Here is a 41,081-nt window from a genome sequence, read left to right as displayed (position 1 = left end):
CTGTTGTCGACTTGGTCGAGCTCTGCAAGATGGACGATTCATCCATCCGCCAGACGCCCGCACAAGTCACCTGCGCACACTGTCAAAGATCTTCCGGAACAACCACTTGGGAGCATCTCGCTTCCCGTTCCGGACCGGAGTGTCTCGCCCCGGTGAGCCGCTCATCATACATGAGGTTGGCGGCTCGTCAACAGGTTTCGAAGAATTTTTTCTTCTCGACCCCGCCGGCTGATGCCGGCGCCCGCCTCGTGAGCGGCCGGCTAGTATAGCCAGGCCCGGCGCCGTCGCGCCAGCCCTTCGACACAACTTTTTCACGCCCCCCTGGAGATCCGATGATCCGCCGCCTGCCGATGTCGCTCCTCACTGTGTGTGCCTGCCTAGCCAGCAGCGGCTGTGCCAGCGAGCCGTGGGTGGAGCTGCACGACCAGCGCTTCACCGTCGAGGTCGCCAACGACGACGCGGCGCGCGCCCAGGGGCTGATGTTCCGGCACGACATGGCCCCCGGCCACGGGATGCTCTTCATCCATGAGCAGGAGGAGCCGCAGGCGTACTGGATGAAGAACACCCGCATCCCCCTCGACATCCTCTACTTCGATGACGAGCGCAGGCTCGTGTCGGCACAGCTCGGCGTTCCCGCATGCTCCCTGGGCAACGCCTGCCCGCCCTACCCGAGCGAGGGGCCGGCGCGCTACGTGCTGGAGCTCAACGCGGGGGTCGCCCGCGACCTCGGGGTGAAGCCGGGCGACGAGCTGCTGTTCGGGCCAGGGCTGGGCCCCGACACGCCGACCCGCGTCACGGAATGAAAGGCGGCGGATGTGGACGCGCTTGATTCGCCGTTCCTGCGCCGCCACATTCGTCGGCATGGAGACCCGCATCAAGCTTCCCGACTGGGACGCGCTTGCCGCACTCGCGGATGACGATGTCCCGCTCGTGGAGACGGCGCTGCTGATCGCGCGCGACGAGTACCCCTCGCTCGATCCCGATGTCTACAGCGCCTGCATCACCCGGATCGCCGACGCTCTGCGCGAGGAGGTCGCCGCGATCGACAGCGCGCCCGACCGGATGGCGACGATCAATCGCCACCTCTTCGAGGAGCTCGGCTTCGCCGGCGACGCCGACCGCTACTACGATCCGCGCAACAGCTACCTCAACGATGTCTTCGACCGGCGCCGCGGCATCCCGCTCTCGCTGGCGCTCGTGCAGATCGCGGTGGCGAGGGCGCTCGACGTGCCGCTCGACGGGGTGTCCTTCCCTGGCCACTTCCTCGTCAGCCTCGCGGTCGACGACGGCATCCTGGTCATGGACCCGTTCAACCGCGGCCGTTCGATCGGCGCCGAGGAACTCAAGCGCCGCGCCACGCCGCATCTCGGCGGGCAGGCGCCGGACGACGGGCTGCTGTTCGAGATCCTGTCGCCCGCCTCGCACCGGGCGATCGTGATGCGCATGCTGCGTAACCTGAAGTCGCTGTACGCGGAGGACGAGGCCTGGGACAAGGTCGCGCGCTGCGCCGACCGTCAGCTCAAGCTCACCCCGGGCACGCTCGATGGCCTGCGCGACCGGGGCATGGCCTACCTCAAGCTCGGGCATCCGAGTGCCGCGCGCGAGGATCTCGCGCGCTACCTCGCGCTGGCGCCGACCGCGGACGACGTCGACGCGGTGCGTGCGGCGCTGATCGAGACCGGCCGCTCCACGACCCGGCTGAACTGAAGCCGGGACCGCAGCCTCTCAGACCTCGACCATCTCGAAGTCGTCCTTGGTCACGCCGCAGTCGGGACAGGTCCAGGTGTCGGGCACGTCTTCCCAGCGGGTACCCGGCTCGATGCCGTCCTCGGGGATGCCCTTGGCCTCGTCGTAGATGTAGCCGCACACCACGCACATCCAGGTCCGGGTGGCGGGGGCGGTGTCGGATCCGTCGGTCATGAGCTTGGGCGATAATGCGGGGCTGCCGATTTTCCCACGATTGCCGCAGGTCTTGTGAACGCTTCCCGGTGGCCGCACGGCGGTCTCTATCTGCTCACGCCCGACGAGGCGGACACGACGCGCCTGCTCGCACGCGTCGCCGAGGTGCTGCACCCGGACCGGGTGGCGCTCCTGCAGTACCGCAACAAGCCCGCGCTGCCCACGCTGCGCGTCGAGCAGGCGCTCGCCCTGCGCGCGTTGAGCCGCGAGCGCGGCGTGCCCTTCATCATCAATGACGACGTCGCGCTCGCCGCGAGCGTCGGCGCCGACGGCGTCCACCTCGGTGCCGACGACGGCGACCTGACGGCGGCGCGGCAGAGGCTCGGTGCCGACGCGATCGTCGGTGCCTCCTGCTACGGCGACCTCGACCGCGCCGCATGCGCGAGTGCGGCCGGTGCCGACTACCTGGCCTTCGGCGCCTTCCACGCCTCCGCCACCAAGCCCGCGGCGCGCCGGGCCGACCATGCGCTGGTCGCCGCGGCGGCTCGCTTCCGACTGCCACGGGTGGCGATCGGCGGCATCGACGCGCAGAACGCCGCCGCGACCGCCGCGTCCGGCGCCGAATTCCTCGCGGTGATCGGCGGCGTGTTCGGCGCCGCCGATCCACCGCGCGCCGCGGCGGCGATCGCGGCCGCCATCGCCGCCGCGCGCGCCGACCGCGCCATCCCCGATTTCGACAAGGATCCACGATGAACACCGACACCTCGCACGCCCTGTTCACCCGCGCCCAGGCGCGCCTGCCCGGCGGCGTCAACTCGCCCGTCCGCGCCTTCGGCTCGGTCGGTGGCGAGCCCTTCTTCGCCGCGCGCGCGGAAGGCCCCTACCTCTGGGACGTCGACGGCAACCGCTACATCGACTACGTCGGCTCCTGGGGGCCGATGATCGCCGGCCACGCGCACCCCGCGGTCATGGCGGCGGTAGCCGAGACGATGCGCCACGGACTGTCGTTCGGCGTGCCCAACGCGCTCGAGGTGGACATGGCCGAGCGCCTCGCCGCGCTGGTGCCGAGCCTGGAGATGGTGCGCATGGTGAACTCCGGCACCGAGGCCACGCTGTCGGCCATCCGCCTGGCGCGCGGCGCGACCGGGCGCAGCCGCATCGTCAAGTTCGAAGGCTGCTACCACGGTCACGGCGATTCGTTCCTGGTGAAGGCGGGCTCGGGCGCGCTGACCTTCGGGCTGCCCAACTCGCCCGGCGTGCCGCAGTCGCTGGCCGACCTCACCCTCACCCTGCCCTACAACGACTTCGAGGCGGCCGACGCGCTGTTCGCGCTGCACGGCGCGGAGATCGCGGGCCTGATCATCGAGCCCATCGCCGGCAACATGAACTGCATCCTGCCGCGCGAGGGCTACCTGCAGCATCTGCGTGCGCTGACCTCGAAGCACGGCGCGCTGCTGATCTTCGACGAGGTGATGACCGGCTTCCGCGTCGCTCCGGGCGGTGCACAGGAGCTGTTCGGGGTGACGCCGGACCTCAGCACCTTCGGCAAGATCATCGGCGGCGGCATGCCGGTGGGCGCCTACGGCGGGCGACGCGAGCTGATGGCGCAGGTCGCGCCGTCCGGCCCGATCTACCAGGCCGGCACCCTGAGCGGCAATCCGGTCGCGATGGCCGCGGGCCTGGCGACGCTGGACCTGCTCGGCGCCCCGGGCTTCCACGATGCGCTGCTGGGCAAGACCCACCGCCTCTGCGATGGACTCGAGGCGGCCGCGCGCGACGCCGGCGTGCCGGTCACCACCAACCGCGCGCCCGCCATGTTCGGTCTGTTCTTCACCGACCAGAAGGTCGAGAGCTTCGCCCAGGCCACCGCCTGCGACGTCGCCGCGTTCCGACGCTTCTTCCACGGCATGCTCGCGCGCGGCGTCTACCTGGCACCGAGCGCCTACGAGGCCGGGTTCCTGTCGGCGGCGCACGACGATGCCGACATCGACGCGACCGTCGAGGCGGCGCGCGGCGCCTTCGCCGACGCCCGCGGCTGACCGCTCCGCACCCGCCAAGCAAAAGGCCCGCGAGCGAACTGCTCGCGGGCCCTTCATCGAACCGCCGCCCGGGGTAGGCCCGATGCAGGCGCGCTCAGCTGCGCCCGTAGACGTCCTCGAAGCGGACGATGTCGTCCTCGCCCAGATAGCTGCCCGACTGCACCTCGATCAGCTCCAGCGGCAGGCGTCCGGGGTTGTCCAGGCGATGGGTCACACCCAGCGGGATGTAGGTGCTCTGGTTCTCCGACAGCAGCAGCACCTCGTCGCCGCGCGTCACCCGCGCCGTGCCGCTGACCACGATCCAGTGCTCGGCGCGGTGGTGGTGCATCTGCAGGCTCAGCGATGCGCCGGGCTTGACGGTGATGCGCTTGACCTGGAAGCGCGCGCCGTTGTCGATCGAATCGTAGGCGCCCCACGGCCGGTAGACCTTGCGATGGCTGATCGCATGCGTGCGCGTGCCGTCCTTGAGCTGCGCCACGGCGTCCTTGACCTTCTGCACCTGGCTGCGGTCGGCGACCAGCAGCGCATCCGGCGTGTCGACCACCACCACGTCGTCGAGGCCGATCGTCACCACGAGCTTGTCGGCGTGCACATAGGTGTTGCGCGAATCGATGGCGATGACGTCGTCGGCATGCGCGTTGCCGTCGGCATCGCGCGGGGTGATCGCCCACAGCGCCGACCACGATCCGATGTCGCTCCAGCCTACGTCCACCGGCAGCACGGAGGCGCTGTCGGTCTTCTCCATCACCGCATAGTCGATCGACTCCGACGGGCAGGCGGCGAAGAGGTCCTTCGGCACGCGGACGAAATCCGCATCGCGCGCGGCCTGCTCGAACGCCACCCGCACCGCGGCCAGGATGTCCGGACGGTACTGGCCCAGGGCGTCGAGATAGCGTTGCGCGCCGAACAGGAACATGCCGCTGTTCCAGGCGTAGTCGCCGGAGTCCACATAGCCCGCGGCGGTGGCGGCGTCCGGCTTCTCGACGAACTCCAGCACCTCGCGCACGCCCTCGCCGGGCGCCGACCGGATGTAGCCGTAGCCGGTCTCCGGCGCCGACGGCAGGATGCCGAAGGTGACCAGCCGGCCAGCTTCGGCGCTCGCGCGCGCGCCCGCGACGGCGGCATGGAAGGCCGGCACATCGGCGACCACGTGATCGGTCGGCAGCACCAGCAGCAGCGCATCCTCGCCCGACTGCAGCGCCTGCAGGGCGGCGAGGGCGATGGCCGGCGCGGTGTTGCGGCCGACCGGCTCGAGGATCACCGCCTGCGGCGCGGCACCCACCTCACGCAGCTGCTCGGCGGCGAGGAAGCGATGCTCCTCGTTCGCCACTACCAGGGGAGCCGCCTCGGCCACGCGCTCGACCCGCTTCCAGGTCTCCTGCAGCAGCGAACCGCCCCCGGTCAGGGGCAGGAACTGCTTCGGATAGTTCTCGCGCGACAGCGGCCACAGGCGCGTTCCGGAGCCTCCGGAAAGCAGCACGGGAAGAATCTTCATCGACGTGTCCTCGTCTCGTTTCGCGATGGGACCGCGCCCGCTCCGGGCCGCGCTCCGTCCTTGTCAGTATGCGGGCGCCTGGTGCCAGCGCCACGCGGTCTCGATGATGTCGGCGACGCGCGTGTAGCGCGGCGTCCACTCCAGCTCCTGGCGCGCCCGCACGCTGTCGGCGACCAGCACCGCCGGATCGCCGGGACGCCGCGGCGCCACCTCATGCGCGATGGCGCGCCCCGCCACTTCCTCCGCAGCGCGGATCACCTCGCGCACGCTGAACCCCTGCCCGTTGCCGAGGTTGAACACATGTGCACCGCCATGTGCCGCCATGTGTCCGAGCGCGCGCAGGTGCGCGTCGGCGAGGTCGAGCACGTGGATGTAGTCGCGGATGCAGGTGCCGTCGCGGGTCGGATAGTCGGCGCCGAACACCTTCATCGCCGGCCCCTGTCCGAGCGCGGCGCGCAGCAGGTTCGGGATCAGGTGGGTCTCGGGGGTATGCGCCTCGCCGATCCGGCCGTCGGGATCGGCGCCGGCCGCATTGAAATAGCGCAGGCTGACCGAGCGCAGCCCGTAGGCGGCAGCCGCGTCCGCGAGCACCTGCTCGATCATCAGCTTGCTGCGCCCGTAGGGATTGATCGGCTGCGTGGGATGCGACTCGTCGATGCGCTCGGCCTGCGGATTGCCGAACACCGCCGCTGTCGAGGAGAACACCAGCCGCTCGACGCCGTGGCGCCGCATCGCCCGCAGCAGGTTGAGGCTGCCGGTGACGTTGTTCTCGTAGTAGGCGTAGGGATCCTGCACCGACTCCCCCACCAGCGAGCGCGCGCAGAAGTGCATGACCGCATCGACACCGCGCCCGGCGAACGCCTGCTCCAGCGTCTCCGGGCGCAGCAGGTCCGCCTCGACCAGCTCGCCCCAGAGCACCGCCTGGCGATGGCCGGTGCTCAGGTTGTCCAGCACCACCACCTCGTGGCCGGCCTCCGCCAGCGCCTTGCACATGTGGGCGCCGATGTAGCCCGCCCCTCCGCATACCAGAACCCGCATCCGTATTCGCCTCTCAGGTCGTTGGGGTGATGACTCAGGCCGCCTGCGCGGAATCGATCAGCGCGAGGATCTCCTCGGTGCGCCGGCGCATCAGCGCGGCGTCGCCACGGCTCTCCACGTTCAGGCGCAGCACCGGCTCGGTGTTGGAGCCGCGCAGATTGAAGCGCCAGTCGGCGAATTCGAGGCTGAGGCCGTCGGTCCGGTCGATCGCGGTGGCCTGAGGCGCGTAGTGCTCCTCGATGCGCGCGATGCTGGCGCGGATGTCGGCCACGTGGCGGTTGATCTCGCCGCTGGCCGGATACCGGCGCATGCGTTCGGCGACCAGCTGCGACAGCGGCTGTCCGCGGCGGGCCAGCAGCTGCGCGACCAGCAGCCACGGGATGTTGCCGTTGTCGCAGTAGGCGAAGTCGCGGAAGTAGTGATGCGCGCTCATCTCGCCGCCGTAGATCGCGTCCTCGGCGCGCATGCGTTCCTTGATGAAGGCGTGTCCGGTCTTGGACTGCACCGGCTGGCCGCCGGCGGCGCGGACCTGGTCGATGGTGTTCCAGGTCAGGCGCGGGTCGTGGATGACCTTCGCGCCCGGCTCCCGCGCGAGCATCGCCTCGGCGAGCAGGCCGACGATGTAATAGCCCTCGATGAAGGCGCCGGTCTCGTCGAACAGGAAGCAGCGGTCGAAGTCGCCGTCCCAGGCCACGCCGAAGTCGGCGCCATGCTCCAGCACCGCCGCGGAGGTCGCCGCGCGGTTCTCCGGCAGCAGCGGGTTGGGGATGCCGTTGGGGAAGCTGCCGTCCGGCTCGTGGTGGATGCGCACGAACTCGAATGGCAGGTGCGGCGCCAGCGCGTCGACCACCAGGCCGGCACCGCCGTTGCCGGCGTCGACCACGATCCTCAGCGGCGCGAGCGCCTCCAGGTCGAGGTAGCCGAGCAGGTGGCGGACGTAGTCCTCGCGCAGCGACAGCGGCGTGGTGGCGACCTCTCCGCGCGGACGCGCGTCCATTGCCGACACCATCTCCTCGAGATCGCGCAGCCCGGTGTCGCCGGAGATCGGCACGGCGCCGGCGCGCACCAGCTTCATGCCGTTGTAGTCGATCGGGTTGTGCGAGGCGGTGACCATGATCCCGCCATCGATGCCGGGCTGGAACGCGGCGAAATACACCTCCTCGGTTCCGCACAGCCCGAGGTCGAGGACCTCGGCGCCGCCTTCGGCAAGACCTTCGGCGAGCGCGCCCAGCAGCATCGGGCTGCTGTGCCGCACGTCGCGCCCGACCGCGACGCGCCGCGGCGCGAACCGGCGCGCATAGGCGAGGCCGAGGCGATAGGCGAGGTCGGCATCCAGCTCGTCCGGCACGCGGCCGCGGATGTCGTAGGCCTTGAAGCAGGGAAGCGTCGGCATGGGATGGGTGACCGGTGGGGAAGGGACGGGGGGTGGCGGGCGATTATGGGACAGCCTGCGCGCGCGACGCGGCACGGCCGGTGCGGACCCGGCCTGCGATGTGTCCTCGGCGGCGCAGGCGATGGCGGGGCCTGCGCCGTGCCGCGTCCCGGCCTCCACGAAGGGCGTCGCCGTCGTGGCCGGGGCGCCGAATCCGAGCGCACCCTGCCAGCGCCGCCGGACGAGGACGCCGAGCGCTCGCACGCTGTGGGCGGCTTCCATCGCGAGCAGCAGGGGCAGGCTCCAGGCCCCCAGTGCGCGCGCCACCGCACCTTCGCGCCAGAGCGCGCTGCGCAGCGCCGCCACGTCGGCGAACACGGGCAGCCGGCGGTCGCGCCCGAAGTCGACCGAACGCCGCGCCACCGCGAGCCGGCGACACACCTCGCGGGTCGGCAGCACCAGGCTCCAGGCGAGCTGCCGCCAGGCGCGCTCGGCGTCGGCAGCCACGTCCGCCGCACGCGATGCGCGGGGACCGCGCAGGTAGCGCATGACGCCGACGAAGAGCTCGCCGTTGCCGGGCTCGACGCGCGCCTGCCATCCCGCCACCTCGAGGTTGGACACGACCCGACCGTCGTCGCGGCGACGGAAGGCGTGGACGCTGTGCAGCGGCGGTTCGAACAGGGCCTCGACGAGATGCCAATGGCGCAGCACGCTGCTGCGGACGTCGAGAGGACTGTAGCCGTCCCGCTGCAGGAGCAGACCGCTGGTCCGCCCGAAGTGCGCGTCGTCGAAGTGCTTGTAGTTGGAGCGCGCGATCAGCACGCACTCCCAGCGCCAGCGCGGCAGACCCGCCATCAGCAGGCGCTGCGTGCTCGCGTACAGGCCGGTGTCGCACAGCACGATGCGCTCGGCGCCCCGCGCGACCTGCTCCACATGCCGCTCGAACAGCCGCGTCTGCACCTCGAGCGCGGCCAGAAAGGCCATCCCGCCGCGCGTGCGGGCGAGCAGCGGCCGGAAGTTCGCCTCCGAGAACGGCCGGTCCCATTCCGGCCCCAGCGCAAGCCGCACGGGCACCAGGCTGCGGGCGACCTCGGCGCAGCTGGCGCCCGCGAACTCGCGACCGATCTCCTCGAACGCGCAGGCCGCGCCCCGCAGCAGCGCCGCCCGCGCGGCGACCAGGCGCGAGACCATCAGGTCGCGCCTGGGCGTGCGCAGGGTGAGGCGGGCGCGCTGCAGGTAGGCCTCGAACGCGACGCGCTGGCGCAGCCCGCCGCGCGCGCAGAACACGACGACGGCGCGTTCGTCGAGCGTGCGCAGGTACAGCCACAGGCGCTGGCAGAACATGCCGACCACCGGCCCGAGCACCTGCTCGGCGACCGCCTCGCGGCCGCCGGCGATCCTGCCGATCGGGCGGCCGGGAAGCGGCATGCGCCTGCGCATGGCGCGGAACCCCGCCCACAGCGCGGCGTCGCCGCGGAGCAGCAGCCGTGCCGGCGCGGCCGGAACGATGCGCCACGTATGGATCCCCTGCGCCGCCGGCGAGGCGCGATCGGCCGTGGCGTCGGGGCCCAGGTGCAGGAGTCGACCGGGCTCCACGCCCTCCAGTTCGAGCACGCGGCCGAACAGGCCACCGTCGCGCTTGCTGCAGCCGCGGTCGGCGCTGGTGTGGATCGCATCGACCGCGTCGCCGGCACCGTGCCGCTCCAGCAGCCGCCGGATCTGGGCGGCGGAATACGCCGTGTCGCTCAAGGCGACGACGCGCACCCCCCGCCGCCGCGCATGCGCGAGCCAGTCCAGCAGTCGTCGGTTTGCGCGCAGGCAGCGCGCCTGCCCCTCGAGTTCCACCTCGGCGATCGCGTCGCTGCCCTCGGGGGGCAGGCCGAGGATCTCGACCACGGCAGCGAGGATGTCGCGCTGCGAGACCACGCGCCCCGCGCCCTCCACCTCGGCTGCGCGCCGGAGCAGATCCGCCGCAGCCTGACGCAGCGATGCCAGTTCCCGCGCGCGCCCCGCCAGTTCCGGGAGTTCGCCATGGCGCGCACAGGCGCGCGCCGCACGCAGCAGGCGGCGCCGCCTGCTCACCGGTCGCCGCAGGAGCAGGCCATCGAAGACGCCGACACTGACCAGATCGAGCTGGGCGCACAGTTCGAGCGGGGGCAGCTTCACCGGCAGTCTCCTCGCCATTCCCGGCGCCCGGCTGCCCCCTGTGGCGCGGACGCTCCCGTGGATCGTTTGCTCGCGACCCGCGTGGCGGGACGGCGCCGTCTGTCCCGCCTCCGCGCGCTCAAGCATGCCTGGCAAGCACCGCCTCCATCTGCTGTGCGGCCAGGTTCCAGTCGAAGGCACGGGCCCGTTCGAGCCCGCGCTGCGCCATGTCCTGGCGCAGCGCGGCGCTTCCGGCCAGGCGCAGCATCACCGCGGCCAGGCCGCCCGCGTCCGCCGGATCCACGTAGAGCGCCGCGGACCCGGCGATCTCCGGCAGGCAGGTGCGGTCGGTGGTCACCACCGGCGTCCCGCAGGCCATCGCCTCGACCAAGGGCAGGCCGAAGCCTTCGTACACGCTCGGATAGAGCAGGCCCAGCGAACCCGTCAGCACCGCAGGCAGCAGTGCATCCGGCAGGTAGCCGGTCGCCACCACGCCTTCCGCGGTGGGAATTCCTCCGCCGTCGCTGCCGAACACGCGGCTGGTCCCGGCGCCGCCGACCATGACGAGGCGCGTCTGCGCCGGGAGGCGCCCGCGCACCTGCTCCCAAGCCGCGGCGACCAGCCGCAGGTTCTTGCGCGGCTCCAGGGTCGAGAGGGTGACGAAGTACGGCCGGTCCCCGAGCCCGAGGCGCTCGCGCATGGCCTGTACCGCCTGTTCCGGCGCGGGGCTGAAGGAGGCATCGACGCCGTTCGCGATCACCGTCACCGCCGAACGCGGCAGGTGCAGCACCTCGCACAGACGGCGCCGCGAGTACTCCGAGACGGTGACCACCGCGCGCACGGCGCGGGCCAGCCGCGGCAGCAGCATCCGGTTCAGCCGCACGAACGCCGGCGCGAACCACTCCGGATGGTCGAACAGCGCCGCGTCGTGGATGGTCACCACCTGGTTGCGGTACATCACCGGCCCGTTGCTGCATGGGCTCCACAGCAGACGCCCGCGCGCGCGCAGCGGCAGGATCGCCTGCTCCCAGGCGTGGCCCGGGGCGCCGCTGCCGAAGCGCGGCTCGATCACCACGTGCGGACGACGGAGCCGACGCTCGAGTTCCGTCGCGACCCGCTGCACGCCGGTGATCCGCTGCGCGCGGTAGCGGCCGTCGATCGCGATCTCGGCCGCGCCCGCATCGATCTGCGGCGTCGGCTCCTGTCCCCGTTGTTGCCTTCCATCGCCGGCGAAGGGAACGCGGGCGAACGCCGCATGCGGCGTCAGGTCCTCGACACGATCCATGGCACCCCCCACAGGTCCATTGCGTCCGCTGGCCGCGCCGGGCGCGACCCTCCACGGTGTTCCGGCCGCCGGTCCGCCACCGCCCTCGCCGCCTCGCCGGCTCCGGCGTCGGACTTCGCGCGATGGGAGCGGACCGTGGCCATGGTCAAAGCTCGAGGATGCGCATCGGCCGGCAGCGACCGCGGACCAGATCGACGAAGGCCAGCAGGTTGCCGCGCACGCGTCCGGGATAGTCGTTGTCGCGCCGGAACGAGACGGTGTGCCACAGGTTGGACGCGATGTTGCGGGCGAGCAGCCGCAGCGTATGGCGCGCCGACATCGTGCGCTTGCGCACGAGGTAGAGCGGGTTGGCGATCTGCGAGTAGCCCAGGCGCAGGCCCGAGCCGCGGCCGCCGGTCACCCCGAGGTGCACGCCGCGGCAGCCCGGCTCCAGCACCAGCGTGCCGTGCCGCAGGGCCAGCCCGGAGTAGTCGACGTCCTCCTGCCAGCTGTACAGCGGCAGCGCCTCGTCGAAGCGGACGCCGGCCGCGACCGTGCCGCGGAAGCTCATGTTGCAGCCGTAGAGGGAGCCCAGCCGGCACTGCACGGGGCGCTGCGAGGAGTGCGGGACCATCGGCAGGCGGCCCTCGAGATAGCTGCGGGCATCGTCCTCGCTCACCCCCCCGCGGGTGACGCCGTCGGCCAGGACCCTGCCGGTGATGCCGACCACCTCCGGCTGGGTGCGGTAGGTGGCCTCGCAGACCTCGAGCCAGTGCGGATCCGGCCTGAAGTCGTCGTCGAAGAACACCACGAACCAGTCCCGCCCCGGCGTCCCGCCCGTATGCGCGGCCAGGGCATCGAGCGTGGCATTGCGCTGGCTGGACAGCCCGGGCCTGCCCAGGTGCACCTCGACGCCCAGCGCACGCGCCTGCGGATGCTCGGCCAGCCCCTCCACGTCGGCCGGCTCGGTGCCCACGATCACCACCGCCCGCGGGCGCAGGGTCTGGGCGGCGAGGTAGTCCAGCAGCAGGCGCGTCTGCGGCGCACGTCCGCGCGTGGCGACGGCGACGTAGGCGTCCAGCCGCCGCTCCACGGTGTCCTGGTCGGTGATCGCGTCCATGTTCGGTTCCTCTAGAGTGCGCAAAGGGGTCGGAGCAGACGGCGCCGGTACAGGGCGCCGAGCAGCATGCAGGCCATCGCTGCGTAGCCGATCACGCGCGCGACGACCGCGCCGGATTCGGCATGGAACGGCACCAGCGCCGCGAGCAGCGCGACGGTCGCGGCGGCGCCGACGAGGCTGGACGCGGAGACGTGCAGATCCTCGCGGAGCGGGATCAGGACGTAGCCGGCCATCGATTCGCAGAACGCCGCCAGCGGGAACAGCACCGCGAGCATGCGCAGCAGCCGGATGGTCGGCTCGAAACCGGGCCCGAGGATCAACGGCACCACGCTGCCGGCCACCAGCCACGTGCCGAGCATCAGTGCCAGGCCGAACAGGTTGATCGCGAGCACGCTCCTGCGCATGACGTGCCAGGACCGGGTCTCGCCATCGGGGTGCGTCACCAGCCGCGACAGCGTCGCGACGAGCACCTGCTTGGCCGGCTGCAGCAGCCCCAGCGCCACGGTCACCAGCCGCTCGGCGGCGCCGTACCAGCCGACCGTCTGCGCCGGCGCGAACATGCTCAGCAGCACGGTCGCCGAACTCGACATCAGCAGGTTGAGTCCATTGCTGGCGAACAGCGCCATCGAGCCGCGGATCAGCGTCACCGGCCGGTGCAGGCGGATGCTGGCGGCGCCGAGGCGACCGATCGCGACGGCATAGGCCACCGCGCTGCAGACCAGGCCGGAGAACAGCAGGATCTGCATCACCAGGACGGCGTCGCCGGCGCCGTCGACCAGCAGCAGGATCAGCGGCAGGTTGATCGCGAAGCCGAGCACCTCGAGCGACACCGAGGTGCGGAAACGGTGCAGCCCCTGGAAGTGCCAGCCGAGATTGAAGGACGCGACGATGCCGCTGAAGGTCGCCAGCACGCCGAGGATCGGCTCGGCCAGCAGCACCGGGGACAGCAGGGTACCGATCACGCCGACGGCCATGCCGGCCGGCACCAGCAGCAGTCGGGCGGCGAGTTGCTGGCCGAGGATGCGCGCTTCCTCCGCCCGCGAACCCGCCGCGGCGGTGTCGCGTGCGCCGACGATCGCGAAGCCGAACTCGACCAGCAGCCAGACCACCTGCATCAGCGACATCGCCGCCAGCAGGCGGCCGTACTCGTCCGCGCCCAGCACCCGCCCGTAGAAGGGGACCAGCACCAGCAGGTAGCCGTAGCGCAGCAGGTAACCGGCGTAGACGAAGGCGAGCGCACGGCGGGTGCCGCCGCCGGCCGGCGCCGCGACTCCTGCGATCGGTGCGCTAGGCGGCATGCCAGCTCCCGGCGCCGGCGACCGGCGCATGCTCCGCGGAGTCGTAGCCATCGAGGCCGCGACGCAGCGGACGCCGCCTCGGGAAGGCGATCGGCACCGAGCAGATCACCCCGCAGAACATGTAGAACAGCATCGGCAGGTCGAACACGGTGCCGACCATGACCGCGATCAGCAGCACGCTCAGGATGCCGTGCTTGCTCGCGGCGACCAGCGCATGCACCAGGCGCGGCGCCGCCGGCGGCGGATGCACCCGGAACACGGCGACCACGAACGCCAGGAACAGGAAGGCGCCGGGCACGCCGAGGTTCGACAGCAGCACGATCGGGTAGCTGGAGGCGCGGGTGCTCCCGAGGCCGGTGCCCAGCCCCCAGCTCCCCAGGAACGCATCGAACGACACCGCGTTCCACATGCCGCGCTCGTCGGCGGAATCGCTGTCGACCTTGTTCACGATCATGCTTTCGAACAGCAGCCTGGCCTGTTCCACCACCACCGGCACCAGCACCACGACGACCGCGACCACGACCAGGCCCACCGCGGACATCCGCAGTGCGTGCGCGAGGTCGCGCCGGCCGGCGCCGGCCACGGCCTGCCACACCGTGCGCAACGCGATGAGCGCGATGTACATCCCGAGCCCGACATAGCCGGCGGTCGAGGTGGCCAGCAGCACCGCCACCAGGCTCAGCGCCGCCAGGGCACCGGTCGCGCGCGGCCGGATGCCGCGGCGGTAGAGCCCGTAGCAGAAGGCGAACAGCGGCAGGGTGAACCCGGCGAAGGCCGAGGCCTCGGAGAAGGTGCCGTTGATGCGCTTGATGAAGCCGCCGACCGTGGATTCGGTCATGAAGTTGTAGCCGGCCGTGTGGAACGGCTCCAGCAGGTTGCCGAGGCCGGCGTAGTAGCCGACCTGGTCGACCGCCGCCGCCACCAGGTTCAGCCCCGCGAGGACCAGCATCGCCCTGGCGAAGCGTTCGTAGCCGCGCGCCATCCGCACGAAGGTGGTGGTCAGGCAGAACGTCGCCAGACCGCCGAGCGCGTAGACCGACTGGGTGATGTTGCCGGAGTTGGGCACGAGGATGCCCACCGCCGGGCCGCCCTCGCCGCCGCGGCTGAGCGGGATGACCTCGACGTCGCCGGCGAACAGCCGCGGCAGCAGCATCGCCGCCGCCACCGCCCACAGCATCAGCAGGCCGAGGAAGAAGCCGGGCTGGTCCGGGGTGAGGGCGATGGTCGGCGAGGTCAGCCGCCCGCGCAGGAACAGCGCCATCGCCAGCAGGCCCAGCGACAGGTAGGCCGGCGCGACCGTCGCGCCGCCCAGCGCGGGCAGGCTGATCGCGGCGCTGCCGCCGAACAGCGTGGCCAGCACCGCCACCCACATGGTGGCACCGGGACGGACGAGTGCGATCACCAGCCCGATGGCCAGCACCACCACGCCCATCCACTCGATGCTCATGGTGCGCCCCCGCCCGCCGCGGATGCGCCGGTGCAGGCCATCAGGTGCGCGTGGTAGCGCGCGTCGATGAAGTGCCGCAGCCGGGCGCGGAACACGTCCAGCGAGAACGACACGGCGTGCGCCCGCAGACGCGCCGGGTCGAACAGGTCGGCGGCCTCCTCGCAGGCCTCCACCGCCGCGATCAGCGCCTCGACCGACTGCTCATGGAACAGCACGCCGGTCTCGCCATGCACCACCGTCTCCAGCGCGCCGCCACGCCCGAAGGCGATCACCGGCCTGCCGCTGGCCATCACCTCGAGCGGGACGATCCCGAAGTCCTCGACGCCCGGGAACACCAGCGCGCGGCAGTGCGCGAAGTGATGCGCCATGGTCGCGTCGTCCACCGCGCCGAGGAACTCGACGTTCCTGCCCGCGCGCTCGCGCAGGCGGTCGTCGACGCCGCTGCCGATCACCCGCAGCGGCTTGCCCAGCCGGGTGAAGGCGTCGACGGCGAGGTCGATGCGCTTGTACGGCGTTACCTGCCCGGCACAGAGGTAATAGTCGTCCGGGCCGTCCGGCGCGGGTGCGAAGCGGCCCACGTCCACCGGAGGGTGGATCACCGCCGCCTCGCGCCGGTAGAACTTCTCGATCCGCCGCGCGACGTAGGAGGAGTTCGCCACGAAGGCGTCGACGCGCGCCGCGGTGGTCACGTCCCACTGGCGGATGACCGGCGCGGTCAGCGACATCAGCGCGCGGGCGAGCCGCCCGGCGCCGGCGCGGTACTGCGGATACAGGTCCCACACGTAGCGCATCGGCGAGTGGCAGTAGCACACGTGCAGCGCATCCGGGCGCGTCACCACGCCCTTGGCCGGACCGGCCTCGGAGGAGATCACCAGGTCGTAGCCGGTCAGGTCGAACGCCTCCAGCGCGAACGGCATCAGCGGCAGCATCTTCTGGTAGTGGCGCACGCCGCCGATGCGCTGCAGGAACGAGGTGGTGATGCGGTGCCCGCGCAGACGGTCCGACAGCCTGGAGGGATCGGCGACCAGGGTGAAGATGTCGGCGTCGGGAAACAGCTCGCACAGCACCTCGAGCACCTTCTCGCCGCCGCGCATGCCGACCAGCCAGTAGTGCACCAGGGCCACGCGCGGGCGCGCGGGCGCCGGGAACGGGAGGGAGCGCGGCGCCGCCTTCTGTGCCGGCGCGCCGGCCGCGGCCGGCGGATGCTCGGGCGCTGCCGCGATGGGGAAAGTGCGTTCCTTCAGGGCCATGGTCAGCTCGCGCTCCGGTCGTGCAGCACCTTGAACGCGGTGGCGGCGATGATCCGGAGGTCGAGCCACAGCGACCAGTTCCGGATGTAGTGGAGGTCGCACTCGATGCGCTTGTCGAGGTCGGTGTCGCCGCGCCAGCCGTTGACCTGCGCGAGGCCGGTGATCCCCGCCTTGACGAGGTGCTTCTGCATGTACCAGTGGATCTGGCCCTTGAACTGGTCGACGAACATCGGCCGCTCCGGACGCGGACCGACGATGGACATCTCGCCGCGCAGCACGTTGATGAACTGCGGCAGCTCGTCGAGGCTGGTCTTGCGGATGAAGCGGCCGAAAGGCGTCACCGCCTTGCTCGCCGAATTGCCCCAGCGCACGCCGGCGGCCTCGGTGTCCACCGGCATGGAGCGGAACTTGAGCATGCCGAACTGCTTGCCATCCAGGCCCACCCGCACCTGCCGGTAGAACACCGGCCCGCGCGAGCTCAGCTTCACGCCGATCGCCACCGCCGCCATCACCGGCGCCAGCGCCAGCAGTGCGAGCGCGGCCAGCAGGCGATCCTCGGCCGCCTTGATGATCCGCCGGTAGCCGCCCAGGCTGTCGTCGCGCAGGTCGATCACCGGGACCTGGCCGATCTGGTCGACGGCCTGGTTGAGCAGGCCCAGCTCCGACAGATCGGGCACCAGCCGCACCCGGACCGGATGGTGGTCGAGCAGCGCCAGCAGGGCCTTGAGCTCGGCGCGTTCGCTCAGCGGCAGTGCGATCCAGACGTGCTCGGGCTGCTGCTGGTGCAGGTAGGTGGCGAAGTCGTCCATGTCGCCGAGGCACTTGGGCACGACCTCGCCGATGATGCGGTCGTGCCGGGTGTGGAAGTAGCCGGCGATCTGCACGCCGATCCAGCGGTTGGCCTGCAGGTAGCCGTGGATCTGCTGGACCGCGCCGGTCATGCCGACCACCACCGTCCGCTGCACGTCCACGCCGCGCGCGTGCAGCGCACCGAGGCCGCCGCGCAGGCACAGCCGGTAGAGCGCAAGCACCGCGTAGCCGCCGACGTACCACTGCCCCAGCCACAGGCGCGACAGCTCGTTGCCCTGCTGCAGCACCAGGAGCTGCACCGAGAACAGCGCGAAGGCCGAGGTCCAGACGGCGGCGAGCACGCCCAGCTCCTTCCACACCGGGCGACCGCGCCAGCTGCGGTACAGCGGCGACATCCACGACGCCAGCATGGCGTACAGCAGCAGCGCCGCCAGCGCGGTCTGGTAGGGGGCCGTCGGCGGCCAGTCGGCGAAGCGGATCCAATAGGCGAGCAGTCCGGTGGCGGCCACGGCCATGGGATCGCCAACCCGCAGCATCAGATCGACCACCGCCGAATACTTCGAGAGGTAGCGCGGCGCCTGGGTTTCGCCACCCAGCACGCTCATGTCGGTCACCAGCATACGAACGCTCCGCACGTCACTGTGTCGGCCCCCGTGAGGGCGGGACGCTCCGCGCCGGGATCGGCGAGGAGCGCGTTGCCTGCGGGAACCGCGTGCGGATCCCGCCTCTGCCACCAAACTGCCTTGGTCCTGAACCGGTCCCCCGGCGGCGCCCATGTCTGCGCTCCGCCGTGGCGCACTGCAGCGCCCGCCCCTCCCTTGTCGTCCATGGCGCCTGGAGGCGCTCTGCCGGACGTGGGCCCGCGGGCCCGGCGCCGGCACCGGTTCCTCGGCCCTGTGCGGGTCTGGGGACGGTGCCGCCACCTCATCATCTGCGCAAGCTTTTTGTGACCTAGTTCACATTTCCCTTAACGCCAAGACGGGCTCGCCGGCACCGACGGAAGCCTCCGGCGTCGACCGGCGTGCCTGCTGCCGCAGTTGGTTCCACGCGGCATTAACCCGCGCGACGTAGACCGCGTCCCATGCACCCGGCTGATGCCGGTCCGGATGCAGCCAGCGCATCAGCGCCAGGTAGTTGCTGCGGACCCGCGCGAACGCGGCGCCGGCCTCGACCCCGAGCGTGCGCCAGGCATCGCCGCCGGGCGCGAACAGGATCTGCTGGATGAAGAACTTGGCCGCATCGCGGAGCTGGTCCGGAGGCACGCCGTCGGCCGCCGTCGCCGAGGCGCGCGCGGCGCCCGAGGCGATGGCGAGCAGCTCCTCGACGCCAGCCGGCAACGCCTGCGCGCGGGCCAGCGGAACGAGGGTCGGGCGGCGGTAGAGCGCGAGGGCGACTTCCATGGCCGGGCTCATCCGCGCGACAGCCTCGCGGGCAGGCCGGCGCTGCCCTGGTAGTCGTAGGCGCCATAGGCGGCGGCATTGCGGCCCTCGACCCGGTTCAGCAGCACGCCGAGCACCCGCGCCCGCGCCGAATGCAGGCGCTTGAGCGCGGCCTTGGCCACGTCGATGCGGGTGCTCCCGGCGCTCATGACCAGCAGCGTCGCGTGCGAGCCGTTGGCCAGCAGCGGCGCATCGGCCAGCCCCATCACCGGCGGCGAGTCGATGATCACCTGGTCGTAGCCCTCCGAGGCCTGGCTGATCAGCGACATCAGACGCGGGCTAGCGAGGAGTTCCACCGGATTCGGCGGCACCGGGCCGGCGGCGATGAAGCTCAGGGTCGGCTCCTGCGTCGACTGCAGCAGCTCGGCGGGATTGGCGCCGCCGGCAAGGTAGTCGGAGAGGCCGGCGTCGTTCTCGCGCTGGAGCAGGCGGTGCAGCGACGGGTTGCGCATGTCGGCGTCGATCAGCAGCACGTGGCGGCCGAGCTGGGCGAAATTGCAGGCCAGCGAGTAGGCGGTCGTCGACTTGCCCTCCGACGGGCTCGGACTGGTCACCAGCAGGCAGCGCGGGACGCCGCGGTCGGTGCTGAACTGCAGCGCGGTGCGCACCGAGCGGTAGGCCTCGGAGAAGGCGGACCTGCGGTCGACGAGCGCGGTCGTCGGCTCCGCGCCCTTGGTCAGCTTGGGGATCACGCCGAGCACCGCGAGCAGCAGGTTGCGCTCGACCTCGTCCGGCGACTTGATGGTGTTGTCGAAGTGCTCGAGCACGAAGGCCGCGAGCACCCCCAGCATGGCGCCGAACACCAGGCCGATGGCGAGGTTCACCGCCAGCTGCGGCTTGAACGGCTCCAGCGGGCGCTCGGCATGGTCGACGATGGAGATGTTGTTGGTGCCGACGCCGCCGGCCACGCCGATCTCCTTGTAGCGCTGCAGCAGGCCCTCGAAGAGCTGGCGGTTGGTATCGACCTCGCGCTGCAGGGTGTTGTAGCCGATGCTCCGGCTCTGCGTGTCGAGGACGTCGGTGGTCAGGCTCGCCACCTGTGCTCGCAGCATCTGCTCCTGGGCCTTGGCGCCTTCGTACTGCGCGGCGATCGAGGCCTTGATGTTGGCGACCTCGTTGTTGATCTGGCGCTGCAGCTCGTCGAGCTGCGCCTGCATCTGCTGCATCACCGGGAAGCCGGGCTTGTAGATGCTGAGCTTGTCCTGGTACTCGGCCTGCAGCTTCGCGCGCGCCTCCTGCAGGGTCTGCACCGCCGGGCTGCCGAGGATCTCGGCGAGGCCGAGGCCGTGTGCGCTCTGCGCCTGGCGCCAGCGCGCCTCGGCGCGGATGCGGTCGTCCTGCGCACGCGCCAGCGCGGTGTTGATCTCGTCGAGGCTGTTGGACGACAGCGGCCGGCCGGTCTCGCCGATGCTCACGATCTGCTCGCGCTGCGCGTACTCGACCAGTTCGCGTTCGGACTCCTCGAGCCGCCCGCGCAACTCCTGCAGGCGCTGTTCGAGGAACTCCTTGGCGTAGGCCGAGGCGTCGAAGCGGCGATCGAGGTTGGAGGCGATGAACGCGGTGGCGAAGGCGTTGACGATGCGCTGCGAGAAGCCCGGATCCGGCGTCTCCACGCCCAGCCGGACCAGGCGCGAATTGCGGATCGGCTCCACTGCGAAGGCTTGCATGACGCGGTCGACCACCTGGCGCTCGTGCGCCGCCTCGGCCTCCTCCGGCGTCATCGGCACCTCTTCGGTGCCGCGCACCGCGGCGATCAGCGGCGCCCACGGCGGCGGCGCATACAGCGCATCGAACTCGGGATCCTCGGCGAGGCCCAGCTCGTCGACCACGCGCTGCGCCAGCGAGCGGCTCTTCAGGAGCTCGTACTGGGTCTGGTAGAAGTCGCGGTCGGCATCGGACTCGGTGGGCACGATGCCTTCGACGTTCATCACGTTGATGCCGTCGCGCTCGATCTGGATGCTCGCCGTCGCGCGGAAGCTCGGCGTGGACAGCAGCGTGACCGCGAGGGCGATCGCGCCGGCCGCCACCACGAGGCTGAGGATCAACCACTTGCGCTTGATGAGGATGCGCCAGTACTCGGCGAAGTTGACCGCGTCCTCGCGCTGCGCGTCGATGTACTCGATCGACGGCCCGAGCGCACCGCCGGCGGCGGCGGGTACCAGACCGCCATCGGCCTCGCCCGGGACCGGGAACCGCCCGCCGCCGCTCTCCATGTGATTGCTCATGCGGAAATACATCCCTGGCGCGCTCCCCTGGGGAGCGGAAGCACGCCTGTTCGGTCAGTAGGGTTTGAAGCCGATGAAGCCGCGCAGCGTGTCGGTGAGCGCCTTGACGAAGGAGCGCGAGCCCGACTTGTCGACGACGACGATGTCGTCCCCGTAGATCTCCGGATCCGGTGCGGTGCCGCGCCGGATCTCGGTGAGGTCGAACAGTGCCGCATGCTTGCGGCCGTCGATCACCCGGAACACGACCACCGCTTCCGGATCCGCCAGCTCGTCCATGCCCTCGGCCAGCGCCACCGCCTGCAGCAGCGTCGTGCGGCCGGTGATGGGAAAGATCCCGGGCTTGTTGACCGCACCCTCCACGGTGACCCGCTGGCTGGTGTACTCCTTCACGAAGACGCTGACCTGGGGGCTCTGCAGGTAGCCCTCCTGCAGCTTCGCGGCGATCTCCGCCTCCAGTTCCTGGATCGTGCGGCCGCCGGCGGCGACCACCCCGATCAGCGGCAGCGAGACGTTGCCGCTGGAGTTGATCCGGACCTCGCGGCTGATGTCCGGCACCTGGAACACGCTGATCTCGATCAGGTCCAGCGGTCCGAGTCGATAGTCCGAGGTTCCGGTGTAGGCGCCGGAGGTCGCGATGCTGTCGGGCGCGGGGAAGCGGCCGTCGTCCCGGGCCACCACGCGCGTCTCCTGCGCCGCGGCGGTCGCAGCCAGCAGCAGCGCGACCAGCGCCGGAACAAGACGTCGCAGCGCGGTCATGTGCTCATCCTCCGCAGGCCGCGGCCGATCAGGCCGCGCAGGCCGGGCAGCGCCGTCGGCGCGGGCTGGGCCGGCATCGGCACCGACTCCGGAGGTGCATCGGCGAGGACGGCCGTCGGCCGCACCGCAACCATCCGCTCGGCTTCGGCGCTGCCGAGGCGCGATGCCACGGCGTCGCGCGCCGCGGCGAGCTCCGGAGGCCGGCGGGCGCAGTCGTGCGCATCGGTCGCCAGCAGGTGGACCAGGCCGTCGTCGAGGAAGCGCTCGCTCCATCCGCGCACGCGGGCGCCGAACCGCCCCAGCACGGCGCCGGCGGTCAGCTGCATCCACGCGCCGTGCCTCGCCAGGCTCACGAACACTTCGTAGTGATCGTCGATCCAGTCGAGCCGCTCGGGATGGGTGATGACCGGCACGTAGCCCGCCTCGATCAGCGCGACGATGGACGCGTGGAAGCGCGGCGGCGCCAGGTGGTGCGGCGGCTCCAGCAGGAAATAGCGGCTTCCCGCCAGGGTAGGCACCACGCCGCGGCGCAGGCCCTCGACCAGGCCCGGCACCAGGTGCACGTCGCCACCGACCACCAGCCGCAGCGGGATGCGGGCCTGCTCCAGCGCACGCTGCAGGGCGGCGACGGCGGTCCGGATGCCCGCGGCGTCGTTCTCGTAGAGCCCCGGATACACGTGGGGCGTGCACGCCGTCACCCGGATGCCATCCGCGACCGCGCGGCGCGCCATCTCCATCGCGACGGCCAGCGAGGGCGCGCCATCGTCGATTGCGGGCAGCATGTGGCAATGCAGGTCGATCACGTCCTTCCTCTTCCGTCTGCGCGCAGCGAGCGCCAACCCGTCGACGCCCCGCACCGCACCCGGTGATGAGCATCACAAATCCAAGCTGATGCGTCGCACCATAGCGCCAAAAATATGGCGTTGCGACCCGCGTTGTGCTAGGCCGACGAGCGGTCTCGCACGCCGATTGCCATCGCTATCCAAGCGTCGGCAAACGACTTTTTGATGACGCAGCGAAGAACGGCACAGGATTTGCCGCCGGTCGGCCGACGGACGGCGGCGACGGATTCCCGACACGTGAAACCGGTGTGTGCGCCGGGTGACGACCCGGCGGGGTCCGGGTGACGAACCTCCTCAGGCGGCGCGCGCCGCCCGCAGGGCGCGACCGAGTCGTGCGAGGCCCTCGGCCAGGGTCGCCTCGTCGATGTTCAACGGCGGCACGAAGCGCAGCACGTCCGGGCCCGCCTGCAGGATCAGCAGCCCCTCGGCCGCCGCGCGGTCCAGCAGCTCGCCGGCACGTCCCCGCCAGGCGTCGGCGAGCACGGCCCCGAGCATGAGCCCGCGCCCGCGGACGGTCGCGATCACTCCGGTCTCCGCCGCCAGGCACTCGAGTGCGGTGCGCAGCTGGTCTCCACGCGCGCCCACGTTGTCCAGCAGCGACTGCTCGCGCAGCCGGCACAGGACGACACGCGCCACCGCGGCCGCCAGGGGATTGCCGCCGAAGGTGGTGCCGTGGGCGCCGAAGCCGAGGGTCTCCGCCGCCGCCTCGCCCACCAGCATCGCACCGATCGGGAAGCCCGCGCCGAGCGCCTTGGCCAGGGTCACCACGTCCGGCCGCACCCCGTCCCACTGGTGCGCGAACAGGCGTCCGGTCCGGCCCATCCCGGCCTGGATCTCGTCGAACATGAGCAGGGCGCCGTGGCGGTCGCACAGCGTGCGCAGGTGCCCGAGGAAGCCCTGCGCCGCCGGCATCACTCCGCCCTCGCCCTGGATCGGCTCCACCAGTACGGCGCAGACATCGTCGCCGGCGAAGGCCGCCTCGGCCGCTTCGGCATCGTTGAAGTCGACGTAGCGGAAGCCGCCCGGCAGCGGCTCGTAGCCCTCCTGGTACTTCGGCTGCGCGGTGGCGGTGACCGTGGCCAGGGTGCGGCCGTGGAAGCTGCCGCGGAAGGTGAGGATGGTCCTGCGCTCCGGCCCGCGGCCCCGAGCCGCGGCGTGGCGGCGGGCGAGCTTGATGGCGGCCTCGTTGGCCTCCGCCCCGGAGTTGCACAGGAACACGCGCGCGGCGAAGCCGCTCGCCTCCACCAGTTCCGCGGCCAGGCGCAGCGGGGGCTCGCTGTGGAAGACGTTGCTCACGTGCCACAGCCGCTGCGCCTGTTCGGTCAGCGCGGCGACGAGTCCGGGATCGCAGTGGCCGAAGGCGTTCACCGCGATGCCGGCGGCGAGGTCGACGTAGTCGCGCCCCGTGCTGTCCCACACGCGGGCACCCTCGCCGCGCTCGAGCACCAGCTCGCGCTGGCGGTAGATGGGCAGGTAGTAGCGCTGGCCCAGGGCGAGCAGGTCGGCAGGATCGGTCACGGGAGCGTCCAGGTCGGAAAGCCGCGCATTATCGGTCCATCGCCGCGGCGGCGACGATGCGCGGTCGCATCGCCGGCGACCGCGCCCCACAATGGAGCACCGTCCGAGCCGCCCTGCCATGTCCGCTCCCGAATCCCGTACGACGGCCGCGCCCAGGCCCGCCCCGCGATGGGCGCGGGAGGCGAAACCGACGCCGGAGCAGGAAGACTTCGGCCCGGCCGACGGCGCGGTCCGCAGGCGCCTCTACCGCATCATCTTCCAGCACGACACGCGCTCCGGCCTGGCCTTCGACCTGTGCCTGATCGTGGCGATCGTGGCGAGCGTGCTGATCGCGATGATCGACAGCGTGGCGCCGCTGCACGCCCGCCACGGGCACGTCTTCTATGCACTGGAATGGGGATTCACGATCGCCTTCACCGCCGAATACGCGATCCGCCTCTGGATCGTGCGCAGTCCGCTGCGCTACGCGCGCAGCTTCTACGGCGTCATCGACCTGCTGGCGATCATCCCGACCTACGCGTCGCTGCTGCTCGCCGGCAGCCAGTACCTGCTGGTCGTGCGCATCCTGCGCATCCTGCGCGTGTTCCGCCTGCTCAGGCTGGTGCGCTTCCTCCACGAGGCGCGCCAGTTGACCACGGCGCTGCGCGGCAGCGCGCGCAAGATCATGGTGTTCGTGTTCGCGATGCTGGCGATCGTGACCGTGTTCGGCGCCCTGATGTATCTGGTGGAGGGGCCCGAGCACGGCTTCCACAACATCCCGCTGTCGATGTACTGGGCGATCGTCACCGTGGCGACGGTCGGCTACGGCGACATCGCGCCCGGTACAACCCTGGGCCGCCTGCTGTCGTCCATGCTGATCCTTATCGGCTACGGGATGATCGCCGTGCCGACCGGCATCTACACCGCGGAGCTCGCGTCCTCGCTCCGGGCGCGCTCGCACGAGGACGCACGTCGCTGCCGCCAGTGCGCGCTCGCCGGCCACGAGGCCGACGCCCACTTCTGCAGGAACTGCGGCACCGAGCTGGACCCGGCAGACGGCCACCGCGACCTGCACTGAGCATGGTCGCGGCGGGCGGCGGGAATCAGTCGAGGTAGAGGTCGGGCAGCAGCGGCTTGGAGGGATCGACCGCATACGCGGCGAGATCGGTGATGCCCGCCTCGGCGAGGACCTCGTCGTCGATCAGGAAGCGCCCGGTCCGCGCCGACGCCGGCGCGCTCAGCACCGCATGGGCCGCGTCCGCCATGATCGCCGGATGCCGCCCGTTGCCAGGCTCGACGCCGGGGATCATGTTCAGCGCGTCCGTGGCGATCAGGGTCCGTGGCCACAGCGCGTTGACCGCCACGCCCTGCGGCCCGAACTCGGCCGCCAGACCGAGGGTGACGAAGCTCATGCCCATCTTCGCCAGGGTGTAGGCGGTGTGCGGCCCCCACCACTTCGGGTCGAGCGAGGGCGGCGGCGCCAGGGTCAGGATGTGCGGGTTGTCCGACTTCAGCAGGTGCGGGAGGCAGGCCTGCGCGCACAGGAAGCTGCCACGCGCGTTGACCTGCTGCATGAGGTCGAAGCGCTTCATCGGCGTGTCCAGCGTGCCGCGCAGCCAGATCGCGCTGGCGTTGTTGACCAGGATGTCGATGCCGCCGAAGGTCGCAACCGTACGCTCGACCGCCTCGACCACCTGCTGCTCCTCGCGGATGTCGACCTGCAGCGCGAGCGCGCGGCCGCCGGCCGCTTCGACCGCGGCCGCGGTCTCGTGGATGGTGCCGGGCAGCCTGGGATTGGGCACGCCCGACTTCGCCGCGATGACGACGTTGGCGCCATCGCGCGCGAGACGCTCGGCGATGGCGCGACCGATGCCGCGCGAGGCGCCGGTGATGAAGGCGGTCTTGCCGCTCAGGGACACTGCGTTGGCCATGGCGATGCTCGAAGTCGGCGGGAGCCGGCGAGTGTACCGGACGCCACCGTATGGCCAGGTCCTACTCCTCCTGGAACTGCGGCAGCACCTCGACCAGCCGGTCCAGCCGCGCATGCGGATCCTCGTCCTGCAGCAGGCGCTGGCGCTGCGCGTCGCTCAGCGGCAGCAGCTCGGCCAGCCGCCAGCCGACCCAGGCGGCGTCGTCCAGGCGCAGGTTCGCCGCGCGCGCGTGCGGGCTGTCGACCACGTCCAGGAGCCGCGACAGCAGGGTCGAGAGCAGGCCGTGCTGGGGAAGCAGCGCAGGCCCGGTGTCGGTCGCGCACCAGTCGATGTCGCCGAGCACGAGGCCGCTGTCGCGCACCCTCGTGCGCCGCACGCGGAAGCGCCGGCCGCCCTGCGCGGTGATCGCGAGCAGGCCATCATCGGTGGTCGCGAAATCGACGATGCGCGCCTCGGTGCCGACCGCTGCCGGCATCGCCGGCGCACCGGTCTCCTGCCCCGTGAGGATCAGGCACACCCCGAAGCCATGGTCGTTGCGCGTGCACTCGCGCACCATGTCGAGGTAGCGCGTCTCGAAGATGCGCAGGCCGAGCTCGCCGCCCGGGAACAGCACGGCGTTGAGCGGGAACAGGGGAAGCGTGTCGCAGGCCATGGCCCGAGTGTAGCGAGCCTGCGCCGGAATGCCGGGCTCAGCTCCCGGCGAGGGCGGCCAGGAAGCGCCGCGGCGCGTTCTCGAAGCCGCCGTTGGACATGAACACCACGCTGTCGCCGGGCCGCACCCGCGCCGCGAGCGCCTCGATCAAGCCGGCCACGTCCGGCACCGCAACGCCCTCGCCGCGCAGCGACGCGACCACGCGTGCCGCATCCCAGGCCAGCTCCGGGCGATGCAGGAACACCACCGCGTCGGCGTCGGTCAGCGACGGTGCCAGTTCTGCGGCGTGCGCGCCCAGGCGCATGGAGTTACTGCGCGGCTCGAGCGCGACCACCACCCGCCCTTCGCCCCGCGCCCGCAGGCCGGCGAGCGTGGTACGGATGGCGGTGGGGTGATGGGCGAAGTCGTCGTAGATGCGCACGCCGCCCGCCTCGCCGACCACCTCGAGCCGGCGCTTGACGCTGCGGAAGGCGCCGAGTGCGGCGCAGGCCTCCGCCGGCGCGACGCCGACCGCGGCGGCGGCACCGACCGCGGCCAGTGCGTTGAGCGCGTTGTGCTCGCCGAGCAGCGCCCAGTCCACGATCGCCACGGCTTCGCCCTTCCTGCCGACCTCGAAGCGCGAGGCGTCCGCCGCCAGCAGCCGTGCCGACCACTCGAACGCCGCGTCCAGGCCGAATCGCTCGACCGGGGTCCAGCAGCCCATCGCCAGCACCCGCGCGAGGTTGGCGTCGTGGCCGTTGACGATCAGCCGCCCGCGTCCCGGCACGGTGCGCACCAGGTGGTGGAACTGGCGCTCGATCGCGGCGAGGTCGGGGAAGATGTCGGCGTGGTCGAACTCGAGGTTGTTGAGGACGGCCACCTGCGGCCGGTAGTGCACGAACTTCGAACGCTTGTCGAAGAAGGCGGTGTCGTACTCGTCGGCCTCGACCACGAAGGCGGCACCCGAGCCCAGGCGCGCGGACACGCCGAAGTTCTCCGGCACGCCGCCGATCAGGAAGCCCGGCGCCCGCCCCGTCGCATCGAGGATGTGCGCCAGCATCGAGGTGGTGGTGGTCTTGCCGTGGGTGCCGGCCACCGCCAGCACGCTGCGGCCCGGCAGGACCTGCTCGGCCAGCCACTGCGCGCCCGAGGTGTAGCGCAGGCCGGCGTCGAGCACGTGCTCGACCGCCGGATTGCCGCGCGAGAGCGCGTTGCCGACCACCACCTCGTCCACGTCGGTGGCGATGTTCCCGCCGGCGTAGCCGCTGCGCAGCGCGATGCCGAGCGCCTCGAGCTGGGTCGACATCGGCGGATAGACGTTCTGGTCGGAGCCCTCGACCGCATGGCCCTGCTCGCGCGCCAGCGCCGCCACGCCGCCCATGAAGGTGCCGGCGATCCCGAGGATGTGGAGTTTCACGATGCTGCGGCGGTGCCGGTCAGGCGGCGGTGGCCTGCCCGCAGGCGGAGATGATGCGGCTGAACACCTCGTCGAGCCCGCCGACGCCGTCGACGATGGCGAGCGTGCCCTTGTCGCGGTAGTGGCCGATCACCGGCGCGGTCTGCTCCTCGTAGACGCGCAGCCGATGGCGCACGGCGTCGGCGCTGTCGTCGGCGCGGCCTTCGGCCTGGGCGCGGCCGGCGATGCGCTCGACCAGCATCTCGACCGGCACTTCCAGCTGGATCGCGACGTCCACCGGCTGCCCGAGCCGGGCCAGCAGGTCGTCGAGGGCCGCGGCCTGGGCCAGGTTGCGCGGGTAGCCGTCGAGGATGAAGCCGCGCGCGACGTCGGCGCGCGAAAAGCGGTTCTCGAGCATGCCGAGCAGGATCGCGTCGGAGACCAGGTCGCCGCGGGCCATGATGGCCTTGGCCTCGTTGCCGAGCGCGGTGCCCGCGACCACTTCCCCGCGCAGCAGGTCGCCGGTGGAGATGTGCGGCACCTCGTAGTGATCCTTCAGACGTGCCGCCTGCGTGCCCTTGCCCGAGCCGGGCGCACCCAACAGTACCAGTCGCATCGGTGAGTCATCCCTCGGGCGCCACGCGTCGTTCGCGACGGACAGGCGCCCGGAAAAGAAAAGACAACGCACGGTGCGCAACGAACCGGGGCCGAAGCCTGCCAGACGTACGCCCGTGCGGACGCGGCAACGCTAACCGCCGCACCCGGGCAAGTCAAACCGCCGTTTGGCGTCGAATTCGGCGCCGGAAACGCTCAGTCTGCACGACGTTCGACACCAGTTCCCGCAGCGAAGGAGCCTCACCCATGGCCAGCGGTACCCTCCTCTACGCGCAGTCCGGCGGCGTCACCGCGGTGATCAACGCCACCGCCAGCGCCGTCATCCGCACCGCACGCGCGAAGCGGGTGCGCGTGCTCGCCGCGCGCAACGGCATCCTCGGCGCGCTGCGCGAGGACCTCATCGACACCAGCGCCGAACCCGCGGCCGCGATCCGCGCGCTCGCGCACACCCCCGGCGGCGCCTTCGGCTCGTGCCGCTACAAGCTGGGCGCGCTGGACGCCGACCGGCCGAAGTACGAGCGCCTGCTCGAGGTCCTGCGCGCGCACGACGTGCGCTGGTTCCTCTACAACGGCGGCAACGACTCGGCCGATACCGCGCTCAAGGTCTCCCGCCTCGCCGCCGAGTTCGGCTACCCGCTGACCTGCGTGGGCGTGCCCAAGACCATCGACAACGACCTCGCCGTCACCGACGCCTGCCCCGGTTTCGGCTCCGCGGCGAAGTACACCGCGGTCTCGGTGCGCGAAGCCGCGCTGGACGTGGCGGCGATGGCCGACACCTCGACCCGCGTCTTCATCTACGAGGCCATGGGCCGGCACGCGGGCTGGCTGGCCGCGGCGGCGGGGCTCGCCGGGCAGACGCCGGACGAGGCGCCGCAGGTGATCCTCCTGCCCGAGCGGACGTTCGACGAGGCCGCCTTCCTGGCCAGGGTGCGGCAGGTCGTGGAGCGCGTGGGCTGGTGCGTGGTGGTCGCGTCCGAGGGCATCCGCGACGCGGACGGGCGCTTCGTCGCGGAGGCCGGGGGCAGCGACGCCTTCGGGCACAGCCAGCTCGGCGGCGTCGCCGCGCACCTGGCCGACCGGGTCAAGCAGGCGCTCGGCTTCAAGGTGCACTGGACCCTGCCCGACTACCTGCAGCGCTCCGCGCGCCACATCGCCTCGGCCACCGACTGGGAGCAGGCGCAGGCGGTCGGCGCGGCGGCGGTGGAGTTCGCCCTGGCCGGCCGCAACGCGGTGATGCCGGTGATCGTGCGCACCACGGACGCGCCCTACCGGTGGCGGATCGAGGCGGCGCCGCTGGCCCGGATCGCCAACCACGAGAAGTCGATGCCGGCGGGCTTCATCCGCCGCGACGGCTTCGGCATCACCGGCAGGGCGCGTCGCTACCTCGAGCCGCTGATCCGCGGCGAGGCGCCGCTGCCCTATGGCCGCGACGGCCTGCCGAAGTACGTGACCCTGCGCAACCGGACGGTGCCCAGGCGCCTGCCGGCCTGGGAAGGATGAGCCCGCGGCGGCTGCGCTCACGCCGCCGCGTCGGCGCCTCCGGCACGGTCGGGTCGGTCCGGCGCGATGCTCCGCCGCAGTCGCCATGTCCCGCCCCGCTTCCGCCCCGGCTCCCGGCTGCCTGCTCGGCAACGACGTCGCCAACCAGCTGGTCGAGGCCCACCGTACCCGCAGCCTGGTCCTGTTCGTGGGCGCCGGCGCGTCGATGGAGCTGGGGCTGCCGTCGTGGCGCGAGCTGACCGACCACATGGCGCACGAGCCGGATTTCGAGCCCGAGGTCTTCCTGAGCTACGGCAGCCAGCTCACCTTGCCCAGTACTACCGCATCACCAAGGGCCGGATCGGTCCGCTGCGCAGCTGGATGGCCGACCCGCCCGACAGCTGCGCCGAGGGCACGCAGGTCGTCAACTTCCACGGCGACTTCGACGACGACACCCCGCCGGCGCTCGATGAGACCAGCTTCTTCGAGCGGCTGGAGGTCGAATCGCCGCTGGACATCAAGCTGCGCGCAGACGTGCCCGGGCGCTCGGTGCTCTTCATCGGCTACAGCCTGTCGGACATCAACATCCGCTACCTGCTCTTCCGCCTCGCCAACCTGTGGAAGCAGGCCGCGCACGGCGCGCCGCGGCCGCAGTCCCTCATCTTCTCGCGGCACCCCGACCCGGTGCAGGAGGCGGCGCTGGCGCAGTGGAACATCCGCATGATCGCCGCCTCCGGCGAAAGGCCGGAGGCGTCCCTGGTCGAACTGCTCGAGCGGCTCGCCGACGTGCGCTGATCCGCGCCCCGCCCCGGCGGCGATGCTGCGGGTGCAGCGTGGCTGCGGGCACGGCGACTCGACATACTCGGCTCGCGGCGCCGCTGGGGCGGCGCCCTCGAGTGGTCGAACGGTTCCGGCGTGCGTGTCCGGGAAGCGCTCCACCCATCCCGGCCCGACGGTCCGGCGCGCCGCGCCGGGCGGACGCCTCCTCCGTGCGTCCCCGTTCCCGAGCATCGACACGGAGAGAACCATGCTGCAGACCCAAGGACTCTGGATCGCACTGGCGTGCGCCGGCCTCGCCATCGCGTTCGGCATCGCGTGGACACGGCAGGTGCTCGCACGACCGGCCGGCGACGCGCGCATGCAGGCCATCGCCCAGGCCATCCAGGAAGGCGCGCGTGCCTACCTCAACCGCCAGTACACGACCATCGCGATAGCCGGCGTCGTCCTGTTCCTCGCCCTGGGCTTCGCCCTGGGCTGGGGCACCGGGCTCGGCTTCCTGATCGGCGCGGTGCTCTCGGGTGCGGCCGGCTACATCGGCATGAACGTCTCGGTGCGCGCCAATGTGCGCACCGCCGAGGCCGCGCGCCACGGCATCCACGCGGCGATGGACGTCGCCTTCAAGGGCGGCGCCATCACCGGGATGCTGGTGGTGGGACTGGGGCTGCTCGGCGTGGCCGGCTACTACGCGGTCCTGGTGTACAGCGGCATGCCGACCGAAGCCGCGCTGCATGCGCTGGTGGGGCTGGCGTTCGGCAGCTCGCTGATCTCGATCTTCGCCCGGCTCGGCGGCGGCATCTTCACCAAGGGCGCCGACGTCGGCGCGGACCTGGTCGGCAAGGTCGAGGCGGGGATTCCCGAGGACGACCCGCGCAATCCCGCGGTGATCGCCGACAACGTCGGCGACAACGTCGGCGACTGCGCGGGCATGGCCGCCGACCTGTTCGAGACCTATGCGGTCACGGTGATCGCGACCATGCTGCTTGGCGTGCTGATGGCCGCCGAGGTCGGACCCGACGGCGCGCTGTATCCGCTGGTGCTCGGCGGCGCCTCGATCGTCGCCTCGATCATCGGCACCTTCTTCGTCCGCATCGGCGGCAACGGCTCGATCATGGGCGCGCTGTACAAGGGCGTGATCGTATCCGGGGTGCTCGCGGCGATCGCGTTCTGGCCGATCACCATGGCGCTGATGGGCGACTCCCCGCTCGGCGCCGGGCGCCTGTACGGCTGCGCCCTGGTCGGCCTGGTCCTGACCGGCGCGATCGTGTGGATCACCGAGTACTACACCGGCACCGACTACGCGCCGGTGCGCCATGTCGCCGCCGCCAGCACCACCGGCCACGGCACCAACATCATCGCCGGGCTGGGCGTGTCGATGAAGGCCACCGCCTGGCCCGTGCTCGCGGTGTGCGCGGCGATCTACGGCTGCTACACGCTGGGCGGGCTGTACGGCATCGCGGTGGCGGCCACCGCGATGCTCTCGATGACCGGCATGATCGTGGCCCTGGACGCCTACGGCCCGATCACCGACAACGCCGGCGGCATCGCCGAGATGGCCGAACTGCCGGCCGAGGTGCGCGCGGTGACCGACCCTCTCGACGCGGTCGGCAACACCACCAAGGCGGTGACCAAGGGCTATGCGATCGGCTCCGCCGGCCTTGCCGCGCTGGTGCTGTTCGCCGACTTCACCCACAACCTGCAGGCAGCCAACCCGACCGAGCTGTTCCGCTTCGACCTGTCCGACCCGGCGGTGATCATCGGCCTGTTCATCGGCGGCCTGATCCCCTACCTGTTCGGTGCCATGGCGATGGAGGCGGTGGGCCGTGCGGCGGGGGCCGTGGTGGAGGAGGTGCGCCGCCAGTTCCGCGACATCCCGGGGATCATGCAGGGCACCGGCAAGCCGCAGTACGACCGCGCGGTGGACATGCTCACCCGCTCGGCGATCCGCGAGATGGTGGTGCCCTCGCTGCTGCCGGTGCTGGTGCCGGTGGTGGTCGGCTTCGGCATGAACTGGCTGATGGGCCCCGGCGCGGGCGTGCGTGCGCTGGGCGGCCTGCTGATCGGCACCATCGTCACCGGCCTCTTCGTGGCGATCTCGATGACCACCGGCGGTGGCGCCTGGGACAACGCCAAGAAGTACATCGAGGACGGCCACCACGGCGGCAAGGGTTCCGAGGCGCACAAGGCCGCGGTGACCGGCGACACGGTCGGCGACCCCTACAAGGACACCGCCGGCCCGGCGGTGAACCCGCTGATCAAGATCATCAACATCGTCGCCCTGCTCCTGGTGCCGCTGCTCTGAGGCGTCGCCTGCGCGGCGCCGGCGGGCGCTTTGCGGTTGCTGCGGCGCATCAGCGGCATGACCTATCATTGCCGGCCCCGAAGCGCGCGGCGATGCCGGCGCCTTCCCCCGCATCCTAAGGAGTCCACATGGGCCTGCATCTCGTCCCCACCGGCAACGACGTCCCCAACGAGATCAACGTCGTCATCGAGATCCCGAAGGACTCCGAGCCGGTCAAGTACGAGGTCGACAAGGCGAGCGGCGCGATCTTCGTCGACCGCATCCTCTCGACCCCCATGCGCTATCCCTGCAACTACGGCTACGTGCCGAACACGCTCTGCGGCGACGGCGATCCGGCCGACGTGCTGGTCGTGCTGCCGCTGCCGCTGGTGCCGGGCTCGGTGGTGCGCTGTCGCCCGGTCGGCGTGCTGAAGATGAGCGACGAGGCCGGCAGCGACGAGAAGATCCTGGCGGTGCCGGTGTCCAAGATCTTCGCCGGCTACGCGCACATCGAGGACATCGAACAGGTGTCCAACCACTGGCTCGAGCGCATCGGCCACTTCTTCGAGCACTACAAGGACCTCGAGAAGGGCAAGTGGGTCAAGATCGAAGGCTGGGGCAAGGCCGACGAGGCCAGGCGCATCCTCCTCGACTCGGTCGAGCGGGCCAAGGCCTGAACCCGGCGCCGGCCCGCGCAGCGGTGCGGGCGGCGCTGCTAGACTCGCGCCCCCGGCGCCGGCGCGCATCGATCCCGGCCCGGTACGAGCTTCCGGGGGACACGTGCGGGTACTGATCGCGGCCAGGGCCGAAGGCGCCGATGCCGAACTCGCCCAGGCGCTGGGGGAGTTCGGGGTCGACTGGCAGGTCGAGTGGAAGGCCGATCCCGCCGCCGCGGGTTCCGGCTCCGCCTTCGATGCGGCGGACGTGGTGGTCGCCGACGCGCACGCACCCGGCGGCGTCGACCTCCTGCAGGCCGCGCGCCTGCGCAATCCGCGCGCGGTGCGGATCCTCCTGCTCGACGAGGGCGAGGAGCCGAACGCGCTGCGCGCGCTGGAGAACACTCACCGCTTCATGCGCCGGCCGATCCTGGCCGACGAGTTGGTCGCCGCGGTGGAGAACGTGGTCGAGCTGCAGGAACTGCTCGACGCGCCCGACCTCAGGGAGACGATCGGCCGCATCGGCGCGCTTCCGCCGCCGCCGCGGCTGTACCTGGAGCTGCACCGCAAGCTCGAGGACCCGCGCACGACTGCGCGCACCGTCACCGCGCTGATCGCCCAGGACCCGGTCACCGCGGCCAAGGTGCTGCGGCTGTGCAACTCCGCCTACTTCGCCTTCAGCCGCAAGGTGGCCGACATCCGCTCGGCGGTGGTGCGGATCGGCTACGACTCGATCCGGCGCCTGGTGCTGGCCGGAGAGATCTTCTCGCTGCAGCCGCCGCCGGGCATCGACCGCGACGCGCTGAGCCGCCGCGGCCTCGTCGCATCGCGCCTGGCCAGCCGCCTGCTGCAAGGCCCGAGCGCCGACCTCGCGGCCACCGCGGCGGTGGTCGCGGAGGTCGGCATGCTGCTGCCGGGCGTGCGCATCCCGAACGCCGACGGCACCGGCACGGTCTCGCGCGGCCCGCATTACGCCGAGGCCGGCGCCTACCTGCTCGGCCTGTGGGGGCTGCCGATGCCGATCGTGGAAGCGGTCGCCAACCAGAGGGAGCCGAGCCGCAGCCACTTCCGCGGGTTCTGGATCGGCGGCGCCGTGCACGTCGCCACCTCGCTGGCGTCCGGCTACCCGCTGGACCATGCCTACCTGGCCAACCTCGGCCTGAGCGGACGCGTTCCGCAGTGGGAGCGCATGGCCGAGGAACTGGCGGCGATGCCGGGCGACCCGCTGGAACTGACGGCGCTCGACTGAGGCGGACGCGGGCACGGTTCCCGCGTCCGCGCCGGCTCACATCACCGGACCGCGCGCCCCCGCCCGGTAGGGATACTGGGCGAAGATCTCGGAGATGCCCTGGTCGAGCCGCGCCCCGCGCTCGTCCGGCGAACGCATGCGCCCGACCCGGCCGACCGAGATGCCTTCCCAGACCAGGCGGTTGCGGGCGACGTCCACGATGTCGATGTTGATCGTGCCCTCGGTGTAGCGGCTGACCTCGGTGCGATCGCGCCAGTACGGCACCGCGATGTAGGACCGTGCGCGATAGCTGTAGTAGTAGCCGTAGTCCACGTCGGGCACGGTGTACACGTCGGTGCGCTGCTGCATGTAGGTATTGATGTTGACCCAGAGGTCCGGGTCGGCCTCGTCGTAGACGTAGCCGCGGGCCTCCATCTCCCGCCGCGCGGCGGCCTTGGCGCGCTCGGTGGCGAACGAGGCATAGCCCTCGGAGTTCATCGCCAGCGGCGAATAGAAGGCGAAGCTGCGATAGCGGCCGAAGTCGGCCTCGGGATCGGTCTCGGTGCGGATGGCCGGGCCGGTGGCGCAGCCGGCGAGCGCACCGAGGAACAGCAGGACGGCGACGAGGCCGAACCAGCGGTGGCGGGTGAACATGGGGAACTCCGGGATCTTTCGTGACAGGTGCTGTGGTACGTGCGAGGCGATGATGCGGTCGCGAAGGGCGTGACCGCGTTCAGGCGACGGCAGCCGGGTGGCCGCGATCCGCGCAGATCGGTGCCGAGGACGGCGACATCGGCCGCCCCTCCGGCCGCACCGACGAACGGCGCACCCGCGCAGGAATCCTTGCTGCGACCGGCTTTCCGACGACGAGGCACGCGTCTCCCGGCACCAGCATCGCCACACCGCGTTGACGCGTCCAATCCGGCCGTGCTTAGGTCGGCAACATGAATCTTGACGCACTGCCGCAGACGTTCGACCGCGCCGTCCGGCGCGCGTCCGTCGTCGCGGTGGCCGTCCCGCCCGCGTCCCTCGTACTCCTTCCGCTTCTCCTTATTACCTCGCCAGGGGCGGGATCGTCGTGACCGACTGAAACAACGCAGCACCAGGTCAGAACGAAAACCCCGCACCGGACACGGCGCGGGGTTTTCTCGTTTCTGGCCCTGGAAATTTCCTCCTCCAGGACAGCCAGCCTTGAACAGCGACGCCATCAAGTCAGGACCCGCCCGCGCCCCGGCGCGGGCCATGCTCCGCGCCACCGGCCTGGACGACGCCGCCATCGCGCGGCCGATGATCGCGGTGGTCCACACCTGGTCCGACGTCAGCCCCTGCAACCTCACCCTCCGCGAGCTGGCGCAGCACGCCAAGGACGGCATCCGCGCCGCCGGCGGCACGCCGGTCGAGTTCAACACCATCGCGGTGACCGACGGCATCGCCATGGGCTCCGACGGCATGCGCGCCTCGCTGGCCTCGCGCGAGACCATCGCCGACTCCATCGAGCTCGCGGTCAGCGGCCACTGCCTCGACGGCGTGGTGCTGCTGTGCGGCTGCGACAAGACCATCCCCGCCGCGGCGATGGCGCTGGCGCGGCTGGACCTGCCGGGCACCGTGCTCTACGGCGGCACGATCATGCCCGGGCGCTGCCGCGGCAAGGCGCTGACCGTGCAGGACGTGTTCGAGGCGGTCGGCGCGCATGCCGCGGGACGCATCGACGACGCCGAACTCGCCGAGGTCGAGCGCGCCGCCTGCCCGGGCGCCGGCGCCTGCGGCGGGCAGTACACGGCCAACACCATGGCGATGGTGCTGACCTTCCTCGGCATGTCGCCGATGGGCGACAACGACATCCCGGCGGTGCATCCGGACAAGCCCGCCGCCGCGCGCCGCTGCGGCGACATCGTGATGCGCCAGATCCGCGACGGCGGCCCGCGCGGTCGCGACCTGGTCACGTCGGCGTCGCTGCGCAACGCGGCGCACGCGGTGTCGGCCACCGCCGGCTCGACCAATGCCGCCCTGCACCTGCTGGCGATCGCGCACGAGGCCGGCGTGGCCTTCGACCTCGAGGAGTTCCAGGCGGCGGCGTCGACGCCGGTCATCGCCGACCTCAAGCCCGGCGGACGCTACACCGCCGCGGAGATGTTCGCCTTCGGCGGCACCGCGCTGGTGGCGCGCGCGCTGCGCGAGGCCGGCCTGGTCGAGGACGTGCCGACGGTGACCGGCCGCGGCCTGTTCGCCGAGACCGACGCCGCGCCCGCGGGCGATCCGGCGCAGGATGCGATCCGCCCCGTCGCCGCTCCGCTCAAGCCGGTCGGCGGCTACGCCATCCTGTACGGCGACCTGGCGCCGGAGGGCTGCATCCTCAAGCTCGCCGGCCACGGCCGCAGCCGCCACAGCGGCCCGGCGCGGGTGTTCGATTCCGAGGACGCCGCCTTCGCCGCGGTGCAGGCGCGCGCGATCCGCCCGGGCGACGTCGTCGTCATCCGCTTCGAAGGCCCCGCCGGCGGCCCCGGGATGCGCGAGATGCTGGCGGTCACCGCGGCCTTGGTCGGCCAGGGCCTGGGCGACGAGGTGGCGCTGGTCACCGACGGCCGCTTCTCCGGCGCCACCCGCGGATTCATGGTCGGCCACCTCGCGCCCGAGGCCGCGCGCGGCGGCCCGCTCGCGCGGCTGCGCGAGGGCGACGTGGTGACCATCGACGCCGCCGCGCGGCGCATCGACGTCGCCGCCGACCTCGCCTCGCGCACGCCCGCCGCGCTCGCCCCGCGCGTGACCCGCGGCGCGCTCGCCAAGTACGCACAGCTGGTCGGCTCCGCCTCGCGCGGCGCCGTGACCACGCCCTCCGCGCTGCGCCCGGCGCGCGCGCCGGCCCCTGCGATCGCCCACACCCTCACTCCCGTCGACTGAAAGGAACCGCCATGAGCCCGAGCACCAGCAAGCCCCGCATCGCCGTCATCGGCTACGGCAGCCAGGGACGCGCGCACGCGCTGAACCTGCGCGACTCCGGATTCGAGGTCACCGTCGGCCTGCGCGCCGGCGGGCCGACATCCATCCGCGCGAAGGAGGACGGCTTCCGGGTGAAGCCGCCGGCCGAGGCGGTGGCCGCTGCCGACATCGTCGCCGTGCTGACCCCGGACATGGTCCAGCCTGCGCTCTACCGCGAGGTGATCGAGCCGAACATCGCCGCCGGCGCCTGCCTGCTGTTCGCGCATGGGTTCAACGTGCACTTCGGCCAGATCGCGCCGCGTGCGGATCTCGACGTCGCCCTGGTCGCGCCCAAGGGGCCGGGCGCGCTGGTGCGCCGCGAATACGAGATCGGTCGCGGCGTGCCCTGCGTCTGGGCCGTGCACCAGGACCCCAACGGCCGCGCCGAGGCCTGCGCCAGGACCTACGCCGAAGGCCTCGGCGGCGCCCGCGCCAACCTCATCCGCACCACGTTCAAGGAGGAGACCGAGACCGACCTGTTCGGCGAGCAGGCGGTGCTCTGCGGCGGCGCCAGTGCGCTGGTGCAGGCCGGCTACGAGACCCTGGTCGAGGCCGGCTACCAGCCGGAGATCGCCTACTACGAGGTGCTGCACGAGCTGAAGCTGATCGTCGACCTGTTCTACGAGGGCGGCATCACCCGCATGCTCGAGTTCATCTCCGAGACCGCGCAGTACGGCGACTTCGTCAGCGGCCCGCGCATCGTCGATGCCGGCACCAAGGAGCGCATGAAGGCGGTGCTGGCCGAGATCCAGGACGGCACCTTCGCCCGCAACTGGATCGCCGAGTACGAAGCCGGGCTGCCGAACTACCGGCGCTACAAGGAGGCCGACCTCGAGCATCCGATCGAGGAGACCGGCCGCAGGCTGCGCGCCGCGATGCGCTGGCTGCAGGCGGACACGCCCGCCGGGCAGGCGCCGGCGCGGTCGGCGGCGGCCGCATGAACGCGCTGGCCGCCGACGCCACGCCCACGGCGCGGCCGGCACCGGCCAACGGCGCGCAGTGGCTCGCGCGTGCCATGGAGGCCGAAGGCGTCGACCTGCTGTTCGGCTACCCCGGCGGCACGATCATGCCGTTCTACGACGCGCTGGTGGACGCGCCGCTGCGCCACATCCTGGTGCGCCACGAACAGGGCGCGGCGCTGGCGGCGAACGGCTACGCCCGCGCCAGCGGCCGGGTCGGCGTGTGCGTGGCGACCTCCGGACCCGGCGCATCCAACCTCGTGACCGGCATCGCCGATGCCTTCGTCGATTCGGTGCCGATGGTGGTGGTGACTGGCCAGGTCGCCACGCCGCTGCTCGGCACCGACGCCTTCCAGGAGCTCGACGTGTTCGGGCTGACCATGCCGATCGTCAAGCACAGCTTCCTGGTGCGGCGGGTCGAGGACCTGCCCGAGGCGGTGGCCGAGGCCTTCCGCATCGCCCGCGAGGGACGTCCCGGGCCGGTGCTGATCGACCTGCCCAAGGACGTGCAGCTGGCGGACGCCTCGGGGCTCGCGCCGCACCGCCCGCGCACCGCCACCTCGCCGCCGGCGGCTGCGGACGCGGCGCTGCTCGAGGCCATCGCCGCCATCGCCCAGGCCGAGCGCCCGGTGGTCTACGGCGGCGGCGGGATCGCCCTGGCCGATGCCGTCGACGTGTTCCGCGCCTTCGTCGATGCCACCGCGCTGCCGACCGTGCTCACCCTGCGCGGCCTCGGCGCACTACCGACCGGGCATCCCTGCCTGCTGGGCATGCTCGGCATGCACGGCAGCCGCGCGGCGAACATGGCGGTGCAGGAGGCCGACCTCCTGATCGTGGTCGGCGCACGGTTCGACGACCGCGCCACCGGCAGGCTCGATGGTTTCGCGCCGCAGGCCCGCATCGTCCATCTCGACGCCGACGCCAGCGAGATCGGCAAGCTGCGCGCCGCCGACATCGCCATCCACGGCGAGGTCGGCGCGGCGCTGCGCAGGCTCGCCGCCGCGCGCAGCCGCTGCGATGCGTGGCGCGCGACCTGCAGCGATCGCAGCGCGCGCTTCGCCAACCGCTACGACGCGCCGGGCCGGGACATCTATGCGCCGGCCCTGCTGCGGCGACTGTCGCAGCGCGTGCCGGCGGATGCGGTCGTGGCCTGCGACGTCGGCCAGCACCAGATGTGGGTGGCCCAGCACTGGCAGCTTGCGCATCCGCGCAACCACCTGACCAGCGGCGCGCTCGGCACCATGGGCTTCGGCCTGCCGGCGGCGATGGGCGCGCAGTTCGCCTGCCCGGAACGCACGGTGGTGTTGGTGTCGGGCGACGGCAGCTTCATGATGAACGTGCAGGAGCTGGCGACCGTCGCGCGCTGCCGCCTGCCGCTGAAGATGGTGCTGCTCGACAACTCCGCGCTGGGCATGGTCCGTCAGTGGCAGGAGCTGTTCTTCGCCGAGCGCTACAGCGAGATCGATCTGTCCGACAACCCGGACTTCGGTGCGCTGGCGCGGGTGTTCGGCATTCCCGCGCAGCGCATCGAGCACCGCGAGGAGATCGAGCAGGCGCTCGACGCCTTCCTCGCCTCGCCCGGGCCGGCGCTGCTGCACGTGGCCATCGACATCCGCGCCAACGTGTGGCCGCTGGTCCCGCCCAACCATGCCAACGGCAGCATGCTCGATGCGCCGCCGCCGGCACCGGCGCCCGCGGAGGACCGCGCGCATGCGCTATCGGCTTGACCTGGTGCTGCGTCCGTCCGAAGGCGCGCTGCTGCGCGCGCTCGGCCTGGTCGAGCGTCGCGGCTTCGCGCCGCGCGCGATCGAGGGCGCGCCCGCGCCCGCCGACGGCCACTGGCGCCTGTGCCTCACCGTCGAAAGCGACCGTCCCTGCGAACCGCTGCGACACCTGATGCAGAAGAACCACGACTGCCTGCAAGTGGAGATCACCGCATGTCCCTGAGCCTCTGGTTCGACGGCCGCCTCGTCCCCCAGGACCAGCTCGCCGCACCCCTGACCACCCACGCCATGCACTACGGCACCGCCGTATTCGAGGGCATCCGCAGCTATGCGACGCCCGACGGCGCCGCGGTGTTCCGCCTGCGCGAACACCTCGAACGCATGCGCCGCGGCGCCGACGCGCTCGGCATCGCCTTCGATGCCAACGAGGCGGCGGCGGCGACCGTCGCCGTCCTGCGCGCCAACCATCATCGCGACGCCTACGTGCGGCCG

Annotated in this window: 35 protein-coding genes (1 of these 35 only partly in view); 15 read left to right on the top strand and 20 right to left on the bottom strand. The window is 71.8% G+C overall.

Annotated features, from left to right (window positions below; translation table 11 throughout):
• Positions 1-332 precede the first annotated feature (332 nt).
• Positions 333-803 (top strand): DUF192 domain-containing protein, encoded by a 471-nt coding sequence (locus KB893_RS15550; protein WP_377731363.1) that lies wholly within the window; start codon positions 333-335, stop codon positions 801-803.
• Between the two features lie 58 nt (positions 804-861).
• Positions 862-1,707: a SirB1 family protein gene (locus KB893_RS15545; RefSeq protein WP_211926966.1), complete on the top strand. Its 846-nt coding sequence runs from the start codon at positions 862-864 to the stop codon at positions 1,705-1,707.
• 18 nt (positions 1,708-1,725) lie between these two features.
• Here KB893_RS15545 and KB893_RS15540 read toward each other — a convergent pair whose 3' ends face one another.
• Complete coding sequence (locus tag KB893_RS15540) at positions 1,726-1,920, bottom strand: rubredoxin (RefSeq protein ID WP_211926965.1); 195 nt, start codon at positions 1,918-1,920, stop codon at positions 1,726-1,728.
• A 54-nt stretch (positions 1,921-1,974) separates the two neighbouring features.
• On the opposite strand from KB893_RS15540, the gene thiE reads away from it, so the two are divergent.
• A complete protein-coding gene (gene thiE / locus KB893_RS15535; protein ID WP_211926964.1) occupies positions 1,975-2,652 on the top strand; it encodes a thiamine phosphate synthase in 678 nt (225 codons plus the stop codon).
• Positions 2,649-3,938, top strand: a complete 1,290-nt coding sequence (gene hemL, locus KB893_RS15530) for a glutamate-1-semialdehyde 2,1-aminomutase (protein ID WP_211926963.1) — start codon at positions 2,649-2,651, stop codon at positions 3,936-3,938. The genes thiE and hemL overlap by 4 nt, the downstream gene beginning before the upstream one ends.
• Before the next feature lie 94 nt (positions 3,939-4,032).
• On the opposite strand, the gene KB893_RS15525 is transcribed toward hemL, so the two are convergent.
• The 14 genes from KB893_RS15525 to KB893_RS15460 form a co-directional block, all read right to left on the bottom strand.
• Positions 4,033-5,433, bottom strand: a complete 1,401-nt coding sequence (locus tag KB893_RS15525; RefSeq protein ID WP_213173858.1) for a mannose-1-phosphate guanylyltransferase/mannose-6-phosphate isomerase — start codon at positions 5,431-5,433, stop codon at positions 4,033-4,035.
• Between the two features lie 63 nt (positions 5,434-5,496).
• Positions 5,497-6,471 (bottom strand): UDP-glucose 4-epimerase GalE, encoded by a 975-nt coding sequence (galE, locus tag KB893_RS15520; RefSeq protein WP_211926961.1) that lies wholly within the window; start codon positions 6,469-6,471, stop codon positions 5,497-5,499.
• A gap of 34 nt (positions 6,472-6,505) precedes the next feature.
• Entirely contained in the window at positions 6,506-7,864 is a 1,359-nt protein-coding gene (locus tag KB893_RS15515; RefSeq protein ID WP_213173861.1) for a phosphohexomutase domain-containing protein, read from the bottom strand.
• Positions 7,865-10,127: 2,263 nt separating this feature from the next.
• On the bottom strand, positions 10,128-11,273 hold the full coding sequence (locus KB893_RS15510; protein ID WP_211927216.1) for a glycosyltransferase family 4 protein: 1,146 nt from the start codon (positions 11,271-11,273) through the stop codon (positions 10,128-10,130).
• A 145-nt stretch (positions 11,274-11,418) separates the two neighbouring features.
• A complete protein-coding gene (locus KB893_RS15505) occupies positions 11,419-12,372 on the bottom strand; it encodes a glycosyltransferase family 2 protein (RefSeq protein WP_211927215.1) in 954 nt (317 codons plus the stop codon).
• Between the two features lie 11 nt (positions 12,373-12,383).
• Complete coding sequence (locus KB893_RS15500; protein WP_211927214.1) at positions 12,384-13,670, bottom strand: oligosaccharide flippase family protein; 1,287 nt, start codon at positions 13,668-13,670, stop codon at positions 12,384-12,386.
• Positions 13,660-15,117 carry a hypothetical protein gene (locus KB893_RS15495; RefSeq protein WP_211927213.1) on the bottom strand — a complete coding sequence of 486 codons (1,458 nt, stop codon included), beginning with the start codon at positions 15,115-15,117 and terminating at the stop codon, positions 13,660-13,662. The genes KB893_RS15500 and KB893_RS15495 overlap by 11 nt, the downstream gene beginning before the upstream one ends.
• Entirely contained in the window at positions 15,114-16,367 is a 1,254-nt protein-coding gene (locus KB893_RS15490; protein WP_211927212.1) for a glycosyltransferase, read from the bottom strand. Before KB893_RS15490 ends, KB893_RS15495 begins: the two co-directional genes overlap by 4 nt.
• A gap of 2 nt (positions 16,368-16,369) precedes the next feature.
• Entirely contained in the window at positions 16,370-17,797 is a 1,428-nt protein-coding gene (locus KB893_RS15485) for an undecaprenyl-phosphate glucose phosphotransferase (protein WP_211927211.1), read from the bottom strand.
• Between the two features lie 336 nt (positions 17,798-18,133).
• Positions 18,134-18,577 carry a J domain-containing protein gene (locus tag KB893_RS15480; protein WP_211927210.1) on the bottom strand — a complete coding sequence of 148 codons (444 nt, stop codon included), beginning with the start codon at positions 18,575-18,577 and terminating at the stop codon, positions 18,134-18,136.
• Positions 18,578-18,585: 8 nt separating this feature from the next.
• Positions 18,586-20,841, bottom strand: coding sequence for a GumC family protein (locus KB893_RS15475; RefSeq protein WP_213173857.1), 2,256 nt, complete (start codon positions 20,839-20,841; stop codon positions 18,586-18,588).
• A 54-nt stretch (positions 20,842-20,895) separates the two neighbouring features.
• A complete protein-coding gene (locus KB893_RS15470; RefSeq protein ID WP_211926316.1) occupies positions 20,896-21,597 on the bottom strand; it encodes a polysaccharide biosynthesis/export family protein in 702 nt (233 codons plus the stop codon).
• Positions 21,594-22,400: a tyrosine-protein phosphatase gene (locus tag KB893_RS15465; RefSeq protein ID WP_211926315.1), complete on the bottom strand. Its 807-nt coding sequence runs from the start codon at positions 22,398-22,400 to the stop codon at positions 21,594-21,596. The genes KB893_RS15470 and KB893_RS15465 overlap by 4 nt, the downstream gene beginning before the upstream one ends.
• A gap of 333 nt (positions 22,401-22,733) precedes the next feature.
• Entirely contained in the window at positions 22,734-23,957 is a 1,224-nt protein-coding gene (locus KB893_RS15460; protein WP_338026984.1) for an acetylornithine/succinylornithine family transaminase, read from the bottom strand.
• 118 nt (positions 23,958-24,075) lie between these two features.
• On the opposite strand from KB893_RS15460, the gene KB893_RS15455 reads away from it, so the two are divergent.
• Entirely contained in the window at positions 24,076-25,014 is a 939-nt protein-coding gene (locus KB893_RS15455) for an ion transporter (RefSeq protein WP_211926313.1), read from the top strand.
• A gap of 25 nt (positions 25,015-25,039) precedes the next feature.
• On the opposite strand, the gene KB893_RS15450 is transcribed toward KB893_RS15455, so the two are convergent.
• The 4 genes from KB893_RS15450 to KB893_RS15435 all read right to left on the bottom strand — a co-directional run bounded on the left by KB893_RS15450 (position 25,040) and on the right by KB893_RS15435 (position 28,510).
• Positions 25,040-25,867 (bottom strand): SDR family oxidoreductase, encoded by an 828-nt coding sequence (locus KB893_RS15450; RefSeq protein WP_211926312.1) that lies wholly within the window; start codon positions 25,865-25,867, stop codon positions 25,040-25,042.
• A 61-nt stretch (positions 25,868-25,928) separates the two neighbouring features.
• Positions 25,929-26,519, bottom strand: coding sequence for an LON peptidase substrate-binding domain-containing protein (locus KB893_RS15445; RefSeq protein ID WP_211926311.1), 591 nt, complete (start codon positions 26,517-26,519; stop codon positions 25,929-25,931).
• Between the two features lie 37 nt (positions 26,520-26,556).
• The gene (gene mpl, locus KB893_RS15440) at positions 26,557-27,879 is read right to left on the bottom strand and encodes a UDP-N-acetylmuramate:L-alanyl-gamma-D-glutamyl-meso-diaminopimelate ligase (RefSeq protein ID WP_246505710.1); all 1,323 of its coding nucleotides are present in this window, start codon (positions 27,877-27,879) and stop codon (positions 26,557-26,559) included.
• Between the two features lie 55 nt (positions 27,880-27,934).
• Positions 27,935-28,510: an adenylate kinase gene (locus KB893_RS15435; RefSeq protein WP_211926310.1), complete on the bottom strand. Its 576-nt coding sequence runs from the start codon at positions 28,508-28,510 to the stop codon at positions 27,935-27,937.
• Positions 28,511-28,755: 245 nt separating this feature from the next.
• Between KB893_RS15435 and KB893_RS15430 the strand changes: the two genes are divergently transcribed.
• The 5 genes from KB893_RS15430 (at position 28,756) to KB893_RS15410 (ending at position 34,951) form a co-directional block, all read left to right on the top strand.
• Positions 28,756-30,009 (top strand): 6-phosphofructokinase, encoded by a 1,254-nt coding sequence (locus tag KB893_RS15430; protein WP_211926309.1) that lies wholly within the window; start codon positions 28,756-28,758, stop codon positions 30,007-30,009.
• 360 nt (positions 30,010-30,369) lie between these two features.
• Positions 30,370-30,783 carry an SIR2 family protein gene (locus tag KB893_RS15425; protein ID WP_211926308.1) on the top strand — a complete coding sequence of 138 codons (414 nt, stop codon included), beginning with the start codon at positions 30,370-30,372 and terminating at the stop codon, positions 30,781-30,783.
• 232 nt (positions 30,784-31,015) lie between these two features.
• On the top strand, positions 31,016-33,067 hold the full coding sequence (locus KB893_RS15420; RefSeq protein ID WP_211926307.1) for a sodium-translocating pyrophosphatase: 2,052 nt from the start codon (positions 31,016-31,018) through the stop codon (positions 33,065-33,067).
• Positions 33,068-33,195: 128 nt separating this feature from the next.
• The gene (gene ppa / locus KB893_RS15415; protein WP_211926306.1) at positions 33,196-33,723 is read left to right on the top strand and encodes an inorganic diphosphatase; all 528 of its coding nucleotides are present in this window, start codon (positions 33,196-33,198) and stop codon (positions 33,721-33,723) included.
• A 103-nt stretch (positions 33,724-33,826) separates the two neighbouring features.
• Positions 33,827-34,951 carry an HDOD domain-containing protein gene (locus tag KB893_RS15410; protein ID WP_213173856.1) on the top strand — a complete coding sequence of 375 codons (1,125 nt, stop codon included), beginning with the start codon at positions 33,827-33,829 and terminating at the stop codon, positions 34,949-34,951.
• Positions 34,952-34,987: 36 nt separating this feature from the next.
• On the opposite strand, the gene KB893_RS15405 is transcribed toward KB893_RS15410, so the two are convergent.
• Complete coding sequence (locus KB893_RS15405) at positions 34,988-35,584, bottom strand: DUF4136 domain-containing protein (protein WP_211926304.1); 597 nt, start codon at positions 35,582-35,584, stop codon at positions 34,988-34,990.
• Positions 35,585-36,121: 537 nt separating this feature from the next.
• Here KB893_RS15405 and ilvD point away from each other — a divergent pair.
• The 5 genes in view from ilvD to KB893_RS15380 are tightly spaced (at most 11 nt apart) and all read left to right on the top strand, a layout consistent with a single transcriptional unit that may run on beyond the window.
• Positions 36,122-37,828: a dihydroxy-acid dehydratase gene (gene ilvD / locus KB893_RS15400; RefSeq protein ID WP_213173855.1), complete on the top strand. Its 1,707-nt coding sequence runs from the start codon at positions 36,122-36,124 to the stop codon at positions 37,826-37,828.
• 11 nt (positions 37,829-37,839) lie between these two features.
• Positions 37,840-38,847 (top strand): ketol-acid reductoisomerase, encoded by a 1,008-nt coding sequence (gene ilvC / locus KB893_RS15395; RefSeq protein ID WP_211926302.1) that lies wholly within the window; start codon positions 37,840-37,842, stop codon positions 38,845-38,847.
• A complete protein-coding gene (gene ilvG / locus KB893_RS15390) occupies positions 38,844-40,592 on the top strand; it encodes an acetolactate synthase 2 catalytic subunit (protein ID WP_213173854.1) in 1,749 nt (582 codons plus the stop codon). Before ilvC ends, ilvG begins: the two co-directional genes overlap by 4 nt.
• Positions 40,576-40,812: an ACT domain-containing protein gene (locus KB893_RS15385; RefSeq protein ID WP_213173853.1), complete on the top strand. Its 237-nt coding sequence runs from the start codon at positions 40,576-40,578 to the stop codon at positions 40,810-40,812. The genes ilvG and KB893_RS15385 overlap by 17 nt, the downstream gene beginning before the upstream one ends.
• Positions 40,803-41,081, top strand: partial view of an aminotransferase class IV gene (locus KB893_RS15380; protein ID WP_213173852.1) — the start only. It continues 606 nt past the right edge of the window; 279 of the gene's 885 nt are visible here — the first part of the coding sequence; its start codon is at positions 40,803-40,805; its stop codon lies beyond the right edge, outside the window. The genes KB893_RS15385 and KB893_RS15380 overlap by 10 nt, the downstream gene beginning before the upstream one ends.

It is taken from the genome of Coralloluteibacterium stylophorae (assembly GCF_018122625.2).
GTDB classification, from domain to species: Bacteria; Pseudomonadota; Gammaproteobacteria; order Xanthomonadales; family Xanthomonadaceae; genus Coralloluteibacterium; species Coralloluteibacterium stylophorae.
The sequence above is the reverse complement of the archived record's forward strand: the minus strand, read 5'-3'. Positions and strand labels throughout refer to the sequence as shown.

Coding starts and splice junctions, on each gene's coding strand:
- KB893_RS15540 (WP_211926965.1), bottom strand. CDS start 1,920: ATGACCGACGGATCCGACACCGCCCCCGCCACCCGGACCTGGATGTGC.
- KB893_RS15495 (WP_211927213.1), bottom strand. CDS start 15,117: ATGAGCATCGAGTGGATGGGCGTGGTGGTGCTGGCCATCGGGCTGGTG.
- KB893_RS15490 (WP_211927212.1), bottom strand. CDS start 16,367: ATGGCCCTGAAGGAACGCACTTTCCCCATCGCGGCAGCGCCCGAGCAT.
- ilvC (WP_211926302.1), top strand. CDS start 37,840: ATGAGCCCGAGCACCAGCAAGCCCCGCATCGCCGTCATCGGCTACGGC.
- galE (WP_211926961.1), bottom strand. CDS start 6,471: ATGCGGGTTCTGGTATGCGGAGGGGCGGGCTACATCGGCGCCCACATG.
- KB893_RS15550 (WP_377731363.1), top strand. CDS start 333: ATGATCCGCCGCCTGCCGATGTCGCTCCTCACTGTGTGTGCCTGCCTA.
- KB893_RS15405 (WP_211926304.1), bottom strand. CDS start 35,584: ATGTTCACCCGCCACCGCTGGTTCGGCCTCGTCGCCGTCCTGCTGTTC.
- KB893_RS15515 (WP_213173861.1), bottom strand. CDS start 7,864: ATGCCGACGCTTCCCTGCTTCAAGGCCTACGACATCCGCGGCCGCGTG.
- KB893_RS15510 (WP_211927216.1), bottom strand. CDS start 11,273: ATGGATCGTGTCGAGGACCTGACGCCGCATGCGGCGTTCGCCCGCGTT.
- ppa (WP_211926306.1), top strand. CDS start 33,196: ATGGGCCTGCATCTCGTCCCCACCGGCAACGACGTCCCCAACGAGATC.
- KB893_RS15545 (WP_211926966.1), top strand. CDS start 862: ATGGAGACCCGCATCAAGCTTCCCGACTGGGACGCGCTTGCCGCACTC.
- KB893_RS15420 (WP_211926307.1), top strand. CDS start 31,016: ATGCTGCAGACCCAAGGACTCTGGATCGCACTGGCGTGCGCCGGCCTC.
- KB893_RS15525 (WP_213173858.1), bottom strand. CDS start 5,433: ATGAAGATTCTTCCCGTGCTGCTTTCCGGAGGCTCCGGAACGCGCCTG.
- KB893_RS15470 (WP_211926316.1), bottom strand. CDS start 21,597: ATGACCGCGCTGCGACGTCTTGTTCCGGCGCTGGTCGCGCTGCTGCTG.
- KB893_RS15505 (WP_211927215.1), bottom strand. CDS start 12,372: ATGGACGCGATCACCGACCAGGACACCGTGGAGCGGCGGCTGGACGCC.
- KB893_RS15480 (WP_211927210.1), bottom strand. CDS start 18,577: ATGGAAGTCGCCCTCGCGCTCTACCGCCGCCCGACCCTCGTTCCGCTG.
- mpl (WP_246505710.1), bottom strand. CDS start 27,879: ATGGGCGGCGTGGCGGCGCTGGCGCGCGAGCAGGGCCATGCGGTCGAG.
- KB893_RS15485 (WP_211927211.1), bottom strand. CDS start 17,797: ATGCTGGTGACCGACATGAGCGTGCTGGGTGGCGAAACCCAGGCGCCG.
- KB893_RS15455 (WP_211926313.1), top strand. CDS start 24,076: ATGTCCGCTCCCGAATCCCGTACGACGGCCGCGCCCAGGCCCGCCCCG.
- KB893_RS15425 (WP_211926308.1), top strand. CDS start 30,370: ATGGCCGACCCGCCCGACAGCTGCGCCGAGGGCACGCAGGTCGTCAAC.
- KB893_RS15500 (WP_211927214.1), bottom strand. CDS start 13,670: ATGCCGCCTAGCGCACCGATCGCAGGAGTCGCGGCGCCGGCCGGCGGC.
- KB893_RS15450 (WP_211926312.1), bottom strand. CDS start 25,867: ATGGCCAACGCAGTGTCCCTGAGCGGCAAGACCGCCTTCATCACCGGC.
- ilvG (WP_213173854.1), top strand. CDS start 38,844: ATGAACGCGCTGGCCGCCGACGCCACGCCCACGGCGCGGCCGGCACCG.
- KB893_RS15430 (WP_211926309.1), top strand. CDS start 28,756: ATGGCCAGCGGTACCCTCCTCTACGCGCAGTCCGGCGGCGTCACCGCG.
- KB893_RS15385 (WP_213173853.1), top strand. CDS start 40,576: ATGCGCTATCGGCTTGACCTGGTGCTGCGTCCGTCCGAAGGCGCGCTG.
- KB893_RS15475 (WP_213173857.1), bottom strand. CDS start 20,841: ATGAGCAATCACATGGAGAGCGGCGGCGGGCGGTTCCCGGTCCCGGGC.
- hemL (WP_211926963.1), top strand. CDS start 2,649: ATGAACACCGACACCTCGCACGCCCTGTTCACCCGCGCCCAGGCGCGC.
- KB893_RS15445 (WP_211926311.1), bottom strand. CDS start 26,519: ATGGCCTGCGACACGCTTCCCCTGTTCCCGCTCAACGCCGTGCTGTTC.
- KB893_RS15435 (WP_211926310.1), bottom strand. CDS start 28,510: ATGCGACTGGTACTGTTGGGTGCGCCCGGCTCGGGCAAGGGCACGCAG.